The 57,671-nt window shown below is 71.5% G+C and carries 49 protein-coding genes, 2 tRNA genes and 2 pseudogenes (1 of these 53 running past the window's edge); 40 read left to right on the plus strand and 13 right to left on the minus strand.

Annotated elements, in window-relative coordinates; translation table 11 throughout:
- Positions 1-416 (minus strand): annotated as a pseudogene (locus ACH4FH_RS22345) (hypothetical protein); the annotation flags it as partial.
- A gap of 433 nt (positions 417-849) precedes the next feature.
- Between ACH4FH_RS22345 and proB the strand changes: the two are divergent.
- The 5 genes from proB (at position 850) to ACH4FH_RS22370 (ending at position 6,058) form a co-directional block, all read left to right on the plus strand.
- Complete coding sequence (gene proB / locus ACH4FH_RS22350; protein ID WP_398557634.1) at positions 850-1,947, plus strand: glutamate 5-kinase; 1,098 nt, start codon at positions 850-852, stop codon at positions 1,945-1,947.
- Positions 1,948-2,209: 262 nt separating this feature from the next.
- Positions 2,210-2,704: a hypothetical protein gene (locus ACH4FH_RS22355; protein ID WP_398557635.1), complete on the plus strand. Its 495-nt coding sequence runs from the start codon at positions 2,210-2,212 to the stop codon at positions 2,702-2,704.
- A 119-nt stretch (positions 2,705-2,823) separates the two neighbouring features.
- Complete coding sequence (locus ACH4FH_RS22360; RefSeq protein ID WP_398557636.1) at positions 2,824-4,092, plus strand: glutamate-5-semialdehyde dehydrogenase; 1,269 nt, start codon at positions 2,824-2,826, stop codon at positions 4,090-4,092.
- Positions 4,093-4,154: 62 nt separating this feature from the next.
- Positions 4,155-4,829 (plus strand): hypothetical protein, encoded by a 675-nt coding sequence (locus tag ACH4FH_RS22365; protein ID WP_398557637.1) that lies wholly within the window; start codon positions 4,155-4,157, stop codon positions 4,827-4,829.
- A 98-nt stretch (positions 4,830-4,927) separates the two neighbouring features.
- The gene (locus ACH4FH_RS22370; protein WP_398557638.1) at positions 4,928-6,058 is read left to right on the plus strand and encodes a hypothetical protein; all 1,131 of its coding nucleotides are present in this window, start codon (positions 4,928-4,930) and stop codon (positions 6,056-6,058) included.
- Here the strand turns inward: ACH4FH_RS22370 and ACH4FH_RS22375 are convergent.
- Positions 6,021-7,127, minus strand: coding sequence for a M48 family metallopeptidase (locus ACH4FH_RS22375; RefSeq protein WP_398557639.1), 1,107 nt, complete (start codon positions 7,125-7,127; stop codon positions 6,021-6,023). The two genes, ACH4FH_RS22370 and ACH4FH_RS22375, sit on opposite strands and share 38 nt — an antisense overlap.
- Positions 7,128-7,257: 130 nt before the next feature.
- Between ACH4FH_RS22375 and ACH4FH_RS22380 the strand changes: the two genes are divergently transcribed.
- The 10 genes from ACH4FH_RS22380 to phsA all read left to right on the plus strand — a co-directional run bounded on the left by ACH4FH_RS22380 (position 7,258) and on the right by phsA (position 15,015).
- Positions 7,258-7,407, plus strand: a complete 150-nt coding sequence (locus tag ACH4FH_RS22380; RefSeq protein ID WP_398557640.1) for a hypothetical protein — start codon at positions 7,258-7,260, stop codon at positions 7,405-7,407.
- A 69-nt stretch (positions 7,408-7,476) separates the two neighbouring features.
- Positions 7,477-7,686, plus strand: coding sequence for a hypothetical protein (locus tag ACH4FH_RS22385; protein ID WP_398557859.1), 210 nt, complete (start codon positions 7,477-7,479; stop codon positions 7,684-7,686).
- 52 nt (positions 7,687-7,738) lie between these two features.
- The gene (gene nadD / locus ACH4FH_RS22390; protein ID WP_398557641.1) at positions 7,739-8,350 is read left to right on the plus strand and encodes a nicotinate-nucleotide adenylyltransferase; all 612 of its coding nucleotides are present in this window, start codon (positions 7,739-7,741) and stop codon (positions 8,348-8,350) included.
- Positions 8,351-8,374: 24 nt separating this feature from the next.
- A complete protein-coding gene (locus ACH4FH_RS22395) occupies positions 8,375-10,231 on the plus strand; it encodes a LytR C-terminal domain-containing protein (RefSeq protein WP_398557642.1) in 1,857 nt (618 codons plus the stop codon).
- 231 nt (positions 10,232-10,462) lie between these two features.
- Positions 10,463-10,897, plus strand: a complete 435-nt coding sequence (rsfS, locus tag ACH4FH_RS22400; RefSeq protein ID WP_398557643.1) for a ribosome silencing factor — start codon at positions 10,463-10,465, stop codon at positions 10,895-10,897.
- Complete coding sequence (locus tag ACH4FH_RS22405) at positions 10,894-11,547, plus strand: histidine phosphatase family protein (protein ID WP_398557842.1); 654 nt, start codon at positions 10,894-10,896, stop codon at positions 11,545-11,547. The genes rsfS and ACH4FH_RS22405 overlap by 4 nt, the downstream gene beginning before the upstream one ends.
- Positions 11,548-11,659: 112 nt before the next feature.
- A tRNA-Ala gene (locus tag ACH4FH_RS22410) sits at positions 11,660-11,732 on the plus strand.
- 594 nt (positions 11,733-12,326) lie between these two features.
- Positions 12,327-12,575, plus strand: coding sequence for a hypothetical protein (locus ACH4FH_RS22415; RefSeq protein ID WP_398557644.1), 249 nt, complete (start codon positions 12,327-12,329; stop codon positions 12,573-12,575).
- Between the two features lie 3 nt (positions 12,576-12,578).
- Positions 12,579-12,812: a hypothetical protein gene (locus ACH4FH_RS22420; RefSeq protein WP_004571982.1), complete on the plus strand. Its 234-nt coding sequence runs from the start codon at positions 12,579-12,581 to the stop codon at positions 12,810-12,812.
- A 358-nt stretch (positions 12,813-13,170) separates the two neighbouring features.
- Positions 13,171-15,015 carry an O-aminophenol oxidase PhsA gene (phsA, locus tag ACH4FH_RS22425; protein ID WP_398557645.1) on the plus strand — a complete coding sequence of 615 codons (1,845 nt, stop codon included), beginning with the start codon at positions 13,171-13,173 and terminating at the stop codon, positions 15,013-15,015.
- Here the strand turns inward: phsA and ACH4FH_RS22430 are convergent.
- The gene (locus ACH4FH_RS22430) at positions 14,939-16,297 is read right to left on the minus strand and encodes a glycosyltransferase 87 family protein (protein ID WP_398557646.1); all 1,359 of its coding nucleotides are present in this window, start codon (positions 16,295-16,297) and stop codon (positions 14,939-14,941) included. The two genes, phsA and ACH4FH_RS22430, sit on opposite strands and share 77 nt — an antisense overlap.
- 152 nt (positions 16,298-16,449) lie before the next feature.
- Here ACH4FH_RS22430 and ACH4FH_RS22435 point away from each other — a divergent pair.
- From ACH4FH_RS22435 to ACH4FH_RS22475, 9 genes are all read left to right on the plus strand, one after another.
- Positions 16,450-16,522: transfer RNA gene (locus ACH4FH_RS22435), tRNA-Ala, on the plus strand.
- 765 nt (positions 16,523-17,287) lie between these two features.
- Positions 17,288-19,246: a protease pro-enzyme activation domain-containing protein gene (locus tag ACH4FH_RS22440; RefSeq protein WP_398557647.1), complete on the plus strand. Its 1,959-nt coding sequence runs from the start codon at positions 17,288-17,290 to the stop codon at positions 19,244-19,246.
- A 353-nt stretch (positions 19,247-19,599) separates the two neighbouring features.
- Positions 19,600-22,521 carry a leucine--tRNA ligase gene (locus ACH4FH_RS22445; RefSeq protein WP_398557648.1) on the plus strand — a complete coding sequence of 974 codons (2,922 nt, stop codon included), beginning with the start codon at positions 19,600-19,602 and terminating at the stop codon, positions 22,519-22,521.
- A 201-nt stretch (positions 22,522-22,722) separates the two neighbouring features.
- The gene (locus ACH4FH_RS22450; RefSeq protein WP_398557649.1) at positions 22,723-23,511 is read left to right on the plus strand and encodes a hypothetical protein; all 789 of its coding nucleotides are present in this window, start codon (positions 22,723-22,725) and stop codon (positions 23,509-23,511) included.
- 124 nt (positions 23,512-23,635) lie between these two features.
- Positions 23,636-24,481, plus strand: coding sequence for a DegV family protein (locus ACH4FH_RS22455; protein WP_398557650.1), 846 nt, complete (start codon positions 23,636-23,638; stop codon positions 24,479-24,481).
- Between the two features lie 344 nt (positions 24,482-24,825).
- Positions 24,826-25,767: a helix-hairpin-helix domain-containing protein gene (locus ACH4FH_RS22460; protein WP_398557651.1), complete on the plus strand. Its 942-nt coding sequence runs from the start codon at positions 24,826-24,828 to the stop codon at positions 25,765-25,767.
- Positions 25,768-25,784: 17 nt separating this feature from the next.
- On the plus strand, positions 25,785-28,775 hold the full coding sequence (locus ACH4FH_RS22465; protein WP_398557843.1) for a ComEC/Rec2 family competence protein: 2,991 nt from the start codon (positions 25,785-25,787) through the stop codon (positions 28,773-28,775).
- Positions 28,776-28,978: 203 nt separating this feature from the next.
- Complete coding sequence (locus ACH4FH_RS22470) at positions 28,979-29,464, plus strand: RrF2 family transcriptional regulator (RefSeq protein WP_398557652.1); 486 nt, start codon at positions 28,979-28,981, stop codon at positions 29,462-29,464.
- Positions 29,464-30,321 (plus strand): arylamine N-acetyltransferase, encoded by an 858-nt coding sequence (locus ACH4FH_RS22475; RefSeq protein ID WP_398557653.1) that lies wholly within the window; start codon positions 29,464-29,466, stop codon positions 30,319-30,321. Before ACH4FH_RS22470 ends, ACH4FH_RS22475 begins: the two co-directional genes overlap by 1 nt.
- Before the next feature lie 160 nt (positions 30,322-30,481).
- Here ACH4FH_RS22475 and ACH4FH_RS22480 read toward each other — a convergent pair whose 3' ends face one another.
- Positions 30,482-30,745 (minus strand): hypothetical protein, encoded by a 264-nt coding sequence (locus ACH4FH_RS22480; RefSeq protein WP_398557654.1) that lies wholly within the window; start codon positions 30,743-30,745, stop codon positions 30,482-30,484.
- A gap of 161 nt (positions 30,746-30,906) precedes the next feature.
- Between ACH4FH_RS22480 and holA the strand changes: the two genes are divergently transcribed.
- Positions 30,907-31,890: a DNA polymerase III subunit delta gene (gene holA / locus ACH4FH_RS22485; protein ID WP_398557655.1), complete on the plus strand. Its 984-nt coding sequence runs from the start codon at positions 30,907-30,909 to the stop codon at positions 31,888-31,890.
- 166 nt (positions 31,891-32,056) lie between these two features.
- On the opposite strand, the gene ACH4FH_RS22490 is transcribed toward holA, so the two are convergent.
- Positions 32,057-32,941 carry a hypothetical protein gene (locus ACH4FH_RS22490; RefSeq protein ID WP_398557656.1) on the minus strand — a complete coding sequence of 295 codons (885 nt, stop codon included), beginning with the start codon at positions 32,939-32,941 and terminating at the stop codon, positions 32,057-32,059.
- Between the two features lie 382 nt (positions 32,942-33,323).
- Positions 33,324-33,590 carry a 30S ribosomal protein S20 gene (gene rpsT, locus ACH4FH_RS22495; RefSeq protein WP_398557657.1) on the minus strand — a complete coding sequence of 89 codons (267 nt, stop codon included), beginning with the start codon at positions 33,588-33,590 and terminating at the stop codon, positions 33,324-33,326.
- A gap of 352 nt (positions 33,591-33,942) precedes the next feature.
- On the opposite strand from rpsT, the gene lepA reads away from it, so the two are divergent.
- From lepA to hemW, 4 genes are all read left to right on the plus strand, one after another.
- Positions 33,943-35,817 (plus strand): translation elongation factor 4, encoded by a 1,875-nt coding sequence (gene lepA / locus ACH4FH_RS22500; RefSeq protein WP_398557658.1) that lies wholly within the window; start codon positions 33,943-33,945, stop codon positions 35,815-35,817.
- Between the two features lie 342 nt (positions 35,818-36,159).
- Positions 36,160-38,049 (plus strand): AMP-dependent synthetase/ligase, encoded by a 1,890-nt coding sequence (locus tag ACH4FH_RS22505; protein ID WP_398557659.1) that lies wholly within the window; start codon positions 36,160-36,162, stop codon positions 38,047-38,049.
- Positions 38,050-38,385: 336 nt separating this feature from the next.
- Complete coding sequence (locus ACH4FH_RS22510) at positions 38,386-40,494, plus strand: SpoIIE family protein phosphatase (protein WP_398557660.1); 2,109 nt, start codon at positions 38,386-38,388, stop codon at positions 40,492-40,494.
- Between the two features lie 48 nt (positions 40,495-40,542).
- A complete protein-coding gene (gene hemW / locus ACH4FH_RS22515) occupies positions 40,543-41,775 on the plus strand; it encodes a radical SAM family heme chaperone HemW (protein WP_398557661.1) in 1,233 nt (410 codons plus the stop codon).
- A 54-nt stretch (positions 41,776-41,829) separates the two neighbouring features.
- Here the strand turns inward: hemW and ACH4FH_RS22520 are convergent, their stop codons facing one another.
- Both ACH4FH_RS22520 and ACH4FH_RS22525 read right to left on the minus strand, forming a co-directional pair.
- Positions 41,830-42,666, minus strand: a complete 837-nt coding sequence (locus ACH4FH_RS22520) for a DUF3097 domain-containing protein (RefSeq protein ID WP_398557662.1) — start codon at positions 42,664-42,666, stop codon at positions 41,830-41,832.
- Between the two features lie 69 nt (positions 42,667-42,735).
- On the minus strand, positions 42,736-43,470 hold the full coding sequence (locus ACH4FH_RS22525) for an MBL fold metallo-hydrolase (RefSeq protein ID WP_398557663.1): 735 nt from the start codon (positions 43,468-43,470) through the stop codon (positions 42,736-42,738).
- Positions 43,471-43,666: 196 nt separating this feature from the next.
- Here ACH4FH_RS22525 and hrcA point away from each other — a divergent pair, with 196 nt between their 5' ends.
- The 4 genes from hrcA (at position 43,667) to ACH4FH_RS22545 (ending at position 47,769) form a co-directional block, all read left to right on the plus strand.
- A complete protein-coding gene (gene hrcA / locus ACH4FH_RS22530) occupies positions 43,667-44,683 on the plus strand; it encodes a heat-inducible transcriptional repressor HrcA (RefSeq protein ID WP_393891866.1) in 1,017 nt (338 codons plus the stop codon).
- On the plus strand, positions 44,684-45,823 hold the full coding sequence (dnaJ, locus tag ACH4FH_RS22535; RefSeq protein ID WP_398557664.1) for a molecular chaperone DnaJ: 1,140 nt from the start codon (positions 44,684-44,686) through the stop codon (positions 45,821-45,823).
- Between the two features lie 111 nt (positions 45,824-45,934).
- The gene (locus ACH4FH_RS22540) at positions 45,935-47,029 is read left to right on the plus strand and encodes a nitronate monooxygenase (protein WP_398557665.1); all 1,095 of its coding nucleotides are present in this window, start codon (positions 45,935-45,937) and stop codon (positions 47,027-47,029) included.
- On the plus strand, positions 47,026-47,769 hold the full coding sequence (locus ACH4FH_RS22545) for a 16S rRNA (uracil(1498)-N(3))-methyltransferase (protein WP_398557666.1): 744 nt from the start codon (positions 47,026-47,028) through the stop codon (positions 47,767-47,769). The genes ACH4FH_RS22540 and ACH4FH_RS22545 overlap by 4 nt, the downstream gene beginning before the upstream one ends.
- Positions 47,770-47,885: 116 nt before the next feature.
- On the opposite strand, the gene ACH4FH_RS22550 is transcribed toward ACH4FH_RS22545, so the two are convergent.
- The gene (locus ACH4FH_RS22550; protein ID WP_398557667.1) at positions 47,886-48,314 is read right to left on the minus strand and encodes an OsmC family peroxiredoxin; all 429 of its coding nucleotides are present in this window, start codon (positions 48,312-48,314) and stop codon (positions 47,886-47,888) included.
- 386 nt (positions 48,315-48,700) lie between these two features.
- Here ACH4FH_RS22550 and ACH4FH_RS22555 point away from each other — a divergent pair, with 386 nt between their 5' ends.
- A complete protein-coding gene (locus ACH4FH_RS22555; protein ID WP_393891871.1) occupies positions 48,701-49,057 on the plus strand; it encodes a histidine triad nucleotide-binding protein in 357 nt (118 codons plus the stop codon).
- A gap of 17 nt (positions 49,058-49,074) precedes the next feature.
- A complete protein-coding gene (locus ACH4FH_RS22560) occupies positions 49,075-50,007 on the plus strand; it encodes a ribonuclease Z (protein WP_398557668.1) in 933 nt (310 codons plus the stop codon).
- Here ACH4FH_RS22560 and ACH4FH_RS22565 read toward each other — a convergent pair.
- Entirely contained in the window at positions 49,995-50,819 is an 825-nt protein-coding gene (locus tag ACH4FH_RS22565; protein WP_398557669.1) for an HAD family acid phosphatase, read from the minus strand. The genes ACH4FH_RS22560 and ACH4FH_RS22565 overlap by 13 nt on opposite strands.
- A 210-nt stretch (positions 50,820-51,029) precedes the next feature.
- On the minus strand, positions 51,030-51,824 hold the full coding sequence (locus ACH4FH_RS22570) for an IclR family transcriptional regulator (protein ID WP_398557670.1): 795 nt from the start codon (positions 51,822-51,824) through the stop codon (positions 51,030-51,032).
- 125 nt (positions 51,825-51,949) lie between these two features.
- On the opposite strand from ACH4FH_RS22570, the pseudogene ACH4FH_RS22575 reads away from it, so the two are divergent.
- The 3 genes and pseudogenes from ACH4FH_RS22575 to ACH4FH_RS22585 all read left to right on the plus strand — a co-directional run.
- Positions 51,950-52,138 (plus strand): annotated as a pseudogene (locus tag ACH4FH_RS22575) (5-dehydro-4-deoxyglucarate dehydratase); the annotation flags it as partial.
- A 26-nt stretch (positions 52,139-52,164) separates the two neighbouring features.
- A complete protein-coding gene (locus ACH4FH_RS22580) occupies positions 52,165-53,472 on the plus strand; it encodes a glucarate dehydratase family protein (RefSeq protein WP_398557844.1) in 1,308 nt (435 codons plus the stop codon).
- A gap of 277 nt (positions 53,473-53,749) precedes the next feature.
- Complete coding sequence (locus ACH4FH_RS22585) at positions 53,750-55,072, plus strand: MFS transporter (RefSeq protein WP_398557845.1); 1,323 nt, start codon at positions 53,750-53,752, stop codon at positions 55,070-55,072.
- 9 nt (positions 55,073-55,081) lie between these two features.
- Here the strand turns inward: ACH4FH_RS22585 and ACH4FH_RS22590 are convergent, their stop codons facing one another.
- Positions 55,082-55,534, minus strand: a complete 453-nt coding sequence (locus ACH4FH_RS22590; protein WP_398557671.1) for a hypothetical protein — start codon at positions 55,532-55,534, stop codon at positions 55,082-55,084.
- 259 nt (positions 55,535-55,793) lie between these two features.
- Here ACH4FH_RS22590 and ACH4FH_RS22595 point away from each other — a divergent pair, with 259 nt between their 5' ends.
- A complete protein-coding gene (locus tag ACH4FH_RS22595; protein WP_398557672.1) occupies positions 55,794-56,879 on the plus strand; it encodes an S-(hydroxymethyl)mycothiol dehydrogenase in 1,086 nt (361 codons plus the stop codon).
- Entirely contained in the window at positions 56,879-57,508 is a 630-nt protein-coding gene (locus ACH4FH_RS22600) for an MBL fold metallo-hydrolase (protein ID WP_398557673.1), read from the plus strand. Before ACH4FH_RS22595 ends, ACH4FH_RS22600 begins: the two co-directional genes overlap by 1 nt.
- Positions 57,509-57,518: 10 nt before the next feature.
- Here ACH4FH_RS22600 and ACH4FH_RS22605 read toward each other — a convergent pair whose 3' ends face one another.
- Positions 57,519-57,671: the end of a 6-phospho-beta-glucosidase gene (locus tag ACH4FH_RS22605; RefSeq protein ID WP_398557674.1), read on the minus strand. Its footprint extends 1,188 nt past the window's final position; 153 of the gene's 1,341 nt are visible here — the last part of the coding sequence; its start codon lies off the right edge, out of view; it ends in the stop codon at positions 57,519-57,521.

Here is a 57,671-nt window from a genome sequence, read left to right on the forward strand (position 1 = left end):
GCCGACGCATCGATGTTCCGCGTCACGAACGGCAGACTCCGCGTCCTGCGCACCAGCACCGCCACCGCCTGACACACGAAATGCGTCCCGTAGAACAGCAGCAGCGTGATGGTGAGCGGGGCCTGCTCGTTGAGGGGGTTGATCCCGTCGATGTGCAGCAGGCCGACCAGTATCAGCATGTCGCGCAGCAGCTGGCGGACTGTGACGTCGAAACGGACCCGGCCGAGCACGGAGAGCAGGCCGGGCTGCTTGTGCTGGAGGACCAGGTCGAGTCCCAGGTTGACCACGGACGCGGCGATGAACAGCGGGATGACGGGCAACAGCGCACCGACGAGCTGGGCGGTGAACGCGACCATCATCGCGAAGAGTGCCGCGAGCTGGACGACTCGGCGGGGGGCGATTCCGGCGGAAGGCACGGGGGAGGGCTCCTGGCAGCAAGACGGTCAGGGGGAGGGCCGTGGGGGCGGCCGGGTCACGCGCTGCGACGCCGCCTGGGCGGCGAAACGGGACCGGTGGACACCCGACCGTATGACCTTGTTGGCCTCGGTGACAATCTGCTGTGGCTCTCATCACCGCGAATGCGGATCAATCGAACGCAACCTTTTGGACACCCGTCCCCTCTTAAGGGAATCCGGGAATCGGATGGCTCCGGAGCGTGGGGAGTGCCCCCGGGAGCCGTCCGGCGGACCGGCCCGGAGTGTCCGGCAAGGCGTCCGCCAGGCGATATACCGGCGCATGTGGAGGCCGCCCTGCCGTAGATTGCGCCCCTAGGGCCCGGTACGGATTCTCCCGTACGGCAGTGGGATCGGCGAGCACAGGGGTACGCAGGTGGCAGGCGCAAGGCATGACGTGGCTCACGCCCGCAGGATCGTGGTGAAGGTCGGCTCGTCCTCGCTGACCACGGCCTCCGGGGGACTGGACGCGGACCGCGTCGACGCCCTGGTGGATGTGCTGGTCAAGCACCAGGACAAGGAGATCGTCCTGGTCTCCTCCGGTGCCATCGCCGCCGGCCTCGCCCCGCTCGGCCTGGAAAAGCGCCCCCGCGACCTGGCCAGGCAGCAGGCCGCGGCCAGCGTGGGCCAGGGCCTGCTGGTCGCCCGCTACACCGCGTCCTTCGCACGCTACGGCCGCCGGGTCGGCCAGGTCCTGCTGACCTCCGACGACACCAGCCGCCGGGCCCACTACCGCAACGCCTACCGGACGCTGGACCAGCTGCTGGCCATGGGCGCGGTGCCGATCGTGAACGAGAACGACACCGTCGCCACGGACGAGATCCGCTTCGGCGACAACGACCGGCTCGCGGCACTGGTCGCCCACCTCGTCCGCGCCGACCTGCTGATCCTGCTCTCCGACGTCGACGGCCTCTACGACGGCGACCCGGCCACTCCCGGCACCTCCCGGATAGCGGAGGTCAGCGGGCCGCAGGACCTGGTGGGCATCTCCATCGGCAGTGCGGGCAAGGCCGGCGTCGGCACCGGCGGCATGGTCACCAAGGTCGAGGCGGCCCGGATCGCCGCCGCCGCCGGCATTCCGGTCGTCCTCACCTCCGCGGTGCACGCCGCCGACGCGCTGGCCGGCGGCCCGACCGGCACCCACTTCCTGCGCACCGGCCGGCGCTCCGCCGACCGGCTGCTGTGGCTCGCGCACGCCTCCACGCCGCGCGGCGCTCTGGTGCTCGACGACGGGGCGGTCCAGGCCGTCGTCGAGCGGCACTCCTCGCTGCTGCCGGCCGGTATCGCCTCGGTCGAGGGCGAGTTCTCTGCGGGGGACCCGGTGGAGCTGCGGGACGGCGGCGGACGGGCCGTGGCCAGGGGCATCGTCAACTTCGATGCGCGGGAAATCCCCCGATTGATAGGTCGTTCGACGCGGGATCTCGCCCGTGAGCTGGGGCCGGCGTACGAGCGGGAGGTCGTGCACCGCGACGACCTCGTCCTGCTGCACCACTGACCGCCGTACCGCCGTCCCGACGGCCGTCACGGCGGCGAACGCATCTGCGGACGCCGTCAGGTCCGCGGCGCGAAGACCAGCCTTTCCACGGAGACCTTCGCGAAAACGCCCCCGCGACGGCCCGCGGGCTGGTCAACTTTGTTGCGGGGGCGCCGTAGGGGAGCGGCGCCCGCAGCGCGAGAGCGCACACGCCGCAGTACGACCGCATCGATCGGCTCCGCACCCCTGAGGGCGGAGCGATTCGCATCACAGGAGGCCGCCGGTGAGACGAGGGCGCCCAGGGGCACCGCCCCGAGGGACGGCGGAGCGCACACTGACCAGCGTCGGGACCGGCGATGCCGGCTGGACGGATGGCGACGAGCGTACGGAGCGGAGCAGGACCGCCCGGCAGGCACCCGAGGGCGAGCGCCAGGACGCGTCCCGGCTGTGGCACATCACCCTCAGCGTCTCGGGCGCCGAGGCTCCTTTGCAGGAGGTCAGACGGGCGCTCGAACAGCTCGCCCACGACCACCCCTTCCTGCTGACCAGCCGCTACGCCAACGATCACGCCGAGATCCGCTACTGGGAGGAGGCGCGGGACCTGCACGACGCCGCGGCGGTCGCGCTGCGGCTGTGGGGCGAGCACCGCTCGACGGCCAAGCTGCCGCCGTGGGAGATCGTCGGCCTGGAGGTCATCGACCGCGAGACCTACCACCAGCGCATCGCGGAGGGGTACGGCCCGCCGCCCGCTTCGCCGGTCGGCGTCCACCCCTACTGAGGCACTTGTGCGCCGTTGCGCCGGGATGCCCGCCGGGGACGGTCCACCACGGTGTGAGCCGTGTCCCGCACTGTGAAATACGGCATGGCCGCAGCCTGCCACCGGGCTAGGCTGCGGCTATGACCAGCAGCACATCGCACTCCTCGCCCGTCCTCGAGACCGCCCGCCGCGCCAGGGAAGCCGCCGCCGTACTGGCGCCGCTGCCGCGCACGGCCCGCGACGGAGCGCTGCTCGCCATCGCCGACGCCCTCGTGGCGCGCACCGACGAGATCGTCGCGGCCAACGCCGAGGACATCGCCAAGGCACAGGCCGCCGGTACCGCTGCCTCCCTCGTGGACCGGCTCACGCTCACCCCCGAGCGGATCGCGGCGATCGCCGCCGACGTCCGCGACGTCGTGGCGCTGCCCGACCCGGTGGGCGAGGTCGTGCGCGGCTCGACCCTCCCCAACGGCCTGGACCTGCGCCAGGTCCGGGTGCCGCTCGGCGTGATCGGCATCATCTACGAAGCCCGGCCGAATGTGACGGTGGACGCCGCCGCGCTGTGCCTGAAGTCCGGCAACGCCGTCCTGCTGCGCGGCTCGTCCTCGGCGTACGCCTCGAACAGCGCCCTGGTGGACGTGCTGCGGGCCGCCGTCGAGAGTGCCGGGCTGCCCGCCGACGCGGTGCAGCTGGTGCCCGGGGAGAGCCGTGAGTCGGTCCGCGAGCTGATGCGCGCCCGCGGTCTTGTCGATGTGCTCATCCCGCGCGGTGGCGCGTCGCTGATCCGCACGGTCGTCGAGGAGTCCACCGTCCCGGTGATCGAGACCGGCACCGGCAACTGCCACGTCTACGTCGACGAGGCCGCCGACATCGACATGGCCATCGACATCCTGATCAACTCCAAGGCGCAGCGGCCCAGCGTCTGCAACGCCGCGGAGACGGTCCTGGTGCACGCCGGGATCGCGGAGAAGTTTCTGCCGCGCGCCCTGGAGGCGCTGACGCAGGCCGGCGTGATCGTGCACGGCGACACGGCTTGGCAGCAGGCCGGGCCGGGCATGGTCGCCCCCGCCACCGACGAGGACTGGGCGACGGAGTACCTCTCCTACGACATCGCGGCCGCGGTGGTGCCCGACCTGGACGCGGCGGTGGCACACATCCGCCGCTGGACCTCCGGTCACACCGAGGCCATCGTGACGACATCGCAGGCCGCCGCCCGCCGGTTCACCCAGTTGGTGGATTCCACCACCGTGGCTGTGAATGCCTCCACCCGCTTCACCGATGGCGGCGAGTTCGGCTTCGGGGCCGAGATCGGTATCTCGACTCAGAAGCTGCACGCCCGTGGCCCCATGGGCCTGCCGGAGCTCACGTCCACGAAGTTCATCGTCACGGGAGACGGGCACACCCGCTGACCCGTCCCCCGGATTCCCCGTTCTCCCTGCCCAAAATGATGGGCCGGGGCTAATCTGGACGGGTGCCGGACGACGTGGGGGGCAAGCCGTTCCCGGACGGTGAGGACCCCAGCGAGCACCCTTACGGGAGCCACGGAAGAGCGGACGAAGAATTCGCTTCCGTGGTCTTCGACGAGGACTTCGTCCGGGCCGCGCGGATTCACGAGCCCTCTGCCGTCGAGCGGATGCTGGCCGCCGCGGAGGCCCGTGCGGAGGCCGAGGCGGCCCGTTCGGCGTCCGCCTTCGGACCGGACGACGCGGAGGAGCCCGAGGGCGCGGACGGCGAGGCCGGTCCGCGCACCCGTCGGCGCCGCCGCCGAGGCCCGGAGGCCGACGACTACGACTACGACCCCTACGGCGAGTACGGCGAATTCGGCGAGTACGCGCCGCACGGCCCGTACGGCCCCTATGGCGGCGCGCTGCGTCCTTATCGCAGCAGCGCCCGCTGGCACCGGCCGATGGCATGGGTGCTGGCCGTGGTGATGGGCGTCGGGCTGGTCGCGCTGGCCTTCAGCGCCGTCTACCGCGGCGCCTCCGGCCGGAACCAGAGCCCGGCGCCGCCGCCCGCCACCAGCGGCGTCGACACACCGTCCACCAGCGGCCCTGAGGGCGGCCATACGATGCCGCCCGGCGTGCTGCCCTCCGCGACCGCCGGATCGGCCTCTCCGTCGGCCACCGCGCAGCCGCGCTCGCGCTGAGCCGGGGCGCCTTCGCTGCGGTACCCAAGGCGGCCGTCCGGGGAAGTTGCCGCCCGCCGGAGCGTTTACGTTCCCCTCCTCAGACCTACTCTTGTTGTATGAGCGGGCCTGGTGACCCTCCCGAAGGGACGCCCAACGGCGCCCCGGGAGGCGGTGAGGACGAATACCGATCCGTCGTCTTCGACGAATCGTTTGTGCGCGCTGCCCGTCTGCAGGAGTTCTCCGCCGATGAGCGGCTGGGCGAGCATCATGCGCCCGCCGTCAAAGCCCGCCACCGCTCTCTCCTGCGGGCAGGCGGCCCCCGGCAGGCCATCCTGCTGGTGCTCTTGATCGTGCTCGCCTTCGGCACGGCCGTCTACATGGGTGTACGCCACCCCTACCGCACTCCCGAGTCGGTCCGGGTGCAGTCGTTGCGGTCGGCGGTGGTACCGCTCGCGCCGGCCGGTGCCGTGCCGGGAGCGAAGCCCGAGGACCTCTTCGCGCACAGCCCGGCCGCGGACTTCCGGCTCGGCGCGGCGGGTGTCAATCTGCCCGCCGTCACCCGCACCGCGCACTTCTCCGGCGGTCAGATCGTCTCCGCGCTGACCATCGCCAAGGACTACCTCGTCCGCTCCTCGCTGGATCCGGCGACCCTCACCGGCGGCTCGGTGCGTCCGGTCCGGCTGCTGGTAGACACCGGCCAACTCGACCAGTTCGACCGGAGTCTGGCGCATCCGGACGACGACGGGCGGAACGCCGCGACCGGCTGGCTGTTGCGCTTCGACCCCCGGCAGACCCAGCTGGCCGACCGGAACGTACGCGTCAACGGAACCCTCTCCGCAGCGGAGTTGACCCAGGACGCACTCGACATCACCGCCGACTACACCTTCGTCTACGCGCTACGCCCCGGGTCCGGCCCGCAGCAGGGCGACTCCGCGGGCCAGGGCTTCGGCAAGGCCACGCCGGGCGCCGCCTCGCTGTTCACCGTCCGACGGGAGCTGCACTTCCGCCTCGACCGGGAGGACCTCAACGCCCACCGCTTGGAGGTTCTCCAGAGCAACCTCCAAGCGGGGCCGCTCGCTTGCTCCTCGAAGCCGGCCGACACGCTGCGGCCGCTGCTCGCCGGGCAGCGCGCCGGCAACGACCGCCCGGCCGGTACCGACCCCTACGCACAGGGCCGGACCAGCCCCTCGCTCTGCGGTGAGCTGGCGGCTACTTCCCAGCCGAGCCCGAGCCATCCGATCCGTTAGCGCCTCCGCCGTCGGCGCCGCCCGAACCCTCGGGGCGCTGCCCGCCACGGAAGACCGTGTCCCGCAGCTTGCCGCCCAGGTCACCCGCGCCGCCTGCGATGTCGCGCACCAGACCCATCAACGGGTCCTTGCTGTTGCGCACGGAGTCGGCGTAGTGCGTCGCGGAGTCCCGGAAGGAGTCGGAGACCGAGGTGTCCTTGTCCTCGTCGCGCCGGGGGTAGTGGCCGTCCATGATCCGCTGATAGTCGCGGCTGGCCGCCCACTTCTTCAGCTCGGCCGCCCGCACGGTCGTGAACGGGTGGCTGCGCGGCAGAACGTTGAGAATCTTCAGCACGGAGTCGCGCAGATCGCCGCCCGACTCGTATTCGTCCGCCTGCTTGAGGAACGCGTCGACATTCATCTCGTGCAGGTGGTTGCCGCCGGCCAGCTTCATCAGGCCGCGCATGGACGCCTGCAGATCCTGCCCGACGAGCAGCCCGGCGCGGTCGGCGGACAGCTCCGACTTGCGGAACCACTCGCGCAGCGCCGTCACGATCGCCATGATCGCGACATTGCCCAGCGGGATCCAGGCGACCTTCAGGGCGAGGTTGGTCAGGAAGAGCAGGACCGTGCGGTAGACGGAGTGCCCGGAGAGGGCGTGTCCGACCTCGTGGCCGATGACCGCCCGCATCTCCTCCTCGTCCAGCAGCTCGACCAGGCCGGTGGTGACCACGATGATCGGCTCGTCCAGACCGATACACATGGCATTGGGCTGCGGATCCTGATTGACGTACATCGGCGGGACCTTCTCCAGGTCCAGGATGTAGCAGGCGTCGCGCAGCATGTCGTTGAGGTGGGCGAACTGCTGGTCGCCGACCCGGACCGAATCCGACAGGAAGAGCAGCCGCAGGCTGCGCTCCGGCAACAAGCCGCTGAGCGTCTTGAAGACGGTGTCGAACCCGCTCAGCTTGCGCAGCGCGACCAGCGCCGAGCGGTCCGCCGGGTGTTCGTAGGACCGCGAGGAAATCCCGGGGAACCGCCTGCGGTCCCGGCTCGGTACGTTTTCGCTGCCGCCTGGGCTCTCCGTCATTGGGGCCTCCCCCTGTTCGACTGCGTGTGTTCAGACTAGAGGACGCCACCGACAGGCGATTGGATGCTCGGGCGTACGCTGGCGATCGCACCAATGACCGCACAAGCTCGCACAAAAGGAGCGCTCCGCCATGCTGGATCCGAGCGTGCTGCTCGCCGCCGCCGGGGAAACCGCCAAGGCCGACGGCCCCGGATGGATTCTGCGCGCGGTGATCATCGTCGGTGTCGTGGGTGCGGCGCTGCTCGCGTGGTTTCTGCTGCGCGGCTACAAGCAGGACTGAGCCGGCCGTCCGCCGAAGGCCCCTCGGGGCGGAGTCGCCGTGTGCCCGCGCGGCGGGCACGCTTACGATGTGGCGGAAGTCTCTGCCCGACCCCAGCCCGGATTGGTCCTGCTGACGATGAGCCTGCACTCCACCGCACAGTCCCTGGTCACCCTCGCCGAAGGCGGTCACGGGGGCGGCGGTCACGCCAGCCTGAGCCCGTACCTGACCGGTGGCGGCGCCCTCTTTGTCCTGCTTCTCCTGCTCTGGATCACCACGCGCTTCAACCGGGACCGCTGAGCCAGGACGCCCGGCCCCCGGCATCGCGTGTCGCCCAGTAGGGTCTGCACGCATGGGAGAGCACACAGGGCCCGTGAAGCGGCGACTCGGAGTGATGGGCGGCACGTTCGACCCGATCCATCACGGACACCTGGTCGCCGCCAGCGAGGTGGCCAGCCAGTTCCACCTCGATGAGGTCATCTTCGTGCCCACGGGACAGCCGTGGCAGAAGAGCCACAAGCAGGTGTCGCCCGCCGAGGACCGGTATCTGATGACGGTCATCGCGACCGCGTCGAACCCGCAGTTCTCCGTCAGCCGCATCGACATCGACCGCGGTGGCAAGACGTACACCATCGACACCCTGCGTGATCTGCGCGCCGAGCACACCGACGCGGACCTCTTCTTCATCACCGGCGCCGACGCCCTCGGCCAGATCCTGACCTGGCACGATGCCAAGGAACTGGTCTCGCTCGCCCACTTCATCGGTGTGACCAGGCCCGGCCACGTCCTCGCGGACCCCGGGCTGCCCGCCGGTGCGGTGTCCCTGGTCGAGGTGCCCGCCCTGGCCATCTCCTCGACCGACTGCCGCGCGCGCGTGGCCCAGCGGGACCCGGTCTGGTACCTCGTACCGGACGGCGTGGTGCGCTACATCGACAAAAAGCAGCTGTACCGCAACGACAGCTGACAGGGCTGACGGAAAGGGGCACCGGTGAGCGACCGACAGGATCCGTACGGGCCGCAGGACCCGTATGCCCACGACCCCTATGCCCAGGAGCAGCAGGGGCAGCCGGGCTACGCCTACGACGCCTACGGGCAGCCGGTCTACCGCGAGGCGCCGCAGCCGACGTACGAGCAGCAGTACGACCAGTACGGCCGCCCGATCGCTCCGGCCGCCTCCGCCTACGACGGCTACGACCCCTACGGCGGGCAGCCGGCCGCCGGGCAGAGCGCGCCGGCCCAGGAGCAGTATCAAGGCCAGGAGTACGGCTACGACGCGTACGGCCGCGGCCAGTCACAACAGCAGGGCTATGCCCCGCACTACGACCCGTACGCCCAGCCTCAGCAGCAACAGCAGGACTGGATCCCGCAGCAGGCGCAGCAGTCTCCCTACGAGCAGACCTCGTGGGACGACCGGTCCGGCTACGAGCAGGCCGGTCCGCAGCAGTACGAGGAGCCGAGGCCCCCGGCGCAGCGCCGCGGGTCCTCGGACGGCGGACCGTCCTCGGCTTCCTTCCCGGCCGGCGCAACCGGTCCGGCCGGCAGCCCGTCCCCGCCCTCGTCCTCCTCATCGGACACCTCGTCCGGCGATCCGGAGTACCGCACCGAGCAGTTCTCGTTCATCGAGGAGCCGGACGAGGACTCCGAGGACGTCATCGACTGGCTGAAGTTCACCGAGAGCCGCACCGAGCGGCGCGAGGAGGCCAAGCGCCGCGGCCGCAGCCGGATCGTCGCGCTGTCCGTGGTGCTGGCTCTGCTGGTCGCCGGCGGCGTCGGCTATCTGTGGTGGGCGGGCAAACTGCCGGGGCTGGCCGGCGGGGACAGCGGCCAGGCCGCCGCGAGCGGTGGGCAGAAGCGGGATGTCCTCGTCGTGCACCTGCGCGACACCGAGACCGGGAACAGCTCCACGGCGCTGATGGTGGACAACGCCACCACCGGCAAGGGCACCACCGTGCTCCTGCCCAACAACCTCGTCGTCTCCAAGGAGGACGGGACCACCACCACGCTCGGCAAGTCCGTCAAGGACGAAGGCGTCGACCCCACCCGGGACTCCCTCAACACGCTGCTGGGCGCCGACATCAAGGCCAGCTGGCGGCTGGACACCCCCTATCTGGAGAACCTCGTCGAGACGGTCGGCGGTATCACCCTCGACACCGACGCCGCCGTGCCCGGCAAGAAGAAGGGCGACTCCGCGGTGGTCAAGCGGGGCCGCGGGCAGGACCTCAACGGACAGGCCGCCGTCGCCTACGCCACGTACCAGGGGCCCGGAGAGGCCCAGGCCAAGCAGCTCCAGCGCTTCGGTCAGGTCATGCAGGCGACCCTGAAGAAGGTCCCCGGTGACGCGGACGGCGCCACCGCCACCGTGAAGACGCTCCTCCAGGTACTCGACCCGCCTCTCACCGAGGCCCAGCTGGGCAGTTCGCTGGCGCAGCGCGCGGAGCTGGCGAAGACCGGGGCCTACCGCACCACCGCGCTGCCGGTGCAGGCGAACGGCACGCTCAGTCCGACGGCGTCGCAGACCGTGGTCAAGGACGTGCTCGGCGGCACGGTGAAGAAGACCACCCCCGACGTCACCGCCCGGGTCGCGGTCCGCAACGCCAGCGGCACCGCCGCCACCACGGGCAAGGCACAGGTCGCCCTGGTCAACGGCGGCTACACCTTCGTCAACGACGGCAACGACACGGCCGCCAGGTCGGTCTCCCAGGTCACGTACGCGGACGCCGGCCACAAGGCGAAGGCCGCCGAGGTCGCCAAGACGCTGGGGCTGCCGGCGGGCGTGGTCAAGCAGGGCAAGGGTGCGTCGAACGCCGATATCACCGTCGTACTGGGCCAGGACTTCAAGGGCTGACCGGCCCGAGACGCGTTGCGCCCGCCGGGAAGGTTCGGCGGGCGCGGCGGGGCCTGTGGGGCCGGTCGGTGTGGGCCGGGAAAAGCCCGCCGGGAGTGTCGGTGGGCCGTGAGACCCTTGAGGCGTATCTGATTGCCGATCCGGCCACCCAGGGGGCGTCGGCGTGCCGCGGCCCCGCCGCGAGCCGCGTGCCCCGGCCGGAGAAGCTGCCCTCGAACCGGAAAGCCGCTTGTGACCGCCACGGACCGCTCCATCGAGCTCATCAACGCCGCCGCTCTGGCAGCGGCCGACAAGCTCGCGCACGACATCATCGCGTACGACGTCAGTGACGTCCTGTCCATCACCGACGCCTTCCTGCTGGCGTCGGCGCCCAACGACCGCCAGGTCAAGTCGATCGTCGACGAGATCGAGGAGCGGCTCAACAAGGAACTCGGCGCCAAGCCGGTGCGCCGCGAGGGCGACCGCGAGGCCCGCTGGGTGCTGCTCGACTACGTCGACATCGTGGTGCACGTCCAGCACAGCGAGGAGCGCGTGTTCTACGCGCTGGAGCGCCTGTGGAAGGACTGCCCCGAGATCGACCTTCCCGAGGAGGCCAAGGCCACCCGCGGCAAGGCCGCCGCGCACGCCGAGGCCACGGCCGTCGAGCAGGACGGAGAGCTGCACTGAACGGCACCAAGATCGGCCGGGGCCGCCGCGTCGTCCTCTGGCGCCACGGCCAGACGGCCTGGAACCTGGAGCGCCGCTTCCAGGGATCGACGGACATCGAACTGACGGAGACGGGCATCGGGCAGGCGCGGCGCGCGGCCCGGCTGCTCGCGGCCCTCAAGCCGGACGCGATCATCGCCTCCGACCTGCAGCGGGCCGCGGCGACGGCGGCCGAGCTGGCCGCTCTGACCCACCTGGACGTGACGCACGACGCGGTGCTGCGGGAGACCTACGCGGGCTCCTGGCAGGGGCTGACGCACGAGGAGATCCTCGGGCAGTACGGCGAGCAGTACTCTGCCTGGAAGCGCGGCGAGCCGGTGCGGCGCGGCGGTGGCGAGCTGGAGACGGAGGTCGCCGACCGGGCCGCCCCGTTCGTGCTGGAGCACGCCGACAAGCTGCCCGACGGCGGCACCCTGGTCGTCGTCAGCCATGGCGGCACGATCCGCACCACCATCGGGCGGCTGCTCGGCCTGGACTCCCACCACTGGGAGGGCCTGGGCGGCCTGTCGAATTGCTGCTGGTCCGTGCTGGGCGAGGGGGCGCGCGGCTGGCGCCTGCAGGAGCACAACGCCGGCACCCTGCCGGAGCCGGTGCTCGGCGACGACGACTGAGCCCCGTGGCCGGGGCCGGCCGACCGGATTTCACATCCGGGCAGGTCGCAGGCTAAAGTTCTTCTTGTTCGCGGCGCCGCCGGGGGAAACCCGGGGGAGCGGAACAAGACCCGGGGCTATAGCTCAGTTGGTAGAGCGCCTGCATGGCATGCAGGAGGTCAGGAGTTCAATTCTCCTTAGCTCCACAGCCCGGATGATCCCGTCTCCTTGCGGAGCCAGTGCCCGACACTGGATCGCGAGGTGGCGGGATCTCTGTATTTGCGGCGGCGTACGGTGGCGATGGCGCATGGTGTGGCGGACGTCACTTCTCATCTGTGGATCTGCGGCGGGCGGAGGACGGGCAGCCTGGAGGCGTCATCGCCCGCAGCGCGTGAAGGGTGCGACCCCTGGGGCCCTGGCGTGCCGGGTTGTCCGTGTGGTCCATGCCGGTGGAGAGGAGCGAGGGTGTCAGGCTCCGGACTCCCCGTTCGTGTAGCGGCCCCGTGTTTCCCCCACCTCTGGTGTTCCCGGCAGGGAGCGCCCGACGGAACCGAGAGAGCCGACTGTGACCGCCCCTCAGGTCGAACTGCTCCCGGATGGGGGGCTTTTCGGGGCACTCTCCCCGAAACAGTCGGCGGGAATGGGGTCGAGTGGGTGTCGTGCCCACGGTGGGTGAGCATGCCCGCTCCTGGGTGTGCGGCGGCGGCCCGCGGCCGGCCGGTATGGCGGGAAGGTGGACCTGACCCGATGCGTGGTCCGTGGCAGAATCGGACGGCGCCGGCAGGGGAGGAGAAATCGCGATGCCCACGAGCATCCTCGAGGAGGTCAATGACCTGCTCGAAGTGGCCGAGGCGCAGGGGTATGACTGGCTGCCGGAATACGCACTCCGCTTCACCTGCCCGGTCGACGGTCCTGGATCCGCAGGTGGCGGGAGCGAAGGTTCCGCTTTGCAGTGCCCTTCCTGCGGGTCATCCCACGTCGCCCAGGTGCTGGGCGACAACGGAGGAATTTCCTTCGTCTGTACGGCCTGCGGCCACAGTTGGAGCTGACTGATGGGCGCCCACAGCAGGAAATGCGACTGGTGCGGCAGCGGTACGCCGATCGTCCGCGACATGGAGCCGGTCAACGCCGACTACCAGTACTGGTGCGAGGAATGTGCCCGCGCCCTCGTCATAAAGGGCGACCCCATCGAGACCTACCGCGAACTCGACGGGGAGCCGATCTACGGACGGCTGCTGGACGAGCACTGCACCCTGAAGCGGTTCTACTCGTTCGCCACCGCGTGATCACCGCGGCGCGCTGACATTCGGGCGGTCCGGGGCGCGGGCGCGTGCCGCGACCGGCCGCATGGAGCCTGGCGTGACCTGAGGGGCCCGAGTCGCGGCCTTGGGCGCTACCGAGTGCCCGGTCACCCGCTCCTCCATGGGTCGCACGGCCTGACCCGGCCGAACCCGTCCTCCCGGTCCTCCCGCCGTCCCGCCGTCCGTTCCTGCTCGTCAGCGCCGTGATCACCGTCCGGTTTCAAGATTTTTCCGGTGGATTCGGACAGAGCGGAACTCCACCGCGTTTGCGGGACGTTGGGGTGGCAGGAGCTGCCGCCGGAAACGGCCGGCGGCACGGGGGAAGCGACACGGGGGTCGCACCATGACCGATACGACGATCAATCCTGCCCGGACGCCGGCGGACGACGAGGGTGCCGAGCGGACCGAGAAGCGGGAAGCGGCGGCCGGACTGACGCCGTTCACCGACGCGCTCCGGGTCCCGCCGGTCCTGCGGCCCGGACGCAAGAGGGCCCGGCGCGGCATCGACATCGAGCTGAAGACCACCTGGGTGCGTCTGCACAGCCAGCTTCCGCCGACCAAAGTGTGGGCGTACGCGGGCCATTTCCCGGGCCCGACCATCGAGGTGCGGCGCGGCGAGCGGCTGCGCGTCGCCTGGGTCAACCGCCTCACCGGAAGCCACCCGGTGACCGCGGCCGAGGCCGCGCCCGTCCCGGGAGCGCCCCTGCCGACCGAGGTGGCAGGAAGGTCGGGCGCCACCCTCGTCGAGGGGGTGGACCGTCTGCCGGCCTGGGTCGTGACCCATCTGCACGGCGCGGTGACCGGCGGCGGCAACGACGGCTGGTCGGAGAACGCCGTGGCCCACGGCGACGCCCAGCTCTCGGAGTACCCGAACGACCACCGCGCGGCCGCCTGGTGGTACCACGACCACGCCATGGACATCACCCGCTGGAACGTCTTCGCGGGACTGGCGGGGATGTACCTCATCCGGGACGAGGAAGAGGACGCCCTCCAACTCCCCTCCGGGGAGCGCGAGATCCCGCTCATCCTCCAGGACCGCAACCTCGACACCGACGAGGACGGACGTCTGACGGGGCGCCTTCTCCACAAGACCCTCGTGGTCGGTACCGACCCGCAGGGCAAGAATGTCGCGCTGCCGTTCTCCGGCCCGTACACCCTCGTCAACGGCACCATCTGGCCGTACGCGGACGTCGACGCCCGCTGGTACCGCTTCCGGCTGCTGAACGCCGCCAACGCCCGTACGTTCACGCTGCGGCTGGTCGACGACAAGACCGGGGCACAGATCACCGGAGCGGTCCACCAGATCGGCTCGGACGGCGGACTGCTGCCCCGGCCGCTGACGGTGGACGGCGGCCTCTCGGTCGCCCCCGCCGAGCGGATGGATCTGCTCATCGACTTCGGCCGGCTGCGCGGTCGTACGCTCCGGCTGATCAACGATGAGCCGGGGGTGCGCTGTCCGCAGGTGATGCAGTTCCGGGTGGGCAAGGAGAAGCCCGCCGACCCGTTCGTCCTGCCGGCCGTGCTCTCCTCGTCGTTCGAGCGGCTCACCCATGACAACGTTCCCTCGCATCAGCACCGCCTGGTCGTCCTCACCCCGCCGGGGCCGTTGGGCAACGGTCACCCGGAGATGTGGGAGATGCAGGAGGTGGAGCCGGACGCCGTGCCGATCCCGGGTGACGGTGTCATCCAGGTCAAGGGCGCCGGCGGAACGGTGCGCACCTATCGGCGCGGAGCCCGGATGTTCGACGACGCCTTGGGCTTCCTGGTCCGCTACGGCGACTGGGAGCAGTGGAGCTTCCTCAACCTCGGCGGAGCCGGGATGCACCCGATGCACATCCACCTCATCGACTTCCAGGTCCTGAGCCGCGACATCTACCCGGCGGATCCGCAGAGCCCCTTCGACAAGGAACTCGGCGGCACCCTCGCGCCACTGGAGTACGGCGGCCGCGCACCGATAGCCCCAGGCGACCAGGGCTGGAAGGACGTCATCCAGGTGCCGCCGGGGCAGATGGTGAACGTGATCGGCCAGTTCCGGGGTGCGCGGGGCCGGTTCATGTACCACTGCCATCTGCTGGAGCACGAAGACATGGGGATGATGCGGCCCTTCGCTGTCATGCCACCGGAGGTACTGGCGTTCCATCACCATCGGCCCGGCGGGGGTCACGGTCACGACCACGGCGCTCACTGAGCCGCCACAGCCGGGCCGCGGTCAGCGCGAGGAGCATCAGACCGGCGATCGGATAGACGCCGGAGAGCAGCATCTGGCCGCCGTTTTGATGCAGTTCCTCGTGCTGGTGCCAGCGGTGTGGCACCCACCACAGAGCGAAGGAGCAGAAGAGGAGGGCCAGGGCGGCGGTCGTCGCCCACCAGCGGCGGGCGGCGCGGCCGGTGCGGCGCATCGCCTCGGAACCGACCAGGATCAGCATCGGCACGCCCCACACCCAGTGGTGCGACCAGGAGATCGGGCTGACCAGCAGGGCGGTCGCCGCGCAGGCGACGGCCGCCCATGCCCGCTGTCCGCGCAGCAGTGACGCGGTCGCCAGGGCCAGTCCGAGCGCGGCCGTCAGCCCGGCCACCACGAGCCAGGCCGTGCCCGTTTCGTGGGTGTGCAGCAGCCGGGCGAGGACGCCGCGCAGCGACTGGTTCGCGGTGATCTCCACCTCGCCGACCCGGTCCGCGGCGAACACGATCTCGGTCCAGAAGCGGTGGGAGTCGCGCGGCAGCACGAGGGCGGTGAGCAGGACGGTGGCGAGGAAGCCCGCGATGGCGACGGCGGCCTGCCGCAGCCAGGGGTTCCAGGCGGCCCGTGCCCCGACGCCGGAGCGGATCAGCTGCCCGGCGCGGACGGCTCCGGCGAGCGCGAGGAAGACGGCGAACAACGCAGGGGTGAGCTTGAGGCCCGCCGCGATGCCGATGCCGAGGCCCGCCCAGCGATGGGTGTCCCTGCGTGTCAGGTCCCAGAGGACCAGTACGGCGAGGAGAAGATTGACCTGCCCGTAGCGCAGCGTCGTCCACACCGGTTCGCACCACACCAGCAGCGCGGACAGCGCCAGGGTCGCGGCGGGGCGGGGGAGCCGGCGAGGCCGGCCGACCAGGCGCAGCGAGAGGTGCACGGTGGCGACGAGCAGGAGGAGGTTGCCGGCGGTGGCGAGGGTCCGCATCGTCGGGACCCCGAACAGGGTCAGCGGGGTGAACAGCAGCGCCGCGAAGGGCGGGTAGGTATTGGGCAGGCGGGCCGAGGTCGCCACCATGTCGTAGAGGTCCTCGCCGTTGCGGGCGGTCCAGCCCTCGGCGCGGTAGACCATCAGGTCGATCATCGTCACGTGCGCGAGGCGCTGCACGATCCAGAAGGCGGTGAAGGAGAGGACGCAGGCCAGGGCCGCGAACACGGTGGGGTGCCGGCGGATGAGGCCGCCGTGGGGGCCGGGGCCGCCGGCGTCGGTGGACTGTTCCAGCTCCAGCGCGGTCACAGCGTTCGGCTCCCCAGGACGAATCGGGCACAGATCGCCGACAGTACCGCGCGTCGCGCCGCGGGGCCTCCGGCAAACCGATTTGGCAGAAGCCCGGGCGGGCCGTGTAATGTAGGCGATGCCGCAGCGGGGAACCGCGCGGAGCAAGACCTGGGGCTATAGCTCAGTTGGTAGAGCGCCTGCATGGCATGCAGGAGGTCAGGAGTTCAATTCTCCTTAGCTCCACAGAAATCAGAGCGGGTCGTCCGAATCGGACGGCCCGCTTTGTTGTGTGTGTTGGCCGGGTGGCGATCAGGGATCTTCGCCCGGGGAGGCGAGCGAGGGGCGACGGGCGGCACCCGGAGTCCGACGCCGGGAGTCCGACGCCGGGAGGCTGGCGCGGAGGGCAATGTCCTTCAACGCTTGAGTCCGAGCCTCTGGCTTTTCGGAGCGTCCATTCCTCCGCCGGTCGCTCGATGCCCTTGCCCCTTGCCCGGCCCGCCCGCGAAATGCCGCACCCGTCGTGAATCCGCCCGCTGCGCCGCGACCTGCCGCACCCCGCCGCACCCCTCCGCGACCTGCCGCCGAGGCGACCGCTCTGGCCGTCGCGACCTCCCGATGGCCCGACCGTCTTGGCCGCCCGCGCTGATGTCTGATCAACGGGCTTACGTCACAGGTGACATGGGGAGTTGCCGGACCCCCTCGCGCCCGTTCCCTGTCGCCGCGGATCGCACCTGGTCGTTCCTTGTCGTTCTTTGGCTTCTTCTTGGCGAGCACATGTCCCTGACATGGACAGTTCACCGAGAGAGTGACGCATCGCGTGAGTGTCACATCCATCGCATTCACCACTCGCGAGGGGCAGCGCAACGGCGCACCGCGGGGTGCGGCGCCTCGCGCCCTCGGCCCGCCTCGCGCCTCGGGTGGGACCGGCGCCGCGTCACACGCGCAGCGTCACCAGGCACAGCGTCACCACGCACCGCACCGCACCGCACCGTGACAGCAGGGGGTTACATGAGATCAAGCCGCTCCAGAACACTGCGCACCCGCGCCGGTCTGGCCTGGGCAGCCGCGCTGCCGCTGGTCGCCGGCGCACTCGCGCTCGGTGCACCCGCCGCCGACGCCGCGGGCCACGACGGCGGCCGGCACGCACTCCAGGGCACCAAGCCCCTGTGGGCCACCCGGCAGGCCGACCAGGGCGCCACCTCCGCCGCTGCGGGTGTCACCGCCCGCGTGTATTTGGCCGGCCGCGACGCCAAGGGCCTCGCGGACCACGCCAGGGCGGTCTCGGACCCGCACTCGGCCGCGTACGGGAAGTACCTGAGCCCCGCCCAGGTGCGCTCCCGCTACGGTGCCACGCACGAGCAGATAGCCGAGGTGACCGACTGGCTGGAGACGTCCGGCCTGAAGGTCACCGACACCACCAACCGCTATCTGGCGGTCAAGGGTGACGTGGCCGCCGCTGAGCGGGCCTTCGCCACGGACCTGCACAACTACCGCAAGAGCGGACACACGTACCACGCGCCGTCGGCCACCGCGTCCGCCCCCGCATCCCTGGCCGACGCGGTGCTGACGGTCACCGGTCTGGACAACGCACCGCGGCTCGCCGAGCACCACTCCGCCGAACTGCCGCCGCCGTCCGCGGTCTTCCGCAACTCCGGACCGTTCTCCTCGTACTACGGCTCCCGCACCGGCAAGGGCCTGCCCTCGGCCTACGGGAGCAAGGCGCCGTACGCCGTCAAGGGCTACACCGGCAAGCAACTGCGCGCCGCCTACGGAGCGAAGGGCTGGACCGGCAAGGGCGTCACCGTGGCGATCACCGACGCCTTCGCCTCGCCGACCATCGCCGAGGACGCGAGCAGGTACGCGGCCCGCAACGGTGACCCGAGCTATCGCGGCGGCCAGCTCTCCCAGGTGCTGCCGGAGAAGTACTCGCACATCGAGGAGTGCGACGCGGCGGGCTGGTACGGCGAGGAGACCCTCGACGTCGAGGCCGTGCACGCCGTCGCGCCCGCGTCCGACATCGTCTACGTCGGCGGTGCCTCCTGCATGGACGACGACCTGCTGGACTCGCTCGGCAAGATCGTCGATGGGCATCTCGCCGACATCGTCTCCAACTCCTGGGGTGACATCGAGGCGAACGAGACACCGGACGTGGCGGCCGCCTACGACCAGGTCTTCCAGCAGGGAGCGGTGCAGGGCATCGGCTTCTACTTCTCCTCCGGCGACAACGGTGATGAAGTCGCCAACACCGGCACCAAGCAGGTGGACACTCCGGCGAACTCCGCATGGGTGACCGCCGTGGGCGGCACCTCGCTGGCGGTCGGCAAGCGTGACACGTACCGGTGGGAGACCGGCTGGGGCACCCTGAAGGCCGTCCTGTCCAAGGACGCCAACAGCTGGGACGGCTTCCCCGGCGCCTTCACCAGTGGTGCGGGCGGCGGCACCAGCAGGACCGTCGCGCAGCCGTACTACCAGCGCGGAGTCGTCCCGGACGGACTCGCGAAGGCGGGCGGCGCGGGTGCGATGCGCACCGTCCCGGACATCTCGGCGGTCGCCGACCCCAACACCGGTTTCCTCGTCGGCCAGACCCAGACCCTGCCGGACGGATCGCTGGGCTACGACGAGTACCGGATCGGCGGCACCTCCCTGGCGGCGCCGGTGATCGCCGGCGTACAGGCGCTGGCCCAGCAGGCCCGGCACGGCGTCGCCATCGGCTTCGCCAACCCCGGCATCTACCAGCGCTACGGCACCGGTGCCTACCACGACGTCACCGACCACCCGCTGGGTGCCGGCCGTGACCTGGCAGTGGTCCGCGTCGACTACAACAACGGCACCGACGCCGGTGAGGGCACCACGACGTCCCTGCGCACCCTCGGCAAGGACAGCAGCCTGCACGCGGTCGTCGGCTACGACGATGTCACGGGCGTGGGCTCGCCGAGCGCCGGATATGTGAGGTCCTACCGCCCCTGAGGCAGCTCCGGAGGCCGCCTTGGGACCGTCCCTGAGGTGGTCCCGTCCTCACCGCCGCTGCCGGGGCCGCGACAACCGGGCCCGGCAGCGGCGGGCCGGGGCGAGGGCGCGGGCCCGCCGGGGGTTGAACCTGAGCGCGGGCGCCGCACGCCCTGCGGTACCCTGGCGCCATGCGTGCCGTACGCCTTCTGCTTAGCGGGCCGCGCTGATCAGTTCCGACCGGGCCATCCGCTGTGGCCGCCCGGGTCGGCATCGGCGCGGCGTCCCCTCCTGTGCGAGGGGCATTTTTGTTTCCGCAGAAACCGTGTCCGCAGCAGCCGCAGGCAGAGACGATCGATGGAGCTTTGAAGACGATGAGCGAGACGACCACCTCCCCCGCCGCTGATGGCGCGGGCGGTACCCCCACCGAGGTGGCGGCGCCGCACCGCTATACGGCCGCACTGGCCGCAGACATCGAGGCACGCTGGCAGGACTTCTGGGAGTCGGCGGGTACCTACGAGGCCCCGAACCCCAGTGGCGACCTGGTCGGCGACGCCGCGCAGGTGGACCGCCCCAAGAAGTTCATCATGGACATGTTCCCGTACCCCTCGGGCGCGGGCCTGCACGTCGGCCACCCCCTGGGCTTCATCGCCACCGACGTCTTCGCCCGCCACCAGCGCATGACGGGCCACAACGTCCTGCACACCCTGGGCTTCGACGCCTTCGGCTTGCCCGCCGAGCAGTACGCCGTGCAGACCGGTACCCACCCCCGGACCTCCACCGAGGGCAACATCGTCAACATGCGCCGCCAGCTGCGTCGCCTGGGCCTGGGGCACGACCAGCGCCGCTCGGTCGAGACGATCGACCCGGCGTACTACAAGTGGACGCAGTGGATCTTCCTGCAGATCTTCAACTCCTGGTACGACCCGGGGGCGGACGCCGCCCGGCCGATCGACACGCTGATCGCGCAGTTCGAGGCCGGCAGCCGGCAGACCCCCGACGGCCGCCCCTGGGCCGAGCTGAGCAACGCCGAGCGGGCCGGTGTCCTGGGCGAGTACCGCCTGGCGTACGCCTCGGACGCGCCGGTCAACTGGTGCCCCGGGCTGGGCACGGTGCTGGCCAACGAGGAGGTCACCTCTGACGGCCGTTCCGAGCGCGGCAACTACCCGGTGTTCAAGGCCAAGCTGCGCCAGTGGAACATGCGGATCACCGCCTACGCCGACCGGCTGCTGAACGACCTGGACGCGCTGGACTGGCCGGACGCCATCAAGCTGCAGCAGCGCAACTGGATCGGCCGCTCCGAGGGCGCGCGCGTCGACTTCCCGGTCGGCGACGACAAGATCACCGTCTTCACCACCCGCCAGGACACCCTGTTCGGCGCGACGTACATGGTGCTGGCGCCCGAGCACGAGCTGATCTCGGGCTCCGAGAACGGCACCGGCTCCATCGTCCCGGCCGCCTGGCCCGAGGGCACCCACGACGTGTGGACCGGTGGGCACGCCACCCCGGGTGAGGCCGTCGCGGCCTACCGCAAGCAGGCCGCGTCCAAGTCCGACGTCGAGCGACAGGCCGAGGCCAAGGACAAGACCGGCGTCTTCACCGGCGCGTACGCGACCAACCCGGTCAGCGGCGAGCAGGTCCCGGTCTTCATCGCCGACTACGTCCTGATGGGCTACGGCACCGGCGCGATCATGGCCGTCCCGGCGCACGACAGCCGTGACTTCGCCTTCGCGCGGGCCTTCGAGCTGCCCATGCGCTGCGTCGTCGAGCCGTCGGACGACCGCGGCACCGACCCCTCCACCTGGGACGAGGCCTTCGGCTCGTACGACGCCAAGATCGTCAACTCGGCCGGTGCGGAGATCTCGCTGGACGGGCTGGGCGTCACCGAGGGCAAGGCCAAGATCACCGAGTGGCTGGCCGCCGCGGGCATCGGCGAGGGAACCGTCAACTTCCGGCTGCGCGACTGGCTGTTCAGCCGGCAGCGGTACTGGGGCGAGCCGTTCCCGATCGTCTACGACGAGGACGGTGTGGCGCACGCGCTGCCCGAGTCGATGCTGCCGCTGGAGCTGCCCGAGGTCGAGGACTACTCGCCGCGCACCTTCGACGCCGACGACGCCGACACCCAGCCCGAGACCCCCCTGTCCCGCAACGAGGACTGGGTCAACGTCGACCTGGACCTGGGGGACGGCGCCGGCGTCAAGCGCTACCGCCGCGAGACCAACACCATGCCCAACTGGGCGGGTTCGTGCTGGTACGAGATGCGCTATCTGGACCCGAACAACGGCGACGCGCTGGTCGACCCGGCCATCGAGCAGTATTGGATGGGCCCGCGGGACGGCCAGCCGGCCGGCGGCGTCGACCTGTACGTCGGCGGCGCCGAGCACGCGGTGCTGCACCTGCTGTACGCCCGTTTCTGGTCCAAGGTGCTGCACGACCTGGGGCACGTCTCGTCCTCCGAGCCGTTCCACAAGCTGTACAACCAGGGCATGATCCAGGCCTTCGTCTACCGGGACAGCCGCGGTATCGCGGTGCCGGCGGCCGAGGTCGAGGAGCGCGACGGCGCGTACTACTACCAGGGCGAGAAGGTCAGCCGCGTCCTGGGCAAGATGGGCAAGTCGCTGAAGAACGCCGTCACCCCGGACGAGATCTGCGCCGAATACGGCGCGGACACCCTGCGGCTGTACGAGATGGCGATGGGGCCGCTGGACGTCTCCCGCCCGTGGGACACCCGCGCGGTCGTCGGCCAGTACCGGCTGCTGCAGCGGCTGTGGCGCAACGTCGTGGACGAGGCGACCGGTGAGGTCACCGTCGTCGACACCGAGGCGGACGAGGCCACGCTGCGTGCCCTGCACAAGGCGATCGACGGTGTCACCCAGGACATGGAGAACCTGCGGTTCAACACCGCCATCGCCAAGGTCACCGAGCTGAACAACCACCTGACCAAGGTGGGTGGCCCGGTGTCCCGCACGGTCGCCGAGCAGCTGGTGCTGCTGGTCGCCCCGCTGGCCCCGCACATCGCCGAGGAGCTGTGGAGCAAGCTGGGCCACGCCGAGAGCGTGGTGCACGCGGACTTCCCGGTGGCCGACCCGACGTACGTCGTGGACGAGAGTGTGACCTGCGTCGTGCAGATCAAGGGCAAGGTCAAGGCTCGCCTGGAGGTCGCCCCGTCGATCTCCGACGCGGACCTGGAGGCCGCCGCGCTGACCGAGCCCGCGGTGGTCGCCGCGCTGGGCGACGCGGGCATCCGCAAGGTGATCGTCCGGGCGCCGAAGCTGGTCAACATCGTGCCGGCGTAGCACCCGGCCGTCGCGGCCTGCGGCGGACCGCCACGGCGGGTGAGGGGCGGTAGTACCGCATCCTGCACATCTGCCATGGGTGCTTTCCCCTACGGGCAGGTTGGGGGTTCGAAGGGAACCCCTGACCTGCCCGAGCCGTTTACGGTGGAAGTACAGGGCGCGGGCTGCGGGCCGTGCCGCCGACACCTCTGGGGAGAGCCCATGGAAGCTGTTGTCGCCATCCTCGGGCTGCTCTTCGTGCTGTTCGTGGCGGCCGGGGTGTTCGCCACGGTCAAGGCGGTGCAGGCGACCAAGCGGGGCGTGGACCGGACCGTCGCCCAGGCCCGCAGAACCGTCGAGGACACCAGCCTGCGGGCGCGCACGCTCGCCCAGCCGGGCGTCGTCGGCGAGCTGGCGCAACTGCGACTGTCGCTGCGGACGTCCATGCGCGCCACCCAGGACGTCCTGCGGACCGGCTCGCCGGACGACGCCTCGCTCAGCGAGGCGGCCGGCCTCTTCGAGCGGCTCAGCGCACACGGCCATGAGCTGGACGGCGAGCTCAGGCGGCTGGAACGGGAGCCCGACCGGGCGACCATCGGCGCCCGGTTGCCGGACCTCCGGGAGCGTACGGAACAGATCACGCGCTCCGCGGAGGCGCTGCGCTGGGCGGCGCGCGACCGGGCACGGAAGTTCGCCGAGGACGATCTCGCGGCGCTGAGCGATCAGATCGACGTCGAGGCGGGGGCGCTGCGCCACTGGACTCAGGAGGCGCCCCGGACGTCGACAGGGGAGCCGTCGGAGGGCGGGGTCGTGGGCGCGAGCGACGTTTTCGGTGCTGGTGCTGGTGCTGGTGCTGGTGGCGGGGCGCGGCAGGGGGCGGCTGCCGGCACGCCGGACGGGCGCTCGTGGGGGCCGTCGCCGGATGAGCCGCAGGCGATCACTGCCCGGGATCCGCGCGCGGAAGCGTCGTATCCATGGCAGAAGACGCGGCGGCCCGAGGAGACCACCTGAGGGCGCTCGGGGGCCCTGGAGAGCGGCCCGCGGGCCGGGTTGTCCCGGCGCTCCTGGGGCACTGATGGACGTGGGGGAGGGCCCGCACTGTCGGGCCGCGGGCCTCCCGGATAATCTCCCAGTCATGTCCCGCCATGTCGCGATCGTCACCGATTCCACGGCCTACCTGCCACGGGCGGCACTTGAGCGCCACCAGATCACGGCCGTGCCGCTGACCGTTGTCCTGGGGGACCAGGCCCTGCAAGAGGGCACCGAGATCTCCGCGAGATCCGTGGCGCAGGCGCTGCAGAAGCGCAGGCCGGTGACGACGTCCCGGCCGAGCCCGGCCGCCTTCGCCGACACCTACCGGGCGGTCGCGGAGTCCGGTGCGAGCGGCATCATCTCGCTCCACCTCTCCTCGGAGTTCTCCGGCACCTATGACGCGGCGGTCCTCGCGGCCAAGGAAGCCCCCGTTCCGGTGCGCGTCGTGGACACCGGCATGGTCGCCATGGCCCTCGGGTTCTGCGCCCTGGCGGCCGCGGAGACGGCGGAGGCCGGCGGGGACATGGACGAGGCGGTGGCGGCCGCGGAGAAGCGCGCGGCGGGCACCTCCGCCTACTTCTACGTCGACACCCTGGACTACCTGCGGCGCGGCGGCCGGATCGGCGCGGCGCAGGCGCTGCTGGGCTCGGCGCTCGCCGTAAAGCCCCTCCTGCAACTGGCCGACGGCCGTATCGAAATGCTGGAGAAGGTCCGTACGGCGTCCAAGGCCATCGCCCGGCTGGAGGAGATCGCCGCGGAGCGGGCGGGGGAGGGACAGGTCGACATCGCCGTGCACCATCTCGCGGCAGTCGAACGGGCGGACGCGCTGGCCGAGCGGCTTCGGGAACGGGTTCCTGGGCTGCAGGAGCTGCATGTGAGCGAGGTGGGCGCAGTGATCGGCGCGCACACGGGGCCGGGTCTGCTGGGGACAGTGATCTCACCGCGCTGAGCGGTGGCTGGGAGAGTCCTGTGGGTGACGGACTTATCCACAACTGGCCTGCTATCCACGGAATGTGGCGACGCTCGGCAGGATCTGGCCGGGGTGCTTAGCGTCGGGCGGTATGAACTCCGGGTTTCTTTCTTCAGGCGCATCAACGTCGACGGCCGTATCAGCTTCGGCGGCCGTATCAACTCCAGCCGGCGCATCAACTTCAGCTACTGCGGGCGCCGGGCCCGGCCGGGCGGCTGCATCCGACCTGCGGAACCGGGACCGCAGGCGCAGGCTCACGCGTGAACGGGTACGGGATCGTGAGCGAGCGCGGGTGCTGCGCCGTCGGCAGCATGTGTCGGGGCATGCCGACCGTCGCCACGACGCCGCCGCGGCGGTACGCGCACGGGCCGCTGCGCTCTTTGCCGACGCGGAACCCGCGCGCCCCCCTCTGGGGCCGCTGGCACAGCCCGCCTCACCCGATCCACCAGTTCCGACTCCGGACCCGGCGGGACGCCAAGATCGCGAACTGCCGCCGCCTGACGTGCCGCACGGCTCGGGCGGCCGGTGGGAGCGGGCACGGCTGGCTGCGTCCGAAAGGCTGCCGTTGTGGGTCCAGTCGCGGTGTGGCACGGACCCGAAGGCGCTGGCTGCCCTGCTCCTCGTGCTCGTGGTGGCCGTGGGCTTCGCCGTTCAGCATTTCTGGTCCGGGCGTCCCGAGCCGTTACGGGCCCCGGCGGTCGAACGGGCCGCCACCGCTGTCGACGTCTCCGCCCGCGACCGCTGCGGGGGCGAGCGGCTCGGCGGGCGCCGCGAGCCGGGAGCTGGTCGTCGATGTCGCGGGAAAGGTCCGGCATCCCGGCATTCACCGTCTGCCGGCCGGATCACGCGTGACCGACGCGCTCCGGGCGGCGGGCGGTGTGCTGCACGGCGCGAGTACCCGTGGCCTGAACCAGGCCCGGCTGCTGGCCGACGGCGAACAGATCGTGGTCGGCGTTGTGGGTGCCCCAGGAGGCGCTGCAGGGGGAAGTGGTGCGGGTTCGGTAACCGGGGCCGGTGAGGCGGGGGTTGGCGGTGTCGGAGGTGGGGGGCCGGGTTCTGGCGGCGGTCCGAGCGCGCCGATCAGTCTCAGCACCGCGACCGAGGGGCAACTCGACACCCTCCCCGGTGTGGGCCCCGTACTCGCTCGGCACATCGTCGAATTCCGTAGCGCCCATGGCGGGTTCACCTCGGTGGACCAGCTCCGTCAGGTGACCGGGATCGGTGATCGCCGGTTCGCCGACCTGCGGCCTCTGGTGCAGCCATGACCCGCACACGCACCGCGGTGCACGCGTCCGCGGCGTCGCCGCACGGCGCATCGGACCCTCGCCAGGAAGGCGCCGCCGATCTGCGCCTCGTGGCACCGGCGCTGGCAGCCTGGGCAGCCGCGGCGATCGCTCTGGGAGCCCCGGGTGGCGCAGTGGCCGCGGTCTGTGCCGTGGCAGTCGTCCTCGCAGCTGTGTCGTTACGAGCCGCCGTAGGCAGGCGCAGGGCGGAGACGGGGGAGACGGGGGAGACAGTAGGAAGCATTCAGGCTGCAGGGCCGTCGGCTGCCGGCGCGGCCGGAAGCACCACGCGGGAGCCGTCGGATGCGGAGAGGGCATCCGCAGAGGAGCTGTCGCATGCGGAGCTGTCACCGGGGCGCTCCACGGCAGAGCACTCACCGGGGCGTCGTTCCCGTCCGCTTCGCCTCTGGTCGGCCGGGACGCTGGTCGCTCTGGCGGCGCTGCTGTTGAGCGCTGCGGCCGGGGCGGCTTCGGCGACGCTGCATGCGGCGGATCTGCGCCGTGGCCCCCTCCCCACCTGGGCAGAGCGCTATGCACAGGTCACGGTCGAGCTGGAGGTGACCGGTGATCCGAGGGTGACCCGTCCCAGGGTGCGCGGATCCCAACGCACGCCTCCCGCCCTGGTCTTCACCGCCGACGCACTCCGCGTCACAGCCCCTGACGGGACGATCAACGCCGTCCGGACGCCTGCCCTGGTCGTCGTTCAGCAGCACCGCGCGGGTGGCGAGGAGAGTGGCGGGGAGACGGGCCACGCGGCCCGCAACGAGTCCTCCGCCCGGAACGGACCGGGTAACGGGCCGCGTGCCGAGGCTCACGGCGGGTGGTCGTCGGCATGGCGTGGGCTGCTGCCGTCGACACGCATCCGTGTGGTGGCCCGTGCCGCGCCGCCGACCTCGCCAGGCGAACCGGTCGCCGCGGTCCTCCGGGTGACCGCCGACGCGCCGCCGCGAAAGGTCGGGCAGCCATCGGTCCTTCAGCGGATGGCCGGAAACCTGCGTGGGGGGCTCCGCGAGGCCACCGACGGCCTGCGCCCCGACGCCCGCGCGTTGCTTCCCGGCCTCGTGGTCGGCGATACCTCTCGGGTGTCCCAGGAGCTGGACGATGCCTTTCACGCCACGGACCTGACGCATCTGCTCGCCGTCTCCGGCAGCAACCTGACCATTGTTCTCGCTCTGCTGATCGGTCCGCCGCACCTCGCGGTACGTGCCGAACGCCGAGGGCTGGCGCCGCGCCTGCGCTTGTCGCTGCGGGGCACGGCTCTGGTCGGGGGTGCGCTCGCGCTCGTCTTCGTCGTGGTGTGCCGGCCGGACCCCAGTGTGCTGCGAGCCGCCGCCTGCGGGCTGATCACGCTTCTGGCGATCGGTACGGGGCGCCGCCGCTCCTTGCTCCCCGCGCTCGCCGCCGCGGTGCTGCTGCTGATCCTCTACGACCCTTGGCTCGCTCGTAGCCACGGCTTCCTGCTTTCCGTCCTGGCGACCGGAGCGCTGCTCCTTCTCGCACCGCGCTGGAGTGCCGCGCTCCAGCGGCGTGGGGTGCCGCCCCGGCTCGCCGAGGTGCTCGCCGCCGCGGCCGCCGCGCAGGCCGTCTGCGCACCGGTCGTCGCGGTGCTCGCCGCCCGGGTCGGGCTCGTCGCCGTGCCCTGCAATCTGCTGGCCGAGCTGGCCGTTGCCCCCGCCACCGTCCTCGGCTTCGCCGCGCTGGCCGCCGCACCGCTCGCGCCACCGCTCGCCCACGCGCTTGCGTGGGGCGCCGGGTGGCCCACCGAGTGGATCGCCGGTGTCGCGCGTACGGGGGCGGCGCTGCCCGGCGCGGAGTTCGGCTGGCCGGGTGGCTGGGTGGGCGGGGCCCTGCTGGCGGCCGCCACCGTGGCGCTGGTGCCGGTCGGCCGCAGACTCCTGCGCCGCCCGTGGCTGTGTGTGGTCTGCGCCCTGGCGTTGATCCTGGCGGTCTGGCGCCCGGCCCCGTTCACCCGCGTCCTCACGGGGTGGCCGCCGCCCGGGTGGCGCGCCGTGGTCTGCGATGTGGGGCAGGGGGACGGCCTGGTCCTCGCGGCCGGCGACGGTGCGGCGTTGGTGGTGGACGCCGGCCCGGAGCCCCGTGCCATCGACCGCTGCCTCACCGACTTGGGAATCCGCCGTATCCCGTTGCTGGTTCTGACGCATTTCCACGCCGACCATGTCGACGGTCTCCCGGGTGTGCTGCGCGGTCGTTCGGTCGGCGCGATCGAGACCACGACGCTGCAGGAGCCGCCGGGCCAGGCCGGCTTCGTACGCAGCAGGGCGGCGGCCTCCCGTGTGCCGGTGCTCCGCGCGGTACCGGGGGAGCGGCGCCGCCTGGGCCCGCTGACCTGGGAAGTCCTCTGGCCGCCCGCCCCCGCGGGCCCATTCCCGGCGGGCCCAGGGGCTCCGGCCTCCCCACCACCGCCGTTCACGGAGGGTCCCAACGATTCCAGCGTCACGCTGCTCGTCCGGACGGGCGGACTCACGATCCTCCTGCTGGGGGATCTCGAACCTCCGGCTCAGCAGGCACTGTTGGCCGCTCACCCGGAGCTGGCCGCTGTGGATGTCCTCAAGGTGGCCCACCACGGCTCGGCCTACCAGGACCCGCAGTTGATGCGCCGGTTGGCGCCCCGCTTGGCGCTGATCTCCTGCGGCGCGGACAACCCGTACGGCCACCCGGCACCCCGCACGATCGGGGCGTTGCAGGCCATGGGCGCCCGGGTGCTGCGTACCGACACCGATGGCGCCATCGCGGTCCTGGGCGCACGGGACGAGCTGTCCGCGGCAGTGAGGGGCCGAGGACCCGTGAGCCGGGCGGCAGGAAGGCACGCGCGCGGAAGCCGTCTGCCCAGAAGGCGTCCACCCGGAAGCCATCCGCCCACAAGGAGTCCACGCAGAAGCCATCCGCGCACACGGAGTCCCCCCAAGGTGCGTCGTCCGGAAGGCGGCCGCACCGCGGGCCTCTGGCTGGAAGGGGCCGAGCGACGGTGATGGCCATCGCCGCCTCCCGGTGGAGCCCACGCTGCGAGCACGCCCACGCCGCCGTCACCTGCCGACCAGCTGCTGACCGGCACCGGCACCGGCACCGGCAGTGGCACCGGCAGTGGCACCGGCAATGGCGCCTGCGCGTGCCCACGTCGCCCCGGCCTCGCTCTTCCTCTCCTCCCCGAACCAGGATCTGTAGACTCCAGATTATGAAGATGAGTGAGGGCGTCGAGTGGGGTCTGCACTGCTGTGTGACCCTGGCTTGGCTCGATGGGGAAGGGCCCGTGTCGACCGCCCGACTCGCGGCTTCCTTCGAGCTTCCGGCGGCCTATCTCAACAAGCGGCTGCAAGCGCTCGTACGCGCCGGAATACTGAGTTCCACCCCAGGGGCCCGTGGTGGTTTCCGGTTGGCGCGGCCGCCGGAGCGGATCACCCTCATGGACGTCGTGGCGGCGATCGAGGGCACCGATGACGCCTTCCGCTGCATGGAGATCCGCCGGCAGGGTGCCGGCGCCGAGGCATCGGGCCGGGAGTTCGGCCGGCCCTGCGGTATCGCCACGGCCATGCGCAGAGCCGAACTCGCCTGGCGCCGCGAGCTCGCCGCCCAAACGGTCGCCGATGTCATGGCGGGCGTCCCCGCCTCGGCCGCCGACCGCACCCGCCGCTGGTTCGCCTCCGAGAGGACGCACGGCTGATGGACTTCGCCGCCACCGAGGCATATCTCCGCCGCATCGACGCGGTCCGCCCAGCGTCCCGGGACGCCGATGCGCTGCGCAGCCTGCACCTGAGCCATCTGCGTACTGTCCCGTTCGAGAATCTCTCCATTCACCTCGGTGAGGAGATCGTGCTCGCGGAGCAGCCGTTGCTGGACAAACTCGTCGGTGCCCGACGCGGTGGTTTCTGCTACGAACTCAACGGAGCCTTCGCCGCCTTGCTCCGAGCGCTCGGCTACGAGGTCGAGTTGCTGGCCGCCCGAGTCTTCGGCCCCGGCGGCCCCGGGATCCCGTACGACCACATGGCGCTGCGGGTTCTCACTCCCACCGGGCCGTGGCTCGCCGACGTCGGCTTCGGCAGGCACAGCCACTATCCGCTGAGTCTGGGCGAGCGCGGTGACCAGCCGGATCCCGGAGGGGCCTTCCGTATCGAGGAGACGTCCGAGGGTGATCTTGATGTCCTCCGGGACGGTGAGCCGCAGTACCGCATCGAACAACGCCCGCGCGCACTTGCCGACTTCGAAGTCGGCTGCTGGTGGAATCGCACCTCACCCACGTCCCACTTCACGCAGTCCCTGGTCTGCTCGCGGCTCACGGAGACCGGTCGGGTCACGCTCTCCGGCCGTACGCTCGTGATCACCGATGCCGAGGCCGAGTCCGAGTCCGGGGCGGAAGCCGCAGCCGGGGGAGGGGGCCGGTCCGGCGGCGCTCGGCGTGAGCGTGAGTTGGAGGCGGACGAGGTCATTCCGGCTTACGCCATCCACTTCGGCATCACGCTGGACCGGGAGCCGACCGTGCGTCCTGTGCAGCACCGAGCGGGCCCACCGGCGGGCTCTTAGGCCCCCAGGGCCGCGCCAGGAGCTGCCCACGGCTTACCCGGAGGGCGGAGCCAAGAGCTATCAGGCCGAGCCAAGAGGCGCCCACGGCTACCCCGGAGGGCGGAGCACCCGGCCACCTCCGGCACCCGGCCCCTCCGGCACCCGGCCCCCCGCCACGCCGCTACTCCGCCTCGCGCCAGCCCTCGTACTCCGCGGCGAGGCTGTCGAGCTGGGCCGGGTCGTACGCGGCGTCCGGGTCCTCGACGACCACCAGCCACTGGGCGTCCTCCGCGTCGTCCTCGCCGGCCAGGGCATCCCGGACGAGTTGCGGCTCCTCAGTGAGCCGGAATCGCTCTGTCAGCGCCTCGGTCAATTCCTCCGCCGCATCGCGGTCGGGCAGTACCAGTACGTGTCGCAGGTGTTGTGCATCATTCACGTGGCCCATTGTCCGGTAACCGCGGAACTGCCTCGCCGACCGGCCCCGCTGTCGGTCTGCTGCCGATCCGCAGATGGTCCACCGCCCGGTCCTCTTGGCCGGACCCGCCCGACGGCTCCCGCGGGCGGGCCGGGCGGTGGTGTCAGTGGAGCGTGGGATGCTGGACCGCGATGGCCAGGAAGACAGCTAACGATGACCCGCTCGCCCCCGTGACGCTCGCGGTGGGCCAGGAAGACCTGCTGCTGGATCGCGCCGTGCAGCAGGTGGTGGCGGCCGCCCGTGCGTCCGACGCGGACACCGACGTGCGCGACCTCACCTCCGATCAGCTGCAGCCCGGCACTCTCGCCGAGCTCACCAGCCCCTCGCTCTTCGCCGAGCGCAAGGTAGTGGTGGTGCGCAACGCCCAGGACCTCTCCGCGGACACCATCAAGGACGTCAAGGCATACCTCGGGTCGCCCGCCGAGGAGATCACGCTCGTTCTGCTGCACGCCGGCGCAGCCAAGGGCAAGGGTCTGCTGGACGCGGCCCGCAAGGCAGGCGCGCGGGAGGTGGCCTGCCCCAAGATGACGAAGCCGGCCGACCGGCTGGCCTTTGTGCGGGGCGAGTTCCGTGCGGTGGGCCGCTCCGCGACACCGGAGGCATGCCAGTCGCTGGTCGATGCGATCGGCAGCGATCTGCGCGAGCTGGCTTCTGCCTGCTCGCAGCTGACTGCTGATATCGAGGGCACCATCGACGAGGCGATCGTCGCGCGCTATTACACGGGCCGGGCCGAGGCATCGAGCTTTACGGTCGCGGACCGCGCCGTGGAGGGCCGTGCCGCCGAGGCGTTGGAGGCGCTGCGCTGGGCGATGTCCACCGGCGTGGCGCCCGTGATGATCACGAGTGCGCTCGCCCAGGGCGTCCGGGCCATCGGCAAGCTGGCCTCCGCCCCGCGCAATGCCCGCCCCGGTGACCTCGCCCGTGATCTGGGCATGCCGCCATGGAAGATCGACCGGGTACGGCAGCAGATGCGCGGCTGGTCCGCGGATGGGGTGGCGACGGCGCTGATCGCGGTGGCCGAGGCCGACGCCGGTGTGAAGGGCGGCGGGGACGACCCCGAGTACGCCCTGGAAAAGGCCGTCGTGACGATCGCCCGCGCGGCCCGCTCCCGCTGACCGGCCCGCTCCCCGGACTGGCGAGCTCCCCGGACCGGTCGGCTCCCGTTGGCCGGCCCCCGGACCGGCGAGCTCCTGCTGACCGGCCCGTTCCCCGGACCGGTGAGCTCCCGTTGACCTGCCCCTTCCCCGGACCGGCGAGCTCCTGCTGACCGGCGCACCCTCCCTACCGCGAGGTCTTCAGCCGCCTGAGCGTTTCCGTGGCGCTGGTCTTCAGCATCGTCGCCACCTCGGTCGAGGTCGGCTGCTTGGTGGCACTGCTGCTCGACGCATAGCTCGACCACGTCGACTGATACGTCAGCCACCCGTCCCGTACGCCGAGGATCACGTACGAGCCGCTGCTACTGCTGCCCTCGTCCTTGCGCGTCACCAGATACGCCTCGTCGCCGATGCCCTGGACGGACTCGACCCGGTAGCCGACCGTGCTGTCCTGCTTCTCGTACGAGCGGTAGCTGTCCGCGAACTCCGGGCCGGGGTCGGTCTTCTTGTGCAGGGCCGCGGTGTTGTAGATCCAGGTCGAGGAGTAGTCGGAGCTGCTCGCGTTCCGCTGCTCCAGTGCGGTGTTGCACCACATGGAGTCCATCGAAGTCTGCTGGGCGCCGCTGTGCTGCGGGTTGGCGCTCTTCGTGGACGAGCCGCTGTTGTCCTTGGTCCGGTAGCCGGCGTTCTCGAAGGGCGTCATCGAGGTCGTCGCGCACAGGTCACTGGTGTAGGCGTAGCCCGCGAGGTCGGGGCTGGGTTCGGACTCGCTGAAGCTGCCGGTCGCGAACATCACCGATGCCCAAATGGCGGAGGCGGCGACTGCCCCGCCGACCGCCCACCACCATCCGGATCCGCCCCGGCCGGTGCCACCCGGAGCGCCCGGCGCTCCTGCGGGGGCGGCCGGCAGGCCCGTGGCCGGGTAGCCGTAACCGCCCGGGCCTTGCGGCGGGACGGGCTGGGCGTACGGATTCTGCTGCGCGGGCACCGGGTTCTGCGGTGCGGGCACCTGACCGTAGGGGTTCGGCTGCGGCTGCGGATATGGGCTGTTCTGATCCCCCGAGATGGACATAGCGGCAGAGTAGCGGACCCGCCGGTCGGTTAACCCCGGCCGACGGCCTGTGACCTGCTCGCTGGAGAGCTGTGGACACATCACCCACCCCACACGTCCCCCCACACGCCACCCCACCCCACACGCCACCCCCGAACGCACCGCACCCACCCCCAAAGACGAAAGGCCCCGCCTTCGCCCCGGGGAAGGGGCGGAGGCGGGGCCTTCGCATCAAGCGTTCGCGGCTCCTTCGGCGGAAGTCCGCCGGGGTGAGCCGGGTGCGCCGCACCCGCGTGGCGAACGCAGGCCGTGTGCGGCGCGGTGTGCAACGTCAGGGAGCGGAGAGAGGGGCCGCTGAGTCCCTGTCGGCAGAGGTCTTACGGGTGGTGCGGTAAGCGAAGGGTCAGCCCTTGAGGCCGGCAACCTTCTTGGCCAGCGCCGACTTCTTGTTGGCGGCGGCGTTCTTGTGGATGACACCCTTGCTGACGGCCTTGTCGAGCGTCTTGGCAGCGGCGGCCTGGGCGGTGGTGGCCTTCTGCAGGTCACCGGCCTCCACGGCCTCGCGGGTGCGACGGATCGCGGTCTTGAGAGTGGACTTGACAGCCTTGTTGCGCTGACGAGCCTTCTCGTTGGTCTTGATCCGCTTCATCTGGGACTTGATGTTCGCCACGAAAGAGCCTTTTCAGGTTCGTTGGAGTTTCGATTCGCGCTTCGCACTTGAGAGGGCACGAAGCGCAGTGGACCAGGCTACCAGCAGGCTTCGCGGCGTCCCAAACCGGACCGGGGCCGCCGCGCATGGGACGATGGGGGAGACGTCACACCTGCGGGTGCGTCCTACGGACCACGGCGGGTCCGCGGCGTCCGGCACGGTACCTCGCGGCATCGTCGGAACTTTCCGGGTAGACCCCTTACACGGAAGTCCGTCGCCGGCGACGTGCCGTACCGGACGACGCGGCCCGCTCCGCCCTGACCCGTAAGACCGCCCGAGTTCCGCTTACCTGCGTTCACTGAATGGACCCTGCGTGCCCGCGACCCCAACGAACGTGCCGGAGCCGAGCCGTACCGACCCGGCTCTCCTCCGTAACTTCTGCATCATCGCGCACATCGACCACGGCAAGTCGACGCTCGCCGACCGGATGCTTCAGCTCACCGGTGTCGTCGACCAGCGGCAGATGCGCGCGCAGTACCTCGACCGCATGGACATCGAGCGCGAGCGGGGCATCACGATCAAGTCCCAGGCGGTCCGTCTGCCCTGGGCCCCCACCGAGGGGGAGGAGAAGAGTGGGACAACCCACATTCTCAACATGATCGACACCCCTGGCCACGTCGACTTCACCTACGAGGTCTCCCGCTCGCTCGCCGCGTGCGAGGGCTGCATCCTCCTGGTCGATGCCGCTCAGGGCATCGAGGCCCAGACGCTCGCCAACCTCTATCTGGCGATGGAGAACGACCTCACGATCATCCCGGTCCTCAACAAGATCGACCTGCCGGCCGCCCAGCCGGAGAAGTTCGCCGCCGAGCTGGCGAACCTCGTCGGCTGTGAGCCCGAGGACGTGCTGCGGGTCTCCGCCAAGACCGGCGTCGGCGTGGGCGAGCTGCTGGACAAGGTGGTCCGCGAGGTGCCGGCCCCGGTCGGCGTCAAGGACTCCCCCGCCCGCGCGATGATCTTCGACTCGGTCTACGACGCCTACCGAGGCGTGGTGACGTACGTCAAGGTCGTCGACGGCACGCTCGGCAAGCGCGAGCGCATCAGGATGATGTCGACCGGCGCCACGCACGAGCTCCTCGAGATCGGCACGAACTCCCCCGAGATGAAGCCGGCCGACGGCCTGTCCGTCGGCGAGGTGGGCTATCTCATCACCGGTGTGAAGGACGTCCGCCAGTCCAAGGTCGGCGACACCATCACCCAGCTCAACAACGGTGCCACCGAGGCGCTGGGCGGCTACAAGGACCCCAAGCCGATGGTGTTCTCGGGGCTGTACCCGCTGGACGGCTCGGACTACCCGGAGCTGCGCGAGGCGCTGGACAAGCTCCAGCTCAACGACGCCGCCCTGGTCTACGAGCCGGAGACCTCCGCGGCCCTCGGCTTCGGTTTCCGCGTCGGCTTCCTCGGCCTGCTGCACCTGGAGGTCATCCGCGAGCGCCTGGAGCGGGAGTTCGGGCTCGACCTGATCGCCACCGCGCCCAACGTGGTCTACCGCGTGGACATGGAGGACGGCGCCGAGCATATCGTCACCAACCCCAGCGAGTTCCCGACCGGCAAGATCGACAAGGTCCACGAGCCGGTCGTCCGGGCGACGCTCCTGGCGCCCAGCGAGTTCATCGGCTCGATCATGGAGCTGTGCCAGAACCGCCGCGGTGTGCTGCTCGGCATGGACTACCTCTCCGAGGACCGCGTCGAGATCCGCTACACCCTGCCGCTCGCCGAGGTCGTCTTCGACTTCTTCGACGCCCTCAAGTCCAAGACGCGCGGCTACGCCTCGCTGGACTACGAGCCCACCGGCGAGCAGGCCGCCGACCTGGTGAAGGTCGACATCCTGCTGCACGGCGACAAGGTCGACGCGTTCTCCGCGATCACGCACAAGGACAAGGCGTATGCCTACGGCGTGCGGCTGGTCGCCAAGCTGCGCGAGCTGATCCCGCGGCAGGCGTTCGAGATCCCGGTCCAGGCCGCCATCGGCAGCCGGGTCATCTCCCGCGAGACCATCCGCGCCATCCGCAAGGACGTCCTCGCCAAGTGCTACGGCGGTGACATCTCCCGTAAGCGGAAGCTGCTGGAGAAGCAGAAGGAGGGCAAGAAGCGGATGAAGATGGTCGGCAGCGTGGAGGTCCCGCAGGAGGCCTTCATCGCGGTGCTGTCCTCGGACTCCGACGGCGAGGCCAAGGCGAAGAAGTAGTCCGCCGGGAAAGCATCGCCGCACGGCATTCGTCAGAGTTGAGCAGGGCGCAGGTCCCCCGTGGGCCTGCGCCCTGTCGGCTGTCCGAGTGGGTTCCGGAAGAAATACGGAGCGTTACGTTCCGGGGACGCATCTCTGCTGCTACCTGTCGGGACCTGCGGTTTTGCGGGAGGTGCGGCTCTCTGCCGGGTGTCAATATTGCCCTGTACACCTATCGCACTGGTCACATCGTGAACGAGTCGGCCGTAGCCCCTTACGCGTCGGCGCAACGCGCTCTAGTCTGATCACTGCTCAAAGGTTACTCGCGAGTCACCAGCAACGAAGCGGGCCCCGGAGGATGCCGTGACGGACACCCACACGCTGATCGAAAACCGGCCGCCTTCGGTGGCGACCCTGTTCCTGGAACGGGTCGCGGCCACGCCCGATATCGAGGCCTATCGCTATCCGGTGCCGGCCGCCTCGGGCGAGGGGCCGGACGACTGGAAGACGATCACCTGGGCGCAGGCCGCCGAGCGGGTCCTCGCCACCGCCGCCGGTCTGATCGCCCTCGGCGTCAACCCCGAGGAGCGGGTGGCGCTCGCCTCCTCCACCCGCGTCGAATGGGTTCTGGCCGACCTCGGTGTGCTGTGCTCCGGCGCCGCCACCACCACGGTCTACCCCAGCACCAACACCGAGGAGACCGCCTACATCCTCGCCGACTCCGGCAGCCGGGTCCTGATCGCGGAGGACGCGGGGCAGCTCGCCAAGGCCCGCGAGAAGCGGGCTGAGCTGCCCGACCTGGCCCATGTCATCGTCATCGAGGAGGCGGACGCGCAGGCCGCGGAGGAGGACCCGGACGGCTGGGTGCTCTCCCTCGCCGACCTGGAAAAGCGCGGCGCCGCCTACCTCCAGGAGCACCCGGACTGTGTCACCGAGCAGGTCGCCGCGTTGCGCGCCGACCAGCTGGCGACCCTGATCTACACCTCCGGGACCACCGGCCGGCCCAAGGGCGTACGGCTGACGCACGACTGCTGGTCGTACATGGCCCGCGCGATCCAGTCGACCGGGATGGTCGCCGAGGAGGACGTGCAGTACCTGTGGCTGCCGCTGGCGCACGTCTTCGGCAAGGTGCTCACGGCCGGCCAGGTCGCGGTCGGCCATGTGATCGCCGTCGACGGCCGGGTCGACAAGATCATCGAGAATCTGCCGGTGGTGCGGCCGACCTACATGGCCGCCGTCCCCCGGATCTTCGAGAAGGTCTACAACGGCGTCGCGGCCAAGGCCCGGGAGGGCGGCGGCGCGAAGTACAAGATCTTCCAGTGGGCGGCCGGGGTGGCCCGTGAGTACGCCAAGGTCTCGCAGGACAACTTCCGCCGCACGGGCAGCGCCTCGGTGCCGTTCGCGCTCGGCGCCAAGCACAAGGTCGCCGACACCCTCGTCTACGGCAAGCTGCGGGAGGCCTTCGGCGGCCGGCTGCGCGCGGCGGTCTCCGGCTCGGCCGCGCTCGCCCCGGAGATCGGCTACTTCTTCGCCGGCGCGGGCATCCACATCCTGGAGGGCTACGGCCTGACGGAGTCCAGCGCCGCCAGCTTCGTCAACCCCGGTGAGGCGTACCGCACCGGCACCGTCGGCAAGCCGCTCCCCGGTACCGAGGTGCGGATCGCCGAGGACGGCGAGATCCTGCTGCGCGGCCCCGGCATCATGGAGGGCTACCACGGTCTGCCCGACAAGACCGCCGAGGTCCTGGAGTCCGACGGCTGGTTCCACACCGGTGACATCGGGGAGCTGTCCGACGACGGCTACCTGCGCATCACCGACCGCAAGAAGGACCTCATCAAGACCTCCGGCGGCAAGTACATCGCGCCGGCCGAGGTGGAGGGCCAGTTCAAGGCGGTCTGTCCGTTCGTCTCCAATGTGCTGGTGCACGGCGCCAACCGGAACTTCTGCACCGCGCTGATCGCCCTCGACGAGCCGACGATCATGAGCTGGGCGAAGGAGCACGGCCTGGCGGGCAGGACCTACGCCGAGGTTGTCGCCTCCGAGCAGGTCCGCGAGCTGGTCGACGGCTATGTCGAGCGGGTCAACGAGGGGCTGCAGCGCTGGCAGCAGATCCGCAAGTTCCGGCTGCTGCCGCGTGACCTGGACATCGAGCACGGCGAGGTGACCCCCAGCCTCAAGGTCAAGCGGCCGGTGGTGGAGCGGACGTTCAAGGATCTGCTCGACGACATGTACGCGGGATCGGTGGAGGCGTAGCGGCGCGCGACGACCGGCCGCGCGGGGCGGTGCGGGGTGGCGGGAGCCGCTCGGCACCGCCCCGCGCCGTTCCCGAGGCCCGGCTCCGCTGAGCGCGTGCCGGTGGCCCCGTTCGGCGCTGCACGCACGCCCCGCCCGCACCGTCCGCCGCACCGGCCCCGTTGCGGCAGTGGTCCGTACGGGTGGTTCGCCCCCGCCCGACGGTCCCGTCACCTCGGCCCGCGGCACCCCCTGTGACCACGGACTTCGGTCACTCGGTGCTTATGGGTGCGCTCGTTCTGTCACTCTGTCGGTGGCGCATCCGGCGCCGTAGCGGAGCTGCTCGGGAGTTGCGCAATGCGGACGACAACTTCATCCCAGCGGGACGACGTCACAGTGGCGGGTGCGGTGGCCGGCAGCGGCTCCCGCGGGGCGCCGCCTGCGGATGCCGCGGGTGCGGTCTTCCCAGGCCCCGCCGGGGGCGCCGCCCGCTCCCGGCGGGCCCGCCTCCCCGGGGATCCGAGGGCCGCGGCCGATGCCCGGCAGTTCGTCAGGACCGCGTTCGACGACTGGGCCGCCCAGGAGCTGCCCGGCGCCGAGGGGCTCACCGGCCGACTGGCGGACGAGGCGGTGCTGCTGGTCAGCGAGCTGGTCACGAATGCCGTGGTGCATGCCGGCACGGCCGTGGAGCTGCGCTGCCGCCTGGAGCCGGGAGAGTCGGCGGAGCCCGGGGACCCGGAGGCGCACGCGGGCGCGCGGGCGGCCACCGATGCCGCGCTCCCCGAGGGCGACACGGAGGAGGCCGGCCGCGCGGGCGTCGTCATCGAGGTCTCCGACCACCACCCGGCGCGGCCGGTGCGCGGCCGGGAGGACGGTGCGGCCTCGGAGGGCGGTGGCCACGGCTTGCAGCTGGTCGGCGCGGTTGCCGAGTCCTGGGGCATCACCTACCGCCGCGCCATGAAGACCGTGTGGTTCCGTCTCCCCGTCGGGGCGCCGGAGGGCGCGGCCCTGCCCGAGTCGGAGATCTTCTTCGACCACCAGATGCTGCAACGCGGGCTGCGGGCCGCCGAGCTGCTGGCCCCGGCGCCGCGCCGGGCCGCCCGGCAGCACTCCGACGCGGAGTGGATCCACCACGGTGCGCTGTCCTTCCTCGCCGAGGCGTCCGACCTGCTCTCCGGTCAGCTCGATGCCGATCAGGTCGCGTCCCTCGCCGCCCAGTTGAGCGTGCCGCGGCTCGCCGACTGGTGCGCGGTGTGGCTGTACGACGGCGACGGCGGCGCTCCGGGGCGGGGCATCGACGCGGCGGGGGAGACGCAGCGGCTGGCCCGCGTCTGGCACTCCAACGAGAGCCGGATCGACGCACTCCGAGCGGCTCTGGAGAAGGACCCGCTGCCGGGAGCGGCCCGCGGCGGCGCCCTCGGCCAGCTGCCCACCGCGGTGCCCTGGCCGCACGAACCGCAGGGCGAGGGCGGTGCGGCGCTGGCCTGCCCCCTGGTGGCGGGCGGCCGCCGGCTCGGCACCCTGCTGCTCGGCCGCGGCGGCCTGCCGTGTTTCCCCGACGAGGTGGTCGGCCTGATCGAGGACCTCTGCCGCCGGGTCGCCCGCGCCGTCGCCACCGCCCGCGCCTACAGCCGGCAGGAGCGCATCAGCCAGGTCCTGCAACGCCGCCTGCTGCCCCGTGGGCGAGCTCAGGTGCCGGGGGTGGAGTCGGCGGTCGTCTACGAACCGCGAGAGGGCGCCTGGGCGGGCGGGGACTTCTGGGATCTGTTCGACGCGGGCGACGGCCGCTGGTGCTTCGCGCTCGGCGATGTCTGCGGCAGCGGCCCCGAGGCGGCCGCGGTCACCGGGCTGGCGCGGCCGGTGCTGCGGCTGCTGGCCCGGGACGGCTTCGGCGTCGGCGAGGTGCTGGACCGGCTCAACAAGACCATGGCGCGGGAGGCCGCGGATTCGGTGGCGGCGGTCGCGGCCGCCGTCGCGGCGGCCGGTGCGGGCGCCGAAGCGCCGGTCGAGATCCGCGACGAGGGCGAGCAGGCCCGCTTCCTGTCGCTGCTCTACGGCGAGATCGTGCCGTACCGCAACGGCTCCGGCGGTGCCCGTTGCACCCTCGCCAGCGCCGGCCACCCGCTGCCGCTGGTGCTGGGCGCGGACGGCGCGGTCCGGGTCGTCGCGGTGCCGCAGATGCTGCTGGGAGTCGTGGAGGACGCCTCGTATGTGAGCGAGTCGTTCGACCTGTGCCCCGGTGAGACGCTGCTGTGCGTCACCGACGGGGTGACCGAGCGCCGCTCGGGGCGGCGCCAGTTCGACGACGAGGAGGGCCTGACGACCGCCCTCGCGGCCTGTACGGGCCTCGGCGCCGGTGCCATCGCCGAGCACATCCGCAGCACGGTCCACGCCTTCGCACCGACACCGCCCGACGACGACCTGGCCCTGCTGGTTCTCCAGGCGGCGGCGGTCGCGCCGGCGTAGGCGGGCGCGCGGACCGAGCCCGTGTGCGGATGACGGACAATGGTCTCCATGCCTTCCGCACTGCCTGATGGTGAGCCGATGCCCGAGGACGGGGCGCTGCCCGGTCATGCGCTGGCGGGGGCGGCCGGACGGCCCCTCGGCTTCTATCTGCACGTGCCGTACTGCGCGACCCGCTGCGGCTACTGCGACTTCAACACCTACACCGCGAGCGAGCTGCGGGGCTCCGGCGGCGCCCTCGCCTCCCGCGACAACTACGCCGACCACGTCGTGGCGGAGATCCGGCTGGCCCGCAAGGTGCTGGGGGACGACCCCCGCCCGGTCGAGACAGTCTTCGTCGGCGGCGGCACCCCGACCCTCCTGCCCGCCGCCGACCTCGGCAAGATGCTGGCGGCCATCCGCGAGGAGTTCGGCCTCGCGCCGCACGCCGAGATCACCACCGAGGCCAACCCGGAATCCGTCGATCCGCGCTACCTCGCCGAGCTGCGGGAGGCCGGCTACAACCGGGTCTCCTTCGGCATGCAGAGCGCGCGGCAGCACGTGCTGAAGGTCCTCGACCGCACGCACACCCCGGGGCGCCCAGAGGCATGTGTCGCGGAGGCGCGCGCGGCCGGCTTCGACCACGTCAACCTCGACCTGATCTACGGCACGCCGGGCGAGAGCGACGACGACTGGCGGGCCTCGCTGGACGCCGCGATCGCCGCAGGACCCGACCATGTCTCGGCCTACGCGCTGATCGTCGAGGAGGGCACCCAGCTGGCCCGCAGGATCCGCCGGGGCGAGGTCCCGATGACCGATGACGACGTGCACGCCGACCGCTATCTGATCGCCGACGAACGCCTGGCCGCGGCCGGTTTCACCTGGTACGAGGTCTCCAACTGGGCCACCTCCGACGCCGGGCGGTGCCGTCACAACGAGCTGTACTGGACCGGCGCGGACTGGTGGGGCGCAGGCCCCGGGGCGCACAGCCACGTCGGCGGCGTGCGCTGGTGGAACGTCAAGCACCCCGGCGCCTACGCGCAGGCCCTGGCGGAGGGCCGCTCTCCCGGCGCCGGCCGCGAGATCCTTCCCGACGAGGACCGTCGCGTGGAGCGCATCCTGCTCGAACTCCGGCTCTCCGACGGCTGCCCGCTGGACCTGCTCGCCCCCGCGGGCGCCCGCGCGGCCGCCCGCGCCCTGGCCGACGGCCTCCTGGAGTCCGGCCCGTACGAGCGCGGCCGCGCCGTGCTGACCCTGCGTGGACGCCTGCTGGCGGACGCGGTGGTGCGGGACCTGGTCGACTGACCCGGAGGGACCGGGCCGTCCGAGGGCCGCCCGGGGCGCCGCGAATCCGCGGCGCTACTCCCTCATGTCCGGGGCCGTCACGAAGTCGATCAGCTCCTCGACCCGCCCGAGGAGCGCCGGCTCGATGTCCTTGTACGAGTGGACGCAGGACAGGATCCGCTGCCAGGCGGCGCCGGTGTTGTCCGGCCAGCCCAGGGCGCGGCAGACCCCGGTCTTCCAGTCCTGGCCGCGGGGCACCGCCGGCCAGGCCGGGATGCCGACGGACGACGGCTTCACGGCCTCCCAGACGTCGATGTAGGGGTGGCCGACGACGAGGGTGTCGGCGCCGGCGACCTCGGCGGCCAAGCGGGACTCCTTGGAGCCAGGGACCAGGTGGTCGACGAGGACGCCGAGGCGGGCGTCCGGGCCGGGCGAGAAGCCGCGGACGATCGCCGGCAGATCGTCGATGCCCTCCAGGTACTCCACGACGACGCCCTCGATGCGCAGGTCGTCGCCCCAGACGCGCTCGACGAGCTCGGCGTCGTGCCGGCCCTCCACGTAGATCCGGCCCGCTCGCGCGACCCGGGCGCGGGCACCGGGGACGGCGAGGGAGCCCGACGCCGTCCGCGCCGGGGCGCTCGCGGCGGGCCGCCCCTGGGGCCGTACGAGGGTGACGACCCGGCCCTCCAGCAGGAAGCCGCGCGGCGCCATGGGGAACACCCGGTGCTTGCCGAACCGGTCCTCCAGGGTCACTGTCGGGCCTTGCGAGGTCTTCTCGCAGCGGATCACCGCCCCGCAGAAGCCCGAGGTGACCTCCTCGACCACCAGATCGGGCTCCGCGGGCACCTCGGGGGCGGGCTGCTGCTTCTTCCAGGGCGGGGTGAGGTCGGGGCTGTAGCGCTTGCTCTGCATGAGGACCTGTTCTGTGACGCACGGCCGGTTGCGGTAAGGACGGGACGGAAGATAGAGGCAGCGGGCCGGTCAGTCGGGGGACACGCCGAAACGGGTGGCCAGAGCGTCGCGTTGGTCACGGACGAACCGGGCATTCACCACGGCGCCGTGCCCCGGTACGTACACCGCGTCCTCGCCGCCGAGGGCGAGCAGCCGGTCCAGCGCCGCGGGCCACCGCGGCGGCTGCGCGTCCGGGCCGGCCTGCGGCTCGCCGGACTCCTCGACCAGGTCGCCGCAGAAAACGATCTCGGCGGCACCGTGCCGGCCAGGCACCAGGACGGCCAAGTCGTGGGCGGTGTGACCGGGGCCGACGTTGGCGAGCAGCACCGACCGGCCACCGAGATCGACGGTCAGTTCGCCGTGCACGAGGTGGTGCGGGCGGACGAGCAGATCGGCGGCCTCGGCCGCGGCGTCCGGATCGACGCCGTGCCGTACCGCGGACAGCCGCAGCGCGTCCCGTTCGCGCAGCAGCAGCTCGTCGAGACCGGCGGCGCCGAAGACCTCGACGCCGGCGAAGGCGGCGGTGCCCAGCACATGATCGAAATGCGGGTGGGTGAGAGCGACATGTGTCACTTCCCTGCCGAGCACGCCGCGGATCGCGCGCCGCAGATCCGCGCCGTCGCGCAGCGTCGCGCCGGTGTCGACGATCATCACGCCGGTGGATCCGGCGATGACACCGATGGTTTCGTCCCACCCGGGCATCCGCCGCCTGGCGATACCGTCACCGAGCCGTTCCCATCCCGCCTCTTCCCAAGCAGTGCCCATACCGAGACGCTAGCTCCATCGCGATAGCGTTGCCCGGCAGACCTGATGATCACCACCCTGGGGTAGGGACTCGGTACGGCCGGCCTTGCCCAAGCCTTGCTACCCGGCCGTACACTGGCTCAGGGCCTGGCACTCGGCCCGTGTGAGTGCCAGGGAAGACGAAGCGGCAGGACGCCCGGACAGGAGGTGCGCGGGGATGCTCAGTGAGCGCAGGCTCGAAGTGCTGCGCGCCATCGTTCAGGACTATGTCGGGACGGAGGAGCCGGTCGGCTCCAAGGCGCTCACCGAACGCCATCAGCTCGGGGTCTCCCCGGCCACGGTCCGCAACGACATGGCGGCCCTGGAGGACGAGGGATTCATCGCGCAGCCGCACACCAGCGCGGGGCGGATTCCCACCGACAAGGGATACCGCCTGTTCGTGGACAAGTTGGCGGGCGTCAAGCCGCTGTCCTCCCCGGAGCGGCGGGCCATCCAGAATTTCCTCGACGGCGCCGTCGACCTCGACGACGTGGTGGGCCGTACGGTCCGGCTGCTGGCGCAGCTGACCCGGCAGGTCGCGGTCGTGCAGTACCCGTCGCTGACGCGGTCCACGGTGCGGCATGTCGAACTGCTGTCGCTGGCGCCGGCCCGGCTGATGCTCGTCCTGATCACGGACACCGGCCGGGTCGAGCAGCGGCTGGTCGACTGCCCGTCGCCGTTCGGTGAGGCGTCGCTGGCGGATCTGCGGGCCCGGCTGAACAGCCGCGTCGTGGGGCGCCGATTCGCGGATGTGCCGCAGCTGGTGCAGGATCTCCCGGAATCCTTCGAGCAGGACGACCGCGGCACCGTCTCGACGGTGCTGTCGGTGCTGCTGGAGACTTTGGTGGAGGAGACCGAGGAGCGTCTGGTGATCGGCGGAACCGCCAATCTCACGCGCTTCGGTCACGACTTCCCGCTGACCATCCGGCCGGTGCTGGAGGCCCTTGAGGAGCACGTGGTGCTGCTCAAGCTGCTCGGGGAGGCCAAGGACTCGGGCATGACCGTACGTATCGGGCATGAGAATGCCCATGAAGGCCTGGCGTCCACATCGGTCGTCGCGGTCGGCTACGGTTCGGGCGACGAGGCAGTCGCCAAACTCGGCGTGGTCGGACCGACCCGCATGGACTACCCCGGAACGATGGGAGCGGTACGCGCAGTGGCACGTTACGTCGGACAAATCCTCGCGGAGTCGTAAGTGGCCACGGATTATTACTCGGTCCTCGGCATCAGCCGTGACGCCTCGCAGGACCAGATCAAGAAGGCATTCCGCCGGCTGGCGCGTGAGCTGCACCCGGACGTGAACCCGGATCCGAAGACCCAGGAGCGGTTCAAGGAGATCAACGCCGCTTACGAGGTGTTGTCGGACCCGCAGAAGAAGCAGGTCTACGACCTCGGCGGCGACCCCCTCTCGCAGGCGGGCGGCGGCGGTGCGGGAGCGGGCGGCTTCGGCGCCGGCTTCGGCAACTTCTCCGACATCATGGACGCCTTCTTCGGCACGGCCTCGCAGCGCGGCCCGCGCTCGCGGACCCGCCGCGGCCAGGACGCCATGATCCGTCTGGACATCGACCTCAACGAAGCCGCCTTCGGCACGACCAAGGACATCCAGGTCGACACCGCCGTCGTCTGTACGACGTGCAGCGGCGAGGGCGCGGCGCCGGGGACCTCGGCGCAGACCTGCGACATGTGCCGCGGCCGCGGTGAGGTCTCGCAGGTCACCCGCTCCTTCCTCGGCCAGGTCATGACCTCCCGGCCGTGCCCGCAGTGCCAGGGCTTCGGCACGGTCGTTCCGACGCCGTGCCCCGAGTGCGCGGGCGACGGGCGGATCCGCTCCCGCCGCACGCTCACCGTCAAGATCCCCGCCGGTGTCGACAACGGCACCCGCATCCAGCTCGCGGGGGAGGGCGAGGTCGGCCCCGGTGGCGGCCCCGCCGGCGACCTCTACGTCGAGATCCACGAGGTCGCGCACCCGGTCTTCCAGCGGCGCGGTGACGATCTGCACTGCACGGTCACCATCCCCATGACAGCGGCTGCTCTGGGCACGAAGTGCCCGCTGGAGACGCTGGACGGGATGGAGGAGATCGACGTACGGCCCGGGACGCAGTCCGGCCAGTCGATCCCGCTGCACCAACGCGGTGTGACACATCTGCGCGGTGGCGGCCGCGGCGACCTCATCGTCCACGTCGAGGTGCAGACTCCCTCCAAGCTCGATCCCGAGCAGGAAGAGCTGCTGCGGCGGCTGGCCAAGCTCCGTGGTGAAGAGCGCCCCACGGGCACCTTTCAACCAGGGCAGCAGGGGCTTTTCTCGCGGCTGAAGGACGCCTTCAACGGCCGCTAGAGCGACGGCGGCACGCATGCGCCCGACCCGCGCCGGTTCCGGGGGGAAACCCCTCCGGGACCGGCGCGGACCCGGTTCTGGGCGCGGTCGTGAGCGTGGCACGATGTGGTCATGCCCACCGCGCTGACCGATCTTTGCCGCCACCCGATCGTGCAGGCCCCGATGGCGGGCGGCGTCGCTTGTCCGGAGCTCGCCGCAGCCGTGTGCGAGGCCGGCGGTCTCGGCTTCCTCGCCGGCGGTTACAAGACCGCTGACGGGATGTACCAGGAGATCAAACAGCTGCGCGGGCTGACCGGCCGGCCCTTCGGCGTGAACCTCTTCATGCCGCAGTCGGCGCTCGCCGACGTGGCGGCCGTCGAGGTCTACCGCGAGCAACTCGCCGGCGAGGCCACCTGGTACGAGACGCCGCTGGGCGAGATCGACCCCTGCGGCGGTGTGGACGACGGCTACGAGGCCAAGCTGGCGATCCTGCGCGAGGACCCGGTGCCGGTGGTCTCCTTCCACTTCGGCTGTCCCTCCCGCGCCGTCTTCGACGCGTTCGCCGAGGTCGGCACGGCCACCGTCGTGACCGTCACCACCGCCGCCGAGGCGCAGGCCGCGCAGTGGTCGGGAGCGGACGCGGTCTGTGTCCAGGGCATCGAGGCGGGCGGCCACCAGGGCACCCACCGCGACGACCCGCAGGCCGACGGGACCGGCGCCGGTATCGGGCTGCTCTCCCTGGTCGCGCAGGTCCACGAGGCGGTGCAGATCCCGATCATCGCCTCGGGCGGTCTGATGCGCGGGTCGCAGATCGCCGCCGTACTGGCAGCGGGCGCGTCCATGGCGCAGCTCGGCACGGCCTTCCTGGTCACGCCCGAGTCGGGCGCCGACACCCTGCACAAGCAGGCCCTGACCAACCCGCTGTTCACCCGCACCGAGCTGACCCGCGCGTTCTCCGGACGTCCGGCGCGCGGCCTGGTGAACCGTTTCCTGCGTGAACACGGCCCGTACGCCCCGGCGGCCTACCCCGCGGTGCACCACCTCACCTCCGGGCTGCGCAAGGCCGCGGCCAAGGCGGGCGACGCCCAGGGCATGGCGCTGTGGGCCGGGCAGGGACACCGGATGGCACGCGAGATGCCCGCCGGACGCCTGGTGGAGGTGCTGGCGGACGAACTGGACGCCGCGCGCGCCGGGTTGCCGCGTGGCGCTGCGGGGGCCACGTCATGACGGCGCCGGTATTCCTCGTCGACTCCCTCGCGGACGTACGGGCCGGCGGGACGCTGACCGTGGAGGGGCCGGAGGGCCGGCACGCGGTGTCGGTACGCCGGCTGCGGGTCGGCGAAGAGGTCGTGCTGACGGACGGCCGTGGGGGCGGCGCCGAGGGCACGGTCACCGCCGTGGAGGGCAAGGACCGCCTCACCGTCGTGGTCGACGGCCTGCGCACGGAAGCGCCCGCGGCGCCCCGGATCACCGTCGTCCAGGCCCTTCCCAAGGGCGACCGCGGTGAGCTGGCCGTCGAGACGATGACCGAGACCGGTGTGGACGTCATCGTGCCGTGGGCGGCGGCGCGTTGTGTCACGCAGTGGAAGGGCGAGCGGGCAGCCAAGGCGCTCGGCAAGTGGCGTAGCACCGCGCGTGAGGCGGGCAAGCAGTCGCGTCGGCTGACGTTTCCGGAGGTCACGGACCCGCTGACGACCAAGCAGGTGGCGGCGCTGCTCGCCGGTGCCGACTTCGCCGCCGTCCTCCACGAGGAGGGCAGCACCCCGCTGGCGACCGCGGAACTCCCCGCCACGGGCGGCATCGTGCTCGTCGTGGGCCCCGAAGGCGGCGTGTCCCCGGAGGAACTCGCGGCGTTCGCCGAGGCCGGTGCCGCGCCGTACCGCCTCGGCAGGACCGTGTTGCGGACCTCCACCGCCGGCACGGCCGCGACGGCGCTGCTGCTGGGGCGCACGGGACGCTGGAGCTGACCGGCCGCTCAAAGGCCCGCCGGCGCACCGCCGTTCCCGCGCGACCGGCTGCCTTACGCGACCGGCCGCGCCGTGCGCGAACAGCCGGCCCGTCTCCCGACGGGCCGGCCGCCGTCTCAGACCAGCTGAGCGTTGAGCCTGATGTCCTTGACGCCCGCCAGCGCCTGGCTCACCGGGCAGTTGGCCTTGGCGTCCGCGGCGGCAGCCTGGAAGTCATCCTCGGACAGACCCGGCACGGTGGCCTTCACCGTCAGGACGATGGACGTGATGCCCTCGCCCGGCTGGAAGGTGACATCGGCCTGGGTGTCGAGGGACTCGACGGTGTACCCCTTGCCGGCCAGGCCGTGCGAGAAGGCCATGGAGTAGCAGGAGGAGTGGGCGGCCGCGATGAGCTCCTCGGGGCTGGTGACGCCGTTCGGCTGCTCCGTACGGGCGGGCCAGTTGACGTCGTAGGTACCGATCTTGGAGGAGTCGAGGGCGACGGTGCCCTTGCCCTCCAGGAGGTTGCCTTCCCAGTGGGTCTTGGCGGTGCGCGTGGTTGCCATGGTGCATAACTCCCGGTTGTGGGCGAAAAGCGGTCTGCGGGACCCAGCTTAGTGATCCGCGGGGCCGGTGGGCCGTCGGCCGGGGATCACCCGTCCGACCGCGTCCGAACCGTCCGACCCGCCCGGCCCCGCCGGGCGACCGGCGGGGCCGCCGAGGGCCCCGGGAGCCGCCCGGCCGGTCCGGCGCGACGGACGCCGAAGCCGTCAGCCCTGGTCACTGCGACGCCCGGTGGGGGCCGCCCGGTAGCATCCAAGGCCGTACGCACCGTGCGTACGGCGCATGCTGCGCAGGCCGCGACGCGATCGTGCCGCGGTCCAGGACGTAGCTCGACACGGCCCGCCCGGCGCGACGCGGCGGCGGCCGAAGACCCGGGAGGAGCCCACCGGTGGCGGGAGAACCGCAGGCCGACTGCCTGTTCTGCAAGATCGTGGCGGGGGAGGTACCGGCGACCATCGTCCGGGAGACCGAGACCACCGTCGCCTTCCGCGACATCAACCCCCAGGCCCCGACCCACGTCCTGGTGATCCCCAAGGTCCACTACGCCAACGCCCTCGAACTGGCCGCGGCGGAACCGGCGATCGCCGGCGACGTGCTGCGCGAGGCAGGGGTGGTGGCCGGCGAGGAGAAGGTCGACTCGACCGGCTACCGCATCGTCTTCAACACCGGACCCGGCGCCGGGCAGACCGTCTTCCACGCCCACGCGCACCTGCTGGGCGGCCGCGACCTCCAGCGCCTGGTCTGACGGGACCGAGGCCGAAGTTGTCCGTACGTGAGCTGGTCGTCCTCGGCACCGCGAGTCAGGTGCCCACCCGGCACCGCAACCACAACGGCTATCTGCTGCGCTGGGACGGCCAGGGGCTGCTCTTCGACCCCGGGGAGGGGACGCAGCGTCAGATGCTGCGCGCCGGGGTCGCCGCGCACGACCTCAACCGGATCTGCGTCACGCATTTCCACGGCGACCACTCGCTGGGGCTCGCCGGCGTGATCCAGCGGATCAACCTCGACCGGGTGCCGCATCCCATCACCGCGCATTACCCGGCCAGCGGTCAGCACTTCTTCGACCGGCTGCGCCATGCCACCGCCTACCGCGAGACGGTCCGGCTGACGCAGCTCCCGGTGAGCGCCGACGGCGAGCTGGACCGCACGGCGTCCTACGTCCTGGAGGCGCACAAGCTCTCGCACCCGGTCGAGTCCTACGGCTATCGCCTCGTGGAGCCGGACGCCCGCCGGATGCTGCCCGACCGGCTGGCCGCGCACGGCATCGCCGGGCCGGACGTCGGCCGCCTGCTGCGCGCCGGCGAGCTGAACGGCGTCACCCTCGACGAGGTCAGCGAGATCCGCACCGGCCAGCGGTTCGCGTTCGTGATGGACACCCGGCTGTGCCCGGGGGTCCACGCGCTCGCCGAGGGCGCGGACATGCTCGTCATCGAGTCGACGTTCCTCGACGAGGACGTGCAGCTGGCGACCGACCACGGCCATCTGACCGCCGGTCAGGCCGCGGAGGTGGCGGCCGGGGCAGGTGTACGGCATCTGGTGCTGACGCACTTCTCGCAGCGCTACTCCGACCCGCAGGAGTTCGAGCGGCAGGCACGCGCGGCGGGTTTCACCGGCGAACTCACCATCGCCCGGGACCTGATGCGCGTGCCGCTGCCCAAGAGGTCCGCAGCGGCTGCCGAGGGTTACGGCAGGTAGTACATCGGGTTGGGCAGCTTGAAGGTCCGGTCGGCGGCGCCGCCGCGCAGATCGCTGTACTGGTCCCCGAAGTTGGCGACGATGTCGTAGCCGAGGGACTCGATGTGCTTGCGGGTGCCGGACTTGAACTCGATGGTCGAGCAGGTGGCGCCGCAGGGCAGGTAGGCGGGAGGGTTCTCCTTGTCCCGCAGGTACACGTGCGTACGGTCCAGCGGCACGTCGTAACCGACGTTCTTGAGGTTGCGCACGCTCCACTCCCGCTGCGCCTCCTTGCGGCCGGTGAGGAAGAAGACCTCGGCGCCCTTGTCGCGGGCCCAGTTGACCAGCCGGTTCATGCCGAATACCGGGTCCATGTCGGTGTTGGCGAGGTACTTGTCCTGGCTCTCCGGGGTGAAGTGGAAGCCGACCTGGAGCTCGTAGTTGTAGGTCAGCAGGGTGGTGTCGTCCATGTCGAGGACGATGGCGGGCTTGGCCGGCTTGGCGTGCTCGGTGCCGGCCGGGTCCGCGGCCGGCCGCTGCCGGGCGAGCTTCGTGGACAGATAGGCGCGGGCCTTGGCCTCGATGCCGTGCACCTGGCGGGCGTAGTTGCTGTCGGGGGAGGCGTAGTGCTCCCCGTCCGCCGTCACCGTGTCGCCGTAGTAGGACTTGATCTTGTCCTGCACCTGCGTGAGATTGGGGATCTCCTTGTCCGTGCGGGGCACGGAGTGCTCGGCGGTGGCCTGGCCGATGCCGAACACGGCGGTGCCGGCGACGAGGGTGGCGACCACCGAGGCGCCGAGGCGGACGCGGCGGGAGAGGGCGGGGACGGGCATGCGCGGCTCCTTCGGGAGGCGTGGGGAGCCCCGGGGGTGTCGCCGAACTCGGCACTCCCCAGGGGGTCCAACGGGGTCCCAGAAGGTCTAACAGAGCCTCATTTCCGTTATCTACGCGCGGAGATTCAATGCTTGGTAAAAGCTTGCGGGCAGCGGTGCGGGGTGTGCGCCGCCGGGTGGGGTGCGGCGCGGGCCGGGAAAGGAGGGGCGTCAGCGCCAGTCGGGGGTGCCCGGGCCCTGCGCGTGTGGCACGATCGCCTCGATCTTCGTCCGGATCTCCCGCATGACCGCGACGATCCGGCTCTCGTGCGCCGGGGTGAGCCGGGCGACCGGCACCGAGCAGCTGATGGCGTCGGTGGCGGGGGTGTCGCAGCGCAGGGCGAAGCCGAAGCCGGTGATGCCGGTGACGCCCTCCTCGCGGTCGATGGCGTAGCCCCGCTCGCGCACCGCCGCCAGGTCCACGGCGAGCGACGCCGCATCGGTGTGGGTGTTCTCCGTCAGCTGCTCCAGCGGCCCCTCCGCGAGCGGGAGTTCACCGGGGGCGCGGTCGGCGAGCAGTGCCTTGCCGAGGGCCCCGGCATGGGCGGGCAGCCGGCGCCCGACCCGGCTGAAGGTGCGCAGGTACTCGTGCGATTCGCGGGTGGCGAGATAGACGACGTCCGCGCCGTCCAGGCGGGCGAGGTGGATGGTCTCGCCCAGCGCCTCGGACGCCTCGTCGAGGTACGGCCTGGCGGCCCGCACCCGGGGGTCGCTGTCCAGATAGCTGGTGCCGGTCAGCAGGGCGCGGATGCCGATGCCGTAGAGCGAGCCGGTCGCGTCGGTGCGCACCCAGCCGCGGTCGATCAGGGTCTGCAGCAGCGCGTACATGGAGCTGCGGGGTACGCCCAGTTCCTCGGCGAGTTCGCGCAGGCGGGCCGGCCGGTCGCCGCGGGCGGCGAGCACCTCCAGCAGCTCGACGGTGCGCGCCGCCGACTTCACCTCGCGTACGCCACCGGTCTCCGTCATGGCCCGATCGTAAGCGCAGCCCGGGATCCGGTGCGGTCGTGGGTCTTGACGCCGGGTGGCGCGCTTCCTAGCCTCCATCTTCAAGTGTAGACATCATCTACATACGGAGACGGATGATCGTGAGGCACGCGCCGCTGGGACAACTGCGTTACCGGGGACCCGGATACGCGGTTTCGCCGGTGAAGGCCCCGGCCCCGTCGCGCGGTCTGCCCGTCGGGCCGGTCCGCGCGCTCACCGACCCCGGCCTCGATGACCTCACCGATCCAGCGGCCCTGCTCGACAGCGGCCTCGACCTCGTAGGAGCCACCCGTTGAACCACCCCGCCGACACGACTGCCGCGGTGGCCGCCGGCACCAAGGACCTCATCATCACCGAGGTACGGCTCACCCCGATCCTGGTCGCCGACCCACCGCTGCTGAACACCCAGGGCGTGCACCAGCCGTACACCCCGCGGCTGATCATCGAGGTGGTCACCGCGGGCGGCGTCACCGGGCTCGGCGAGACGTACGGGGACACCAAGTACCTCGAGCTCGTCCGCCCGTTGGCCAACGCGCTGATCGGCCGCGCGGTCACCGATCTGAACGGGCTGCCCGCGCTGGCCGCCCGGGTCTGCGGTGACCCGTCGCCCGCGACCGGCGCCGAGGCGGTGGACGTCGGCGGGCTGCGCGGCGTGCAGACCGCCGACAAGCTGCGGCTCTCGGTGCTCTCCGGCTTCGAGGTCGCCTGCCTGGACGCCTGGGGCCGCGCCACCGGCCTGCCGGTGCACGCCCTGCTCGGCGGCAAGGTCCGCGACCGCGTCGAGTACAGCGCCTATCTCTTCTACCGGTGGGCGGAGCATCCCGGCGGGCGCGGCGAGCGGGACGACTGGGGCGCGGCCCTGGACCCGGCGGGCGTCGTCGCGCAGGCCCGCAGGTTCGCCGACACCTACGGCTTCACGTCCTTCAAGCTCAAGGGCGGCGTCTTCGAGCCCGCGCGGGAGATCGCGGCGATCAAGGCGCTGGCCGCCGAGTTCCCCGGGCAGCCGCTGCGTCTGGACCCCAACGGCGCCTGGAGCGTGGCGACCTCGCTGGAGGTCGCACACGAGCTGCGGGACGTACTGGAGTATCTGGAGGACCCGGCGAGCGGTACCGCGCGGATGGCGGAGGTGGCGGCGGGCGCCGGGCTGCCCCTGGCGACCAATATGTGCGTCACGACGTTCGACGAGATCGCGGAGGCGTTCACCAGCGGCGCCGTCCAGATCGTGCTCTCCGACCACCACTACTGGGGCGGACTGCGCAACACCCGTGAACTGGCCGCCGTCTGCCGCACCTTCGGGGTCGGCCTTTCCATGCACTCCAACACCCACCTGGGCATCAGCCTCGCCGCCATGACCCATGTCGCGGCGACCGTGCCCCATCTCGATCACGCCTGCGACAGCCACTACCCCTGGCAGACCGAGGACGTCCTCACCGAACGCCTCACCTTCCGCGACGGCCGGGTCGACGTCAGCGACGCCCCCGGCCTCGGCATCGAACTGGACCGTGACCGGCTCGCCGCGCTGCACCGCCGCTGGCTGGCCGACGACGGCACACACCACGACCGCGACGACGCCGCCGCCATGCGGGCGGCCGACCCCGACTGGGTCACCCCCGCCGTTCCGCGCTGGTGACCCGGGGCGGCCCGGTTCCGGCCGGCGGGCCGGGCCGCCCACCCATCCGGCACGGCGCCCGCGGGGGCAGGGACGAGCCCCCGTACGCCGGGCCTTCCCCAGTCGCCCAACGGCGGGCGGCCAGACGTCTACGGAGTCGCACGTGAGCCACGAGCCCGCGCACCCCGCACCATCGGACCCCCCGCACGACCTCCAGGCTCCCCAGGACCACCAGGACCCGGTGGTGCGCAGCGCCGTCGGCAAGATCTTCAAGCGGGTCGTGCCGCTCTTCTTCGTGATGTTCGTCGCCAACTACGTCGACCGTGTCAACATCGGCTTCGCACAGGACCAGTTGCGGGCCGACATCGGGATCTCGGCCGCCGCGTTCGGCTTCGGCGCGGGCCTGTTCTTCGTCGCCTACGCCCTCTTCGAAGTGCCCAGCAATATGCTGATGGAGCGCTTCGGGGCGAAGATCTGGCTCACCCGCATCATGATCACGTGGGGCCTGGTGGCCACCGCCATGGCGTTCGTGACCAGCACCGAGATGTTCTACGCGCTGCGCTTCCTGCTCGGCGTCGCGGAGGCAGGCTTCTTCCCCGCCGTCATCTACTACTTCACGCGCTGGCTGCCGGACGCCGACCGCGGCCGGGCCACCGCGATCTTCCTGATGGGCTCGGGCACCGCGGCCGTCATCGCCGGGCCGCTGTCCGGGGCCCTGCTGGAGATGCACGGACTGCTGGGGCACCGCGGCTGGCAGTGGATGTTCTTCCTGGAGGGCCTGGCGTCGGTGCTGCTCGGGCTGGTCGTCTTCCGCTTCCTGGACAACCGGCCGGCGGACGCCACCTGGCTCACCGTGCCGGAGAAGACGGCCCTGGCGGCGGCCATCGACGCCGAGCAGGCGGCCCGTACCGCCGAGCGGGGCACCGCGAAGGTCTCCCGCCTGCGGCTGCTCACCGACCCGCAGATGCTGCTGTTCTGCTGGCTCTACTTCGCCATCTCCCTCGCCTTGTACGCCGTCACCTTCTGGCTGCCGAGCATCGTCGACGACATCGGCGGGCTCTCGGAGTTCGAGGTCGGACTGCTGGTCGCGGTGCCGTGGCTGTGCGCGATCGCCGCGGTGTACGTCACCGGACGGGCCTCGGACCGTACGGGCCGCCGGCGGCCCTTCCTGGCCGGCACGCTGCTGCTCGGCGCGCTCGGCACCCTGCTCGCCACCCTGGTCTCCCCGTGGTTCGCGCTCGCCGCGCTGTGCCTGGCGGCGATGGGCTTCAAGACGTCCTCGCCCGTCTTCTGGACCATTCCGCAGAGCTATCTGGACGCCCGGGTCGCGGCGCCCGCCATCGCGCTGGTCAACTCCCTGGGAAACCTGGGCGGTTTCGTCTCGCCGACGGCGTTCGGGATCCTGCAGGACGCCACCGGGTCGACCCGCGGCGGTCTCATCGGCCTGTCGGTGGTGGGCGTGCTGGCGGCGGTGAGCGTCGCACTGGTCCGCGGTGGCGGGCGCAACGACCGGCCGCGCGGCCGGCGCACCGCCACCGAGCCCGCTCCGGTCACCCAGAGCGCCATCGCCGGGGCGGGGGCCGCCGATCCGCCACCGGACGCGGCGCCCGCGGGTGCCTAGGTCCCCGACTCACCGGACCGGCGGGCAGTAGCCGGTCTTGTCGCCGATGGTGTTGATCTCGGCGTTGGACCGGGTGTCGCCGGCGTAGTTGATCTGGTCGGTGCAGCTGGTGTCGGGGTCCTTGGGCGTGCCCTTCGGCTTGTCGCCCTTCTCCGGGGCCGGGCAGTGGCCGGTGTCCTCGCCGATGGTGTTGATCTCGGCGTTGGACCGGGTGTCGCCCGCGTAGTCGATCTGGTCGGTGCACTTCGTCCCGGACTTCGAGGGGGTGCCCGCCGGTGCGTCGTCGGCGGAGCCTTGGGCGGCCTTGGTCCCGTTGGAGGGGGACTTGGTGGCCTGTGCGGAGGCCGTGGATGAGGAGGCGTCGGTGCCGCCGTCCTGGCAGGCGGTGAGCCCGAACGCGGCGACAGTGATCACCATGGCGGCGGCGGCCTTGCGGGCGAGGCGGAGTGTGGTCTGCGGCATGGGTCTTCCCGTTCTCTCCAAGTAACGCTTCGGGTTCGTGGAACAAGACTGTCGGCCGCCGTTGATGATCTATCGCCGTACGACTAACGCCCCGCTAACGTCCGAGGAGGACCGCCGGCCCCGGTGGTGCGGCGGCCGAGGGATCGCGGTGGCGGCGGCGGTCCTGTGCGGGGTGGGTCCGCGCGCGTACGGTGTGGCACGGCTCAGTGGCAGCGCGCCACAGTGGTCCCGTAAGTGATCTTTGAGAGGGGCTGTACCGATGGCACAGGAAGTGCGCGGCGTCATCGCGCCGGGGAAGAACGAACCGGTCCGGCTGGAGACGATCCTGGTGCCCGACCCGGGGCCCGGCGAGGCCGTGGTGAAGGTCCAGGCGTGCGGGGTCTGCCACACCGATCTGCACTACAAGCAGGGCGGCATCAACGACGACTTCCCGTTCCTGCTCGGGCACGAGGCGGCGGGCGTCGTGGAGTCGGTCGGCGACGGCGTCACCGACGTCGCGCCCGGCGACTTCGTCATCCTCAACTGGCGTGCGGTGTGCGGGCAGTGCCGGGCATGTCTGCGCGGCCGCCCCCAGTACTGCTTCGACACGCACAACGCGAAGCAGAAGATGACGCTCAAGGACGGCACGGAGCTGAGCCCGGCGCTCGGCATCGGCGCGTTCGCCGACAAGACCCTCGTCGCCGCCGGGCAGTGCACCAAGGTCGACCCGGAGGTCTCGCCCGCCGTCGCGGGGCTGCTGGGCTGCGGGGTGATGGCCGGCATCGGCGCCGCCATCAACACCGGCGGCGTGGGTCGCGGCGACTCGGTCGCGGTCATCGGCTGCGGCGGAGTGGGGGATGCCGCCGTGGTCGGGGCCCGGCTGGCCGGCGCGGCCCGGATCATCGCGGTCGACATCGACGACCGGAAGCTGGCCACCGCCCGGTCCATGGGCGCCACCCACACCGTCAACTCCCGTACCGCCGACCCCGTCGAGGCGATCCGCGAGCTGACCGGCGGCTTCGGCGCGGACGTCGTCATCGAGGCGGTCGGCCGCCCGGAGACGTACAAGCAGGCGTTCTACGCACGGGACCTGGCCGGCACCGTCGTCCTGGTGGGCGTCCCCACCCCGGAAATGACCCTGGAACTTCCCCTGCTGGACGTCTTCGGACGCGGCGGTGCCCTGAAGTCCTCCTGGTACGGCGACTGCCTGCCCTCGCGGGACTTCCCGATGCTCATCGACCTGCACCAGCAGGGCCGCATCGACCTCGGCGCGTTCGTCACCGAGACCATCGGCATCGACGGCGTCGAGGAAGCGTTCGAGCGGATGCACGCGGGCGACGTCCTGCGCTCGGTGGTGACGCTCTGATGGCGGCCCGCATCGACCACCTCGTCACCTCAGGCACCTTCTCGCTCGACGGCGGCACCTGGGACGTCGACAACAACGTCTGGATCGTCGGGAACGACGACGAGGCGATCGTCATCGACGCCGCCCACGACGCCGACGCGATCTTCGAGGCACTCGGCGGCCGGACGCTGCGCGCCATCATCTGCACCCACGCGCACAACGATCACATCGACGCCGCCCCCGCGCTGGCCTCCCGTACCGGCGCCCGTATCCATCTGCACCCCGCCGATCTGCCGCTGTGGAAGCAGACCCACCCCGGCACCCCGCCCGACGCCGAACTGGCGGACGGTCAGGTGCTGACCATCGCGGGGATCGACCTGACCGTGCTGCACACCCCCGGCCACGCGCCGGGCGCGGTCTGCCTGTACGCGCCCGACCTCGGCACCGTCTTCACCGGGGACACCCTCTTCCAGGGCGGCCCGGGAGCCACCGGACGATCCTTCTCGGACTTCCCGACGATCGTCGCGTCGATCCGGGACCGGCTGCTGTCCCTGCCCCCGGAGACCGTGGTGCGTACCGGACACGGCGATCCGACGGCCATCGGGGAGGAGGCCCCGCACCTGGAGGAGTGGATCACGCGGGGGCACTGAGCCGCCGCACTCAGTCCGTTGCGGCCGCCCGCTCCAGGATGCGGGCGGCCACCGCGGGGGAGTCGACGAGCGGATGCAGCGCGAGCGCCCGCAGCGCCGCGCCCCTGTCCTTGAACGTCGCGGCCTCCACCGCCGCTTTCTCCACCGCCTTGACCTGCAACAT

The sequence above is a fragment of the Streptomyces sp. NPDC017993 genome (assembly GCF_044328065.1).
GTDB lineage: Bacteria > Actinomycetota > Actinomycetes > Streptomycetales > Streptomycetaceae > Streptomyces.

Coding starts and splice junctions, on each gene's coding strand:
- ACH4FH_RS22360 (WP_398557636.1), top strand. CDS start 2,824: ATGACCAGCAGCACATCGCACTCCTCGCCCGTCCTCGAGACCGCCCGC.
- ACH4FH_RS22370 (WP_398557638.1), top strand. CDS start 4,928: ATGAGCGGGCCTGGTGACCCTCCCGAAGGGACGCCCAACGGCGCCCCG.
- ACH4FH_RS22375 (WP_398557639.1), bottom strand. CDS start 7,127: ATGACGGAGAGCCCAGGCGGCAGCGAAAACGTACCGAGCCGGGACCGC.
- ACH4FH_RS22380 (WP_398557640.1), top strand. CDS start 7,258: ATGCTGGATCCGAGCGTGCTGCTCGCCGCCGCCGGGGAAACCGCCAAG.
- nadD (WP_398557641.1), top strand. CDS start 7,739: ATGGGAGAGCACACAGGGCCCGTGAAGCGGCGACTCGGAGTGATGGGC.
- ACH4FH_RS22415 (WP_398557644.1), top strand. CDS start 12,327: ATGCCCACGAGCATCCTCGAGGAGGTCAATGACCTGCTCGAAGTGGCC.
- ACH4FH_RS22420 (WP_004571982.1), top strand. CDS start 12,579: ATGGGCGCCCACAGCAGGAAATGCGACTGGTGCGGCAGCGGTACGCCG.
- phsA (WP_398557645.1), top strand. CDS start 13,171: ATGACCGATACGACGATCAATCCTGCCCGGACGCCGGCGGACGACGAG.
- ACH4FH_RS22440 (WP_398557647.1), top strand. CDS start 17,288: ATGAGATCAAGCCGCTCCAGAACACTGCGCACCCGCGCCGGTCTGGCC.
- ACH4FH_RS22445 (WP_398557648.1), top strand. CDS start 19,600: ATGAGCGAGACGACCACCTCCCCCGCCGCTGATGGCGCGGGCGGTACC.
- ACH4FH_RS22450 (WP_398557649.1), top strand. CDS start 22,723: ATGGAAGCTGTTGTCGCCATCCTCGGGCTGCTCTTCGTGCTGTTCGTG.
- ACH4FH_RS22455 (WP_398557650.1), top strand. CDS start 23,636: ATGTCCCGCCATGTCGCGATCGTCACCGATTCCACGGCCTACCTGCCA.
- ACH4FH_RS22460 (WP_398557651.1), top strand. CDS start 24,826: ATGCCGACCGTCGCCACGACGCCGCCGCGGCGGTACGCGCACGGGCCG.
- ACH4FH_RS22470 (WP_398557652.1), top strand. CDS start 28,979: ATGAAGATGAGTGAGGGCGTCGAGTGGGGTCTGCACTGCTGTGTGACC.
- ACH4FH_RS22475 (WP_398557653.1), top strand. CDS start 29,464: ATGGACTTCGCCGCCACCGAGGCATATCTCCGCCGCATCGACGCGGTC.
- ACH4FH_RS22480 (WP_398557654.1), bottom strand. CDS start 30,745: ATGGGCCACGTGAATGATGCACAACACCTGCGACACGTACTGGTACTG.
- holA (WP_398557655.1), top strand. CDS start 30,907: ATGGCCAGGAAGACAGCTAACGATGACCCGCTCGCCCCCGTGACGCTC.
- ACH4FH_RS22490 (WP_398557656.1), bottom strand. CDS start 32,941: ATGTCCATCTCGGGGGATCAGAACAGCCCATATCCGCAGCCGCAGCCG.
- ACH4FH_RS22510 (WP_398557660.1), top strand. CDS start 38,386: ATGCGGACGACAACTTCATCCCAGCGGGACGACGTCACAGTGGCGGGT.
- hemW (WP_398557661.1), top strand. CDS start 40,543: ATGCCTTCCGCACTGCCTGATGGTGAGCCGATGCCCGAGGACGGGGCG.
- ACH4FH_RS22520 (WP_398557662.1), bottom strand. CDS start 42,666: ATGCAGAGCAAGCGCTACAGCCCCGACCTCACCCCGCCCTGGAAGAAG.
- ACH4FH_RS22525 (WP_398557663.1), bottom strand. CDS start 43,470: ATGGGCACTGCTTGGGAAGAGGCGGGATGGGAACGGCTCGGTGACGGT.
- hrcA (WP_393891866.1), top strand. CDS start 43,667: ATGCTCAGTGAGCGCAGGCTCGAAGTGCTGCGCGCCATCGTTCAGGAC.
- ACH4FH_RS22540 (WP_398557665.1), top strand. CDS start 45,935: ATGCCCACCGCGCTGACCGATCTTTGCCGCCACCCGATCGTGCAGGCC.
- ACH4FH_RS22545 (WP_398557666.1), top strand. CDS start 47,026: ATGACGGCGCCGGTATTCCTCGTCGACTCCCTCGCGGACGTACGGGCC.
- ACH4FH_RS22550 (WP_398557667.1), bottom strand. CDS start 48,314: ATGGCAACCACGCGCACCGCCAAGACCCACTGGGAAGGCAACCTCCTG.
- ACH4FH_RS22565 (WP_398557669.1), bottom strand. CDS start 50,819: ATGCCCGTCCCCGCCCTCTCCCGCCGCGTCCGCCTCGGCGCCTCGGTG.
- ACH4FH_RS22570 (WP_398557670.1), bottom strand. CDS start 51,824: ATGACGGAGACCGGTGGCGTACGCGAGGTGAAGTCGGCGGCGCGCACC.
- ACH4FH_RS22585 (WP_398557845.1), top strand. CDS start 53,750: ATGTTCGTCGCCAACTACGTCGACCGTGTCAACATCGGCTTCGCACAG.
- ACH4FH_RS22590 (WP_398557671.1), bottom strand. CDS start 55,534: ATGCCGCAGACCACACTCCGCCTCGCCCGCAAGGCCGCCGCCGCCATG.
- ACH4FH_RS22595 (WP_398557672.1), top strand. CDS start 55,794: ATGGCACAGGAAGTGCGCGGCGTCATCGCGCCGGGGAAGAACGAACCG.
- ACH4FH_RS22600 (WP_398557673.1), top strand. CDS start 56,879: ATGGCGGCCCGCATCGACCACCTCGTCACCTCAGGCACCTTCTCGCTC.